We start from the raw sequence: 55,609 nt of genomic DNA, 5'->3' as shown, positions 1-55,609 counted from the left end.
AGCAAGAGCGCATCGCGCCTGCCGATGACGTTCAACCTGGTGATGAAGGCGCGCGACGCGCGCCGGACGGATGCGAACGGCAAGCCGGTCAGCTGCGCCGAGATCGCGCGGCGCTGGCTCGACAAAGGCGACTGGCAGGGCTTGATCGGCAGCCGCTTCCCGCCTGACGACGCCATGCTCGACCAGATCGAGACCAACATCCAGGTCTCGGTCGCGCCGAAATCGGCGCTGCACGATTTCCGCTCCGACTATCTTCTGAAGGTGTTCAAGTACGACGCCGCCACCAGGACGTTCGAGGAATCGACGCTGGAGAACCAGATCGACCGCGACCGCATTCTTGCCGACGACGCGCTGCGGCGCGACTTCAAGGCCTGGCTGCTCGCGCCCGAGAACTTGCGCGAGTTCGATCGCGGCACGGTGCTGATCCCGGAGAGATTCCTGGCCAAGGCCGCAATGGTGCCGACCCCCGCCGGCCTCGACGCTTCGGCCTTGCAGCCGGAGTTCGGCTTGATGCAGGGGGAGGGCAAAGGCGATCCCGTCTTCACTGACAATGACGTGGTTGGCGCGCTGAAGCAGGCGGCCGCCCGCGGCCTCGACCTGCAGAACGTCCGTTCGGTCGCAGGCTTCCAGCGCCGCCTCAACGACATCACCTGTGCCGGCTGCCACCAGACCCGAGGCATCGGCGGCTTCCATTTCCCGGGCGTCGATTGGCTTGCGGACAAGCCGTCTAATTCCACCCTCGTGCCGGCCTCGCCGCATTTCTTCGGCGACCAGCTCCGCCGCCGCGACATCCTGACCGCGTTCGCGGCCGGCAAAAGCCCTGATTTCTCACGCGGATTTGCCGATAGGCCGCAGACCCGCGGCAGAAGCGAGCTGGCCGGCAGCGAATATCAGGACGGCTGGGGCGCGCATTGTTCCCTGCAAGATCCGGGATCGGGAACGCCGGACAAGAGTTTTACGTCATGGAGCTGTGCTAACGGTCTGACCTGCCAGGCCGCCGCGGCCTCGCGCCGCATCGGCATGTGCTTCATCAAGACGCGTTAGCGCGTGATCCGGACCCGGAGGGCCGCGCCAGCGCAAGTGTGTAGCCGTTTTCGGAAAAGATCACGCGCAAGCTAACAGATCGATTTGGATGACCCATGACGGACACGAGCGAAGCCAACAAGATGCGCAATCGCGAGATTGCGCGCAATGAGGAAGCCAAGCAGATCACCGGCAGCGCGCGTGTCAGCATCTGGGCGGTCGCGGTGGCTGTCATCATCGGCGGGATTCTGCTCACGCTGGGCTGGCTGTCGCTGAGGTGATCGGAGCCGTCACGTCGCGTAATTCGTCATCCGCTTGCCGGGTAGCAGCTCGTAGGCCGGCTTCCAGCCCGGCAGCGCGGCCATGCGGCCGAGCCAGGCATGGATGGCCGGATGGCTCGCGGCGAAATCGAAGCCGTGCTCATCGCTCGGATAATGCAGATAGGCCATCATCGAGATGTCCGCGACCGTGGGCCTTGCGCCGATCGCGAAAGCATTGTGCTGGAGATGTCCGTCGAGGATACCGAGAAAGTCTTCGAGCCGCCGGCGAAAATGCTTCAGCACCTGCGGGTCGTTTTTCTCGGTGAAGGCGCGCATGAAGCGGTAGGTCGCCATGTAGCCGGTGAGCTTGTGGTTGTCCCAGAACAGCCAGCGCAAGAGCTCGAACTTCTCGTCCTCCGTCTCGGCGCCAAAGCGGCCGTATTGCTCGGCCAGTTTCAGCAGCAGCGGCGCGGTCTGCGTCATCTTCACGCCGTCGACCTCGAGCACGGGAATCTCGCCCATCTCGTTGACGGCCTTGCGCCACTCCGCCGTGCGCGTGACGCCGCCGGCGAAATCGGTCCAGACCGGCTCGAACGTCTCGCCGCAGAGCGTCAGCATCAGCGCCAGCTTGTAGCTGTTGCCGGATTCGGGGAAGTAGTGAAGGCGATAGCTGGGCATGAGACCTCGCGGCATCTGTGTGTTGCCGGTTGTTATAGCGAGATAGTCCAGCATCGTCATTGCGAGCGCAGCGAAGCAATCCAGCAATGCATCCGCGGAGACACTCTGGATTGCTTCGCTGCGCTCGCAATGACGGGGTTAGAGCGGCGCGCTCCTACCCGACCGCCCCCGACGACCTCAGCTGCTTGATCGCCGCCTCGTCATATCCCGCCCCGCGCAAAATCTCGTCACTGTGCTCGCCGACGGCCGGCGGCTTGCGCGGCTGCACCTTCTTGGCGCCGTCGATCCAGATCGGGCTGTTGATGGTGAGCATGGTGTCGTTCTCGAACGGCACCAGCACCTCGTTGTCCAGCATCTGCTTGTCGTTCGGGATGTCGTCCAGGATGGCGACGACGCCGAACACGAGACCGTTGCCGTCGAGGATCTTTCGCCATTCGGCGAGATCCCTGGTGGCGAAGGTCTCGTCCAGGATCTTGATCAGCTCGACCGAGCGGGCGTGGCGGTCGGCCTTGGTGACAAAGCGGGGATCGGCGATCAGGTCTTCGCGCCCCACGCACTTGGCCAGCGTCGGAAACTGCTTCTCCTCGTTCAGCAGCGACAGGATCAGCCAGCGGCCGTCCTTGCACTGATAATGGTTGGCGACCGCGTTGAGCGCGCGCTCGCGCGGCCGTCTCTCAGCGAATTCGGCGCCGCAGAGCTTGGCCTGCGCCAGCGTGCCCCCGGCCCATACCCCGTTCGCCATCAGATTGGAGGCGACATGCGAGCCCTTGCCGGTCTTCTCGCGCTGATAGAGCGCGGTGACGATCGCGCTGTAGAGCGCCATGGCGCAGGGGTGGTCGCCCATGCCGGCGACCGAGCGGGCCGGGGTCGTGTCGATGTCGGCGCGGACCAGGTCCATCAGGCCGGAGCGCGCCCAATAGGCGTTACTGTCGAAGCCGGGCTTGTTGGCCTCCTCGCCCTTTTCGCCATAGCCGGTGAAGGAGGCGTAGATCAGCCGGTCGTTGAGATGAGCGAGATGGTCATAGGTGATGCCGAGCTTGGCGCGCACCGGCGGCGGCATGTTGGTGATGAAGACGTCGGCTTCTTCCACGAGCTTGTAGAGCACGGCCTGCGCTTCCGGCTTGGACAGGTCGAGCGCGATGCTCTTCTTGTTGCGGGCCTCCAGCAGCCAGGCGTAATTGTGCTCGCCGCCCGGATAGCCCGGAATGTTGGGCAGATTGCGGTAGGGGTCGCCAGTGCCGGGCGGCTCGATCTTGACGACGTCGGCACCGAAATCCGACAGCACGGTCGCGGCCGCGGGCGCTGCGATGAAGCTTGCGCAGTCCAGAACCTTCAGGCCTGCAAAAATGCCCTTCTCCATCGCAGCGTCGCTCCCTCGCTTCAGTCGTTTCCCGCGCGCTGGAATTGGCGCGGGCAGGTAGTGGGAGCATTAGACCGATGTTTTGCCGGGATGCAACGGCGCCTGGCGCAAGGCCTCACTCCTCTCCCGCAAGCAATGCGGCATTGCCGCCGGCAGCCGCGGTGTTGATCGTCACGGTCTGCTCGGTGGCGAAGCGCGCGAGGTAGTGCGGGCCGCCGGCTTTGGGGCCGGTTCCGGACAGGCCGCTGCCGCCGAACGGCTGCACGCCCACCACGGCGCCGATCATGTTGCGGTTGACGTAGATGTTGCCGACCTGGACGCGGTCGATGATGGCCTCGATCGTATCGTCGATGCGGGAATGGATGCCGAGCGTGAGCCCGTAGCCGGTGCGCGCGATCGATTGCAACACACGCTCGAGGTTTTCCGCGCGGTAGCGCACGACATGCAGGATCGGGCCGAACACCTCCTCGGTGAGCTGACCAGCCTCCTTGAGCTCGAAGATATGCGGCGCGACGAAGCAGCCATCCGGCGCGTGGCCTGCAAAGTGCAGCCGCGCCTCGCGCTTCATCCGCGCGACATGCGCATCGAGGCGTTGCTTGGCCTCGTCATCGATCACTGGACCGACGTGAGTCGCAGCATCTGCGGGATCTCCAATCCTGAGTTCGCGCGCGGCGCCCGCGATCATCTCGATCATGCGGTCGGCGACATCCTCCTGCACGAACAAGAGCCGCAGCGCCGAGCAGCGCTGGCCGGCGGAACGGAACGCGGAGGTGACGACGTCATCGGCCACCTGCTCGGGCAGCGCGGTGGCATCCGCGATCATGGCGTTGATGCCGCCGGTCTCTGCGATCAGCGGCACGATCGGCCCGTCCTTGGCGGCCAGCGTCCGGTTGATCGCTCGTGCAACCTCGGTCGAGCCGGTGAAGACGATTCCGGCGACATCAGGATGCGCGGTGAGGACGGCGCCGATACGGCCGTCGCCGGTGACGAGATGCAGCGCGCTTCCGGGGATGCCGGCCTCGTGCAGCAGGGCGACGGCCTCGCGCGCGATGCGCGGCGTCTGCTCGGCGGGTTTTGCCACCACGCTGTTGCCCGCCATCAGCGCCGCGGTCACCTGACCAAGGAAGATCGCGAGCGGAAAATTCCACGGCGAGATAGCGATGAACACGCCGCGGCCGCGAAGGCCGAGCGCGTTGCTCTCGCCGGTCGGGCCCGGCATGGCCGCATCAACGCCGAACAGCTTTCGGCCCTGCGCGGCGTAATAGCGGCAGAAATCGGCGGCCTCGCGCAGCTCGGACAGCGCGTCGTCGAGCGTCTTGCCGCCCTCGGCTTGCAGCAGCGCGATGAAACGGGCGCGGCGGCTTTCCAGGAGATGCGCGGCCTGCTCCAGCGCCGCGGCGCGTGTGCCCGCCGGCGTCCGGCTCCAGCCGGCAAAGCCGGCGCGCGCAGCCGTCACCGCCGCATTGGCCTGATCCGGTGTTGCATCTGCGACAGGCTTGAGATCGACCACCTCGGCCCTGACATCGGCCAGCAGCTGGTCCAGTGCGGCGCGCTCACCGAATTCGACGCCGCGCGAATTGCGCCGCTCCGGCGCGAACAGATCTGCCGGCAACGGTATGTTGGCATGAGGTGCCTGTTGCGGCCGGCCAATGGCATCCGCCGGGCGCTGCAGCAGCGCCGAAACCGGCACGCGATAGTCGGCCGCCTGCGCCACGAAGGACGAGTTGGCGCCGTTCTCCAACAGCCGTCGCACCAGATAGGCGAGCAGATCGCGATGGCTGCCGACCGGCGCATAGGTGCGGTAGGCGATCTCAGGATGATCCCTGGCGAGTTGCTCGTACAGCGCTTCGCCCATGCCGTGCAGGCGCTGGAACTCGAAACCGCCGCCATCTTGCGCGAGCTCGAGCACGGTCGCGACCGTCAGCGCGTTGTGGGTGGCGAATTGCGGGAAGATGCGCGGCCGCAAGGCGAGAAGCTTCGTCGCGCAGGCGATGAAGTTCAGATCGGTCATCGCCTTGCGCGTGAACACGGGATAGCCGTCAAGCCCGCGCTCCTGCGCGCGCTTGATCTCGGTGTCCCAATAGGCGCCCTTGACGAGGCGCACCATCAGCTTGCGGTCATGCGCGCGGGCGAGTTCATCGACATAGTCGATCACGGTGCTGGCGCGCTTCTGATAGGCCTGGATCGCCAGGCCAAATCCGTCCCATCCGGCAAGTGACGTATCGGCGAGCGTCGCCGCGATCACGTCGAGCGACACCTCCAGCCGGTCGGCCTCCTCGGCATCGACGGTGAAGTTCAAATCGTAGGTCTTGGCGCGCTGCGCGAGATCCAGCAGTTGCGGCACCAATTCGCGCATCACGCGGTCGCGGCTGATCGCCTCGAAGCGCGGATGCAGCGCCGAGAGCTTGACGGAGATGCCGGGCCGGTCGGGCAGGGCATGGTTGCCCGCCGCCTTGCCGATCGTCTCAATCGCGCTGGCATAGGCGTCGAAATAGCGTTTGGCGTCAGCGGCCGTGCGCGCGCCTTCGCCGAGCATGTCGAAGGAATAGCGCGGCTTCTGGCCGGAGCGCGGCCGGCCCCGCTCCAGCGCCTGCTCGATGGTCTCGCCGAGCACGAAATGATTGCCCATCAGCCGCATCGCCTGGCGCGTCGCGGTGCGCACCGCCGGCGCGCCGAGCCGCTTCACCAGCCGGCCAATGGTGCCGTCGGGCGTCTCCCCCGGCTGGATCACCCGGGCGGACAGGCCGAGTGCCCAGGCCGAGGCGTTGACCAGGAACGCCGTGGACTTGGTCTCGTGATGGATGAAATCGCCTTCGCCGAGCTTGTCCTCGATGAACTGGTCGGCGGTGCGCGCATCAGGCACGCGCAGCAGCGCTTCCGCCAGCACCATCAGCGCCAGCCCCTCCTTGGTCGAGAGCGCGAACTCCCGCAGCATGTCCTCGACCCCGCCGAGCCGGTCGTCGCGCTTGCGGATGGCCTCGATCAGCCGCGTCGCGGTGCGGTCGATCCGCGCCTCCTGTGGTGGGGCGAGATGCGAAGCCGGCAGAAGCTTTGCGGCGATCTCGGCGTCATCGGGGGCGTAAGGCGCTAAGAAGGGCGGCGGGATGTTCGGCATGGCGTGTCCTGTGGCTGACATCCAGGATAAGGCCCGCGTGACCGCAGTTCGATAGACAATCTAGCCAGTTTGCCTTAGAAAATGAAGATAGGAAACAGCTTGGCCTCATAAAGTATGGAATTGGACCGAACCGACCGGAAAATCCTCTCGATTTTGCAGGAGGATGGGCGCATCGCCAATGTCGAGCTCGCCGAGCGCATCGGGCTGTCGCCGACCTCGATCGGCGAGCGGCTGAAGCGCCTGCAGCGCGAGGGCTTTGTCGAAGGCTATGGCGCGCGGCTCAATCCGCACCGGCTCGGCCTTGGGCTCCTGGTGTTCGTCGAGGTGCTGCTCGACAAGACCACGCCCGACAATTTCGAGCGGTTCGCACGGGCCGTGAGGCTCGCCCCTGAAGTGCTGGAGTGTCACATGGTTGCCGGCGGCTTCGACTATCTTGTGAAGGCGCGGCTTGCCGACATGACTGCCTATCGACGCTTTCTCGGCGAGACCCTGCTGTCGATGCCGGGCGTGCGCGAGACGCGGACCTATGCGGTGATGGAGGAGATCAAGCGCGACGCACCGCTGCCGGTGGGTTAGCGAAGTGCAGTCGCGATTGTCATTGCTGTGGTTCGATAAGCGGTCTTCGCAGGAAAAATAGCTATCCTTGTGCAATCGCAACGCCTGTCGTCGAATGCACCGGCCGTCTTCTTAAATTTTTTTGGCCCGCTCCCGGACAAATCCGGGAGGCAGCAAAGGCTGGCGCGGGCTTATACTTTGAGGTTCTCCGCGGAGGTCTTGCCCCGGTTTGCGATCTCTTCGTATTCCACCGTCTGTCCCTCGTTGAGGGTCGACAGACCGGCCTTCTGCACTGCCGAGATATGCACGAACACATCCTTGCCACCCGACGCAGGCTGGATAAATCCATAACCCTTCGTCGGGTTGAACCACTTGACCGTACCTTTAGCCATCACGACTTCTCCGCGGGTCTTCCTCCGAGATCTCGAACCGCCAGTCCCCGCCAACCGGCCGGTTCGGTCCTAACAGGATACGCGGAATGTGGCAGGCTTGGTAGCTCAAACCACATCGCCATTTCGCCGAATTCCGCTCAACTTCGCGGCGTTTTTGCCGCTTTTGCCCGTTTCGCGGTCAAATGGCCGGCACGCGTGCCGGCGTCCGTCAATACGTCGCAGCCAGATAATCGACGATCTTGCCGACATCGGCATCGTCGATCGGTGCGCCATAGACCTTGATCATCTTGGTCACCGCGGCCTGCCAGAAGGCCCTCTTGTCCTTCATCGGCGGCTGCGTGGCGACGTAGTCGGACGAATGGCAGGCGCCGCAATTGCCCTGCACGACCTCGAGGTTGGGTCCGGGCTTGAAGGCGGCGACCTCGTCGGGGGTCTTGTAATTGACCGGCGCTGCAAGTGACGAGCCCATCAATGCGGCGGCGGCGAGCGTGATGGCGAGGAGAACGGTGCGCTGCATGATCAGTCTCCTTCAGGCCACGCTGACGCGGACGGTTTCGACGACGTTGCGCAAATAGCCCGCCGGGTTCCAGCGCGGCGTGTCCGGCTGGGTCTCGCCGCCATTGCCGGTGGCGCGGACCTTGAGCTCGTGGCTGCCGGCCGCGAGCTTCACCGGCAGCTTCCATTCGCGGAAGGCGTACTTGCCGAGATCCTTGCCGAGCTTGGCGCTGACCCAGGTCTTGCCGGCGTCGGTGGAGACCTCGACCGCCTTGATGCCCTTGCCGCCATCGAAAGCGATGCCGCGCAGGGTCACCGCTCCCGCCTTCAGCTTGGCACCGTCGGGGATGCTGGTGATGAAGGAGCGGATGGTGAAGCGGTTGATCGGGATGGTCGCCTTCGGCGCAGTGCCCGGCTCGACCGCGTTGTTCGGCGTGTCGGGGATGCGATAGGCCGACTTCATCCAGAAGCCGTCATAGACATTGTCGATGACGGTGATCTCGTTGAGGTGCTTGACCCAGTAGGTGCCGTAATAGCCGGGCACGATCAGGCGCAGCGGGAAGCCGTTGAGGAACGGCAGGTCCTCGCCGTTCATGCCATAGGCCAGCATCACCTCGCCGTCGCTGGCATGATCGATGTCGAGTGCCTTGACGAAATCCGGTGTCTTGTCGTTGACCGGCCCATCCATGCCGTTGAACGTCACCTGCTTGGCGCCGGCCTGCACGCCCGCCATCTCGAGCACCACCTTCAGCGGCACGCCGCGCCAGCGCGCACAGCCCATCGCGCCGTTGGCGAGCTGGCCGCCAGCGACGCGCGGCTCGAAGAAACCGCGGCTGTTGCCGGAGCATTGGTTGACGGCGACGAGCTCTGTCGCCTTCATCTTCCTGATGTCTTTCAGCGACAGTTTCAGCGGCTTGTCGACCTTGCCCTTGACCTCCAGCGTGAACTTGTCGGGGTCGAGATCGTAGGGCAGGTCGGAGAGGTGATAGCGCACGAAGAATGCGTTGTTCGGCGTGATCGGGCCGTCGTTGAACACCGCAAACGGTGTCTCGAGTTGCGGCGGCCGGCTGGTCAGGCCGATCATCGGCCGCTTCTGCGGATACTTCACCAGCGGCCGTTCGCCGTTGGCGAAGGGCAGGGTCACGGTGTCGAGGGCCAGCGCCCTGGTGGCGTCCAATCCTGCCGCCAGCGCGGCGAGGCCCGCACCTTTGAGCAGGTCGCGTCGATCGAACATGTGGTCTCCTCCCGGAGCTTTTCTTCTGACCGCGGTCATCACCGCGAGACCCGCGCTCATCTGTCGCCTCGATTTGGATGATGTCAATTCGTGCTTTCGCAGCAAGCCCATGCCGCTGCGTTGCAGCAGGCCGGGGTTGCGCTTGTAGGAGATTGAGCCGAGCTGCTGTAGCGCAGGCGGGAGAGGGAGCGCACCTCGCGCTTGGCTTGCGCCTTAAGCCGCCACGCGCTCGCTGCGATCGACCAGCCCCGCCAGCTCCCTCGCATTCGCCACCACGCGCACCGCGAGCACCTCGTCGCGGCCGCGGATGGCGACCTCCTGCTGCGGCAGGGCGTCCTCGGCAATATCAGCGGTGCGGCGGATTTCTTCCGAAACGATCGCCTCGCAGGCCAGCGTCTTGGTCATGTCCTGCAGGCGGGCCGCGACGTTGACGGCATCGCCGAGCGCGGTGAAGACGATGTGATCGCGATAGCCGATGTCGCCGATGATGACCTCGCCGCCGTGGATGCCGATGCCGAAGCGGATCGGCTGGCGCAGATCGTGGCTCAGGAGGTCGTTGAGCGCGTCGATATGCGTGGCGATGCCGGCGGCGGCCTTCAGCGCCTGCCGGCACGCGGTTTGCGGGTCGGCCGCGAGCCCGAACAGGGCCAGCATGCCGTCGCCGACGAACTGGTTCGGCTGGCCGCCGTTCTCGATCACCGCCTGCGACACCGCACCGAGGAAGCGATTGACGATGAAGACCGTGTCGAACGGCAGCCGCTTCTCGGCCAGCTGCGTCGAGCCGCGCATGTCCACGAACAGGCTGACGAGATAGCGCTCCTGGCCGATGCTGGCGGATGTCGAGGCCTGCCCGTCCGCTCCATGCGTGTGAGGCGTGAAGAGCTGGAAGAAGGAGAGATCGGAGGTCGGGCGCAGCTGACAGGCCAGCCGGATCGAGGGATCGGCGGTGCCGACGCGGGTGAGCACGAAGGCCTCGCGCTGCGACGGTGTGGGAAGGGTGTCATGATCGCCGATGATGCGGATGCGGCAGGTCGAGCAGCGGGCGCGGCCGCCGCAGACGCTGGCATGCGGCACGTTGTGGCGCAGGCTCGCTTCCAGCACGGACAGGCCCTTGGGGACGCGCACCGTCTTGCCGTTGCCGTAGGACAGCGCGATCATGCCGCCGCGCCGTTCGCGCAAGGCGCGCGCGCCGCGCGCCACCAGCACCAGTCCCAGCAGTCCGAAATAGCCGATGGTGAGACCGCCCGCGATGCGGTCGAGCGTGTTGCCTTCCGCAGCCGTGCCGACCTGGCGGCGGGTGAGGTTGTGCGTACGCCATTCGCCGTCGTCACTGTCGGCGGCGACGCTGCGGCCGCCCTGGTAGATGCCGAGCAGTGACAGTGTCGGGACCAGCACGGCGGCCGCGAGCAGATAGGGCGCCGCACGTGTGAAGAACGGCTTCAGACGAAGCCAGAAATAGATGCCGATGCAGCCGTGCACCCAGGCAATGAGAAGCAGGATCGTCATCTGCCAGAGTCGGCCCGGCGCCGCGACGAAGAATAGATAGAGCTCCTGCGGATAGAGCTTCTCGTGTCCGTACAGCGTCTGTCCGAGCCGCACGCCGATGACGTGGCCCATGACGAGCACGGGGATGCTCAAGCCGAGCACGAGCTGGAGCGGCTCGATCGTCCGCCAGCGGAACTGGCGGCGCTGATACAGCGCGTAGAGGCCGAGCCCCATATGGGTGAGTGCGGCCGTGTAGAACACGATCGCGACCGGGAGGAACTGCCAGAACAGCGTGTGGTAGTAGACCCCGGTCTCCATGGCATCGACCGAGATGTTGCCGAGCGCATGGTTGAGGAAATGACTGACCACATAGGCGAACAGGATGATGCCGCAGACGAGCCGCACCTGCCGCACGCCGGTGGCGCGGACGACGGACATCTGTCTGGGAGCGGTGGCCATGATTCGATTGTATCAGTTCATGGAGGAGAACAGCCAGCGTAGCCTTTAATTCCCGGTGTGGACAGGTTGTAAGGTCACATGCGCGGCAAAGGTTACCAAACCGTAGGGTGGGCAAAGGCGCGCGCTGGCGCGCCGTGCCCACGATCTCTATCCTCAATAACCGTGGGCACGCTTCGCTTTGCCCACCCTACGGCCCCTGTGGTTATGGGTCACGGGTCTGCGCTGACGCTTGCCCGGGCCACAGCGGTATCTGCGGCACGCTCCCCACATTGACTCCCCCTCCCAAGTCGGGGAAAAGCGCGACCGTGACGATCGCTCCCGACATCTCTGCGAAGCCAGACGGCGCCGAACGCCGTCTCATCCTGATTGCTGCAGCGATCATCGCCGCGATGACGCTGCTCCGCATCGTCTACGCCTCCGTCATCGAGCTGCGCACCGACGAAGCCTATTACTGGACCTGGTCCAAGGAGGCTGCGCTCAGCTTTCTCGATCATCCCCCCGGCATCGCCTGGCTGATCCGCTTCGGAACCGCGATCTTTGGCGACACCAATCTCGGCGCTCGCTTCGGTGGCATCGTCGCGATGCTGGTGACGCAGCTGCTGCTCGCCGACATCGTCCGCCGCCTCACCCATGATGCGCGCGCGATCGTGTTCGCGGTGCTGATGCCGGAAGCCGCGCTCTATTACGGCCTGCTGATGGCCAAGGTCGCGCCTGATGTCGCCATGATCCCGTTCGCGGTGGCGATGATATGGACCCTCGTGCGGCTGGCGCAAAGCGGCGACGGACGCTGGTGGCTGGCGGCGGGGCTGTTCGCGGGCCTCGCGATGCTCTCGAAATTCACCGTGATCATGTTCGCGCCGGCGGTTGCCGCTTTTCTGCTGGTGCCGGATTGGCGCTGGCGCTGGCTGCGCAGTCCTTACCCTTATCTCGCCGTCCTGGTCGCGATCGCCGTGTTCTCGCCGGTGCTGATCTGGAACGCGCAGCACGACTGGGCCTCGTTCCGCTTCCAGGGCGTGCGCGCGACCGCCAATTACGGCCTCTCGCTGCGTACGATCGGCGATTACATCGGCCTGCAATTCGGCCTGGTCGGCTTCGTCATGCTGCCGGTGGTGTTGACGGGCCTGGTGCTGACGGCATGGCGCGGCTATCGCACGCGCGAGCCGGTCGCGATCCTGTTGTCGACCGCGGTGCTGGTGCCGTTCGTCTACTTCTTCTTCAAGTCGCTGACGCTTCGCGTCGGCGACACCTGGCCGATGTTCATGTGGCCGGTCGGTTTTGCCGCCACCGCGGTCAATCTCGTCACGATGAGGAAAGAGGGATGGTCCGCCCGGATGCTGGAATCCTCGCTGTTCTGGGTCAGGACAGCGATCGTCTCAGGCATCGGCTTCACCATCATCGTGTTCCTCTACTACGTCGCCGCGCCCTGGAATCTGCTCGGCAAGCTCGACCCGATCGGTGCCGAAGCCGGCTACGAGCAGGTGGCCGCGCGCGCGCAAGCTGCGCTCGATGAAACCGGCGCGACCTGGATCGCGACCACGGACTACCGCACCTACGCCATGATGCGCTGGCTGTTCCGTGGCCGGGTGCCCGTGATCGAGATCAACGAGCGCGGCCGCTTCCAGGATTTCCGCGATCCCGGCATGGACAAGATCAAGGGCCACGCCGGAATCTATGTCGGGCGCGAGCCGGATAACCGCGCGCCGGTGTGGGAGTCGATCCCGGCCAGGCGCGAGCAGCTCGGCCAGGTCGAACGCCGTTGGCGCGGCGTCCTGACGGACACCTATGTGCTGGAGAAGCTGACCGGCTGGACCCCGGAGCTGTCACCCCCCAAGGACTCGCCGCTATTCCAGTGGAAGGTGCTGGCGGCGCTTACCCTCCCCTGGAGGGGTCCGGGACGAGCGTAGCTCGCCCGTGGTCGATCCCGCGCAGCGCGAGCGGGGTGGGGGTGATCTCTCCGCTCGGGCAGTATTGTAGGGTGGGCAAAGCGAAGCGTGCCCACGCATTTTCTTGCGATCGAAAGAGATGGTGGGCACGGCGCAAGTGCGCCTTTGCCCACCCTACGATTCCGGTCTCGCGGAGGGAGCATCCTCCGCCCGTTTTGCCGCGCTACTCTTCTCCGTCCTTCTTCCGCAGCAGGTCCGTCGCCAGATCCGACAGCTTCGGCGGCGGCAGGGCCGCGAAGGGCAGCGGCCGCGTGACATCGATCGCGGCCAATCCCAGCCGCGCCGTCAGCAATCCGTTCAGCACGCCTTCGCCGAGCCGCTGCGACAGCTTCGCCGCGATGCCGTGGCCGAGCATCTGCTGAACCAGGCTGTCGCTCGCGGCCATGCCGCCGGTGATGGCGAGATGGGTTATGACGTGGCGGAGCAGGCGGATCATGCCGAGCGCGCCGGGACGGCCGCCATAGAGATAAGCGAGCTGGCGGATCAGGCGCAGCGCCGCCACGAACACGAACAGCACGTCGATTGCGGCGCGCGGCGAGACCGCGGTGACGATCGAGACCTTTTGCGCCGCTGACGACACCAGCCGTCGCGCTTCCGCGTCCAGCGGCGACATCAGCTCGCGCTCGGCGAGGCGGATCATGTCGGCGCCGTCGATGATCTCGCCGGCATGGCTCTCCAGCGTCGCGCGGGCGCGCGCCAGCTGCGGGTTCTGGTGCGCGATCTTGAGCAGGTCCTGCACGATGACCCGGCTCTCCTTGCGATCGTCACTGGCCAGCACGGCCGCTGCGCGCTGATGCAGCTTCTCGATGGTCGCAAGCCGCGCCAGCCCGAACGCCTCGCGCCCGATCACCACCGCGAGCGCCAGCGCGGTGACGCAGGCGAAGGCAAGACCGACGAAGCCGAGCGTTTCGTTGCGCGCGAACAGATCCTCGATCAGATGAACTACGCCGAGCCCGGTGCCGAGCAGCGTCAATCCCGCGAGCCCCGACCAGAACAGCGTGCCCCAGGGAAAACCGCGCCGCGCCGGGAGTGCGGCTTGCACCGGCACCGGCAGCATCGCGGGATCCGGCTCCGGCGTGATCTGGATCGTCGCGCGGGCGAGGCGGCTGGTCTCGTCGGCCTCGGTGACGACGACGCCGGGATCGTCCAGACGGAACGTCGCCGGCCGCCGTGGCTTCGATCGGTCGGTCATGACAGCTTGTCTCCGATCAGGAACTGCAAGGCACGGTCGAGGCGGATGTGTGGCAGCGTCGGCTCGTCGGCGCCCTCACGTTCGAGCTTCGGCGGGCGAAAGCGCAGGAAGCGGAAATCGCTGTTCCCGGCCGCCGCGGTCGCGAGCCCGCGGAACGCATCCGTGCCGTTGAACAGCGGTTCGGGATCGATGGGCAGATCGCCCGGAAAGGTCGCAACCTCGGTGTTGCCGTCGAAGAACTCGCCACCGGCGCTTTCGCCTGCGGCCGGTGTTCCCAGGATCGACGGCAACTTGTCGCGGCCCCGCGCCACCTGCGCTTCGCGCGTGGCGCGGACGGCGGCGAGCGCGACGACGTCGATCGCCGCGCCGGTGTTTTCCGCGCGGGCGACCGCGCGCGACACGGCGCGGCGCAGCACCGCCTCGAGCCGGTCGTGGCTGGAATGATGCAGATGATCCGCCTTGGTGGCCGCGAACAGGATGCGGTCGATGCGTGGCCGGAACAGGCTGGAGAGGATCGTGCTGCGGCCGATGTTGAAGCAGTCGAGAATGCCTGATAGCGCGGCTTCGAGATCGTGCAGCGCCTCGGGGCCGGAGTTGAACGCGGAGAGCGCATCGGCCAGCACGATCTGGCGGTCGAGCCGCGCGAAATGATCGCGGAAGAACGGCCGCACCACGACGTCCTTGTAGGCCTCGAAGCGCCGCACCATCATCGCCCACAGCGATCCCTCGCCCGCCTCTCCGCCAGCGGGCAAATCCAGCGGCGCAAAGGTCAGCGCCGGCGTATCGGCGAGATTGCCGGGCATCAGGAAGCGGCCGGGCGGCAACAGGCTCATCGCAAAGCGCTCGTCGCGGCAGGCGCGCAAATAATCGGTGAAGAGCTTGGCGGCCGTCAGCGTCGCCTGCTCGTCCTCGCGCGCCTCGGGCTTGAGCGTTGCGAGATGGGTGTGCCACTCGGCCGCGAGAGGCGCGCGCGGCGCCTCGCGCGACAGCGCCAGGCTCTCCGCCGACCATTGCTCGTAGCTCTTGTGGAGCAACGGCAGGTCCAGCAGCCATTCGCCGGGATAGTCGACGATGTCGAGCGTCAGCGTGCGATCGGCGCCGTTCGGGCGCTGGTAGTCGATCACGAGCCTGAGCTCGCTGATGTCCACGGTCGAGTTCGGCCAGCGCCGTTCCTCGATCAGGGCGCGCAGATGGCTTTCATAGGCAAAGCGCGGCACGGCATCATCCGGTTGCGGCGCCAGGTGCGCCCGCGCGATCCGGCCCGAGGCATAGGCCTCGAACACCGGAAACCGGCCGCCGCGCGTCAGCCCGTGGATCAACGCGGTGATGAATACGGTCTTACCGGCGCGCGACAGGCCGGTGACACCAAGCCGCACCGTCGGGTTGAAGAAGTGCTCGCCATAGTCGATCAGCGCCCGGGCCGACAGCCGCGCCTCCTCGACCATATCCTGGAAACTGAATGCCATATGAACGTGGGGGATCTCGGGCGAGGGATACGCAAATTGGACTAGTCACAAAAGTGGCAATTGCCTGAGGAAATTCAAGCTTTCATACTTCCACCGCCTTTGTCGGCAAATCAGCCGTTTGAACGATGCGCCGATCCCGAGAGACCCATCCAAGAGGGCATTGCCACGCTTTGCGGATTGCCATGACCGTCTTCCAAATGAAACAGTTCGCGTCCAATTCCGTCCACGCCGCAGCCGACGCGATCGGCTGGGATTACGATCGCGCCGAGCTGATCGCCGACGGCATCGTCCACGCGATCGGTGTTCTCTCAGGCCTCATCGCCGCAACCGTGCTGGTGGTGCTGACGGCGGTCTATGCCGACTCCACCGACATCGTCGGCGTCTCGATCTATGTCGCCGGCCTGCTCTCGATGCTGGTGCTGTCGGCGACCTATAATCTCTGGCCGGTCTCGCCGGCCAAATGGCTGCTGCGTCGCTTCGACCATTCCGCGATCTATCTCTTGATCGCCGCGACCTACACACCGTTCATCCTGGAGCTGAAGGACAGCGTGTTCGCGCTGGTGCTGCTCGCCGGCGTCTGGTGCGTGGCAATTCTTGGCATCGTGCTTAAGCTGCTCTATCCCGGCCGGTTCGACCGCGTCTCGGTCGGCATCTATCTCGCGATGGGCTGGAGCGGCATGATGCTCTACGATTCCGTGGTCAGGGCGTTGCCCACGCTGGCGCTGGGCTTCATCCTTGCCGGCGGCTTGCTCTACAGCTTTGGCGTGATCTTCCACGCCTGGCGGCGGCTGCGCTTCCAGAATGCGATCTGGCACGGCTTTGTCTTGGCCGGCGCGGCATGCCATTATACCGCGGTGCTCGACCTCGTGTTGAGCTGACCCGCGACGCGGAATAAGCGGCGCGTTAAAGAGCGACACAAGACAGAGGAGACGTCGCATGCAGGTGACCGGCAAGGTCGTGGTCGTCACGGGCGGCGCAAACGGCATCGGCAAGGCGCTGTGCGAGGCCTTTCACAATGCGGGTGCGGCCAAGGTCGTGGTCGCGGACATGGACGCTGCCAATGCGAGAGCGGTCGCCGCCATGGTCGATGGCGCCGCCTTCAAATGCGACGTCGCGCAGGAAAAGGACATCGTCCACGTCATCGAGGAGACCGAGCGGCAGTTCGGGCCGATCGCGCTGTTCTGCTCCAATGCCGGCATCGGCGGCGGCTTCGATCCGATGTCGGAGAATGCCGGTGGCGCGTCCGACGAGCCGTGGCAGCGCAGCTGGGCGATCCACGTCATGGCGCATGTCTATGCGGCGCGGCATCTCGTCCCCCGCATGAGGGCGCGCGGCGGCGGCTATTTCCTCAACACAATCTCGGCCGCCGGCCTGTTGTCGCAGGTGGGCAGTCCGGCCTATTCGACGACCAAGCACGCCGCGGTCGGTTTTGCCGAGAACCTCGCGATCTCGCACAAGGCCCACAACATCAAGGTCTCGATCCTGTGTCCGCAGGGTGTCGACACCAATATGCTGCGCTCGATCCCCAAGGGCCCGCAATCCAGCGACGGCGACCTGACGCCCGAGCAGGTGGCGAAAGACGTGCTCGCCGGCCTCGAGCAGGAAACATTCCTGATCCTGCCGCACCCGCAAGTGCTCGGCTACATGCGCAAGAAGACCGAGAACTACGACCGCTGGATCGGCGGCATGGCCAAGATCCAGGCCAAGATGCGGGACGAGTTCCGGAAGTAGACGCCGCGATTGATGCTGTCATGCCCCGCCTAGTGCGCAATTGCGCACGGGGGGCGGGGCATCTCAGTACGCCGCGGCGTGTCGGCTCAACACAACCGTCTCGGCGTACTGGATCGCCCGGTCAAGCCGGGCGATGACACCGATAGTGTGGCTACACCGCCGCTTCCTCCACCCGGCTCTGTCTGAGCGCCTGCGCATAGAGCATCATGCCCTCGCGCACAGTGCGCTGCTCGGCCGGCGTCAGCGCCGCCAGCGCGCCGCGCACCTGCTGGCGGCCGAACGCATGGAGTGCTTCCTGCGTGCGCCGCCCCTTTGCCGTCAGCGACAGCCGCTTGCTGCGCGCATCCGCCTCGTCCGGCATCTCCTTGAGCTCGCCGCAATCGATCAGCTTGCGCACCAGGCGGCTGACGCTGGATTTCTCCAGCCGCAGGAAATCGCCGAGCTCGCCCGAATTCATCGGACCGCGGATGCCGATCTCCAGGATCGTGTGCACCGCCGAGGGCGGATAGCCCGAGGCCGCCACCGTGGCGTCCATGAAGCCGAGCTCGCGCACCATCAGGCGTGAGGCGGCGCGGATGTCGTCGATCAGCGAAAGCTCAGCCATCTTGACTCCGGGCATATAGTTGTATCATACAACTATATGCGCGCAACGGCGCGCGCAAGTGTTTTGGAGTGGACCATGAGCGGAGCTTTGCCGGCAGGTCATCGGATGAGCGGCAAGGTCTGCCTGGTCACGGGCGGCGGCAGCGGCATCGGGCGCGCCACAGCCTTGCGGATGGCTACCGAAGGGGCGGAAGCGGTCATCGTCGCCGGCCGGCGCGAGGCCGAGATCGAGGCCACCGCCGCCGCGTGCCGCGAGCTCGGCACGGAGGCGATCGCGCTCAAGACCGACATCACGAAGGAAGACGAGGTCGCGCGCCTCGTCGGCACGGCCGTCGAGCGCTGCGGCCGGCTCGACGTCGCCTTCAACAATGCCGGCTTCCAGGAGCGCCGGGCACCGCTGGAGGAACAGGGCACGGAGATCTACGACAGCGTGTTCGACACCAATGTTCGCGCGCTCTTCCTGTGCCTGCGCCATCAATTGCCGGCGATGCTGGCGAAAGGCCGCGGCAGCATCGTCGTCAACGCCTCCGTCAGCGGCGTGCGCAACCCCAATCCCGGCTTCTCGCTCTATTCGGCCTCCAAGGCTGCCGCGATCTCGTTGACGCGCTCGGCGGCGATGGAGAACGCGCCGCGCGGCATCCGCATCAACGCCGTCGCGCCCGGCCGCGTCGTCACCGACATGATGCTGCGCGCCGGCGTCGGCGACGTTGCGACGGTCAGCGCAGGCCTGCCGTTGCGGCGGATGGGCAGCCCGGAGGAAGTGGCCGAGGCCGTGGTGTGGCTGTCGTCGGATGCGTCGTCCTATGTGGTCGGGCACGTGCTCGCCGCGGATGGAGGATTTCTGGCGTCGTGATGCCGTAGCCGGGATGAGCGCGCGTCAGTGTTTCTGCCCGTACAGCACCGGCACCGCCGAATCCACGACGACCTCGACAAGGCTCGTGCCCTCGAACGCCATCCCGCGCTTCAGCGCTTCGCCCAGCTCCGTCGCCTTCGTCACCCGCATCGCATGGCAACCCATGCTCTCGGCAAGCCGGACGAAATCGATCCCCGGCAGCTCCAGCCCAGGAACGTTCCGCACCTGCATCACCTGGCTGAACGAGCGCATCGCGCCGTAGCCGGAATTGTTGATGACGATGACGGTGAGCGGCAGCTTGCGCTGCGCCGCGGTCCAGAGCGCCTGGATTGAATACATCGCCGAGCCGTCACCGATCAGGCACACGGTGCGCTGCTTCGGCTTGCCCAGTGCCATGCCGACCGCGGCGGGCAGGGAATAGCCGAGGCCGCCGCTCGACATGGTGTAGAAACTGTCCTGGCCGCGCATCGGCATGAACTTCTGCATCGCCGGACGGTGCGAGGGCACTTCCTCCACCAGCGATGCGCCGTCGGGCATCGCCTGCGACAGCGAATGCAGCAGGAATTCGACCGGCAGCGGATCGGCGGCCTGCGGCGCCGGTGGCAGCGTGCGGCCTTTTGGCGTGACGCGCTTGCTCTCGGGCAGCAGGTCGAGCAGCAGGCTCAGCGCTGGCTTCATCGTGGCGATGATGCTGGTGCCGACCGGAGTCACCGCGGCGGCATCCGCATCATCCGTGATCTGGAAGATGCTCGCGCCGCCGTCGAAGATCGCGGCGTGGCCTTCGACATGGAAGGTGAACACCGGCGCGCCGATGACGACGATGAGATCGTGCTCGCGCAGCGCATCGGACAGCTGCGCCGGCGAGGCATGCAGAAAGCCCGCAAATTGCGGATGCCGCTCGGGGAAGGAGCAGCGGGCCGAGAACGGACTGACCCAGACGCTCGCCTTGGCCTTCTCGGCCACGCGCACCATCAGCTCGACCGCGCCGGCGCGATCGATTCCGGGACCGACGACGAGGGCAGGGTGCTTTGCCGAGCCGAGCGCAGCCACCAGCGCCTTCATCGGCTCCAGCTCCGGCCCGATCTCGCGACTGACCTTGCGCGCCTCGATCGGCGCGCAGGCATGGGACCAGTCGTCGATCGGAATCGACACAAAGGTCGGCCCGCACGGCGGCTGCATTGCGGTGTAATAGGCCCGTGAAATCGCGGCCGGCACGTCCTCGGCCCGCGCCGGCTCGACGCTGTACTTGACGTAAGGTCGCGGAAACTCCGAGGCGCGCTCGGCATAGAGGAACGCCTGCAAGGGAAGAATCGAGCGCGCCTGCTGGCCCGCGGTGATCACCAGTGGCGTCTGGTTGCGGTGGGCGGTGTAGATGTTGCCGAGCGCGTTGCCGACGCCGGCGGCCGAATGCAGATTGACGAAACCGGCATTGCGCGTCGCCTGCGCATAGCCGTCTGCCATGCCGACGGCAGAGGCTTCCTGCAGCGCCAGCACGTAGTCGATATCGCCGGGCCAGTCGCTGAGGAACGGCAGCTCGGTCGAACCAGGGTTGCCGAACACCCTGTCGATGCCGAAGGCGCGCAAGAGGTCGAGCGTTGCCTGCTTGACGGTGACGGACTTGCTGCCGGTCTTGCTGTTCTTGGCCATGGTTTCCGTCCCTGTTTATTGGCGCATTACTAGCCCCGCCCGTCATTGCGAGCGAAGCGAAGCAATCCAGATCTCTCCGCGGAGGCAGTCTGGATTGCTTCGTCGCTTCGCGCCTCGCAATGACGAGGAGAGACTATTACCACACCGCCGTGCCCTTCATCGTCGGCTGCCCCTCCGCGTTCGCGGTCCAAAGCTCCATGCTCTCGCCGCTGTCATTGGCGTTGACCGAGAACTCCGTGCCCTCGAACAGCGGCTGCACGCCGCGATACGTAAACTTCTTCGGTGCCTTGCCGCCGCGCAGCTTCGCCGCCATCTCGACGATCAGCGCCGCCTGCAGCGGGCCGTGGAAGATCAGGCCCGGATAGCCCTCGACCTTGGTGACGTAATCGCGGTCGTAATGGATGCGGTGGCCGTTGAAGGTCAGTGCGGAATAGCGGAACAGCAGCACGGGATCGGACACATGGCTCTCGCGGTGCTGTGCCTTGGGCGGCGGAGGCGGCGCCTTGCCGCCGGCCGGCGCGCTGCCCGTCATCTCGCGATAGACGATGTCCTGCCGCTCGCGGATCGCCGTGCCCCTCGGCGAGGAGATGCTGTGCTCGACCGAGACGAAGCACAGCGTGCCGGTCGAGCCGGTCTTGATCTGCACGTCGGCGATGCGCGAGGTCCGCGTCGATTCATCGCCGACCTGCAGCGGCTGCAGGAACTCGATCTCGCCGCCGGCCCACATCCGGCGCGGCAGCGGCACCGGCGGCAGGAAGCCGCCGCGGGTCGGGTGGCCGTCGGGGCCGAGCATCGACATCGGAAACACCGGCTGCGCCAGGCACCAGTGCGCCGTGAACGGGGCAGCGTCGCCGGCCTTGGGCTCGCCGACGTCCTGGAACAATGTCGCGCGCAGGCCCTTCACGAGCTGCGCGGTGACGACGTCGGTGGCCTCCTGGCTGCGGCCGATCCATTGCCGCAAATGATCGATGTCGAGCTTCTCGGTCATGACGCCTCGCTCTGTTTATTTGGACTGGGGACGCTCGCCGATGGCGGGCACGGCGCCGTAAGAGCGCGTCTCGCCGACGACGATCGGCGCCGGCGCGGGATAGCTGACACGGCCGTTCGGCGTGTCGACCTCGATGCGCCGCAGATGCGGATGGTTGGTGAGGTCGGCCATGGTGTTGACTTCGGCAAAGGCGATGTCGGCGTCCGACAGCCGCTTCAACAGCTCATCGCGCGTCATCCTGCCGAAGATGTCGGCCACGGACTTGTCGGTGAAATCCCGGTTACGCACGCGCTCGACCATGTTGGCGACGCGGGGATCGGCCGGCAGGTCCGGCTGATCCAGCACTTTTGCGCACAGCGTCTTCCACTCGCGCTCGCTCTGGATCGAGATCAGGATGTCCTTGCCGTCCCTGGAGGTGAACACGCCATAGGGCGCGATCGAGGGATGGCGCAGGCCCATGCGCTTGGGCGGATTGCCGGCTTCCGCGTTGAGCAGCGGCACGGTGCACCAGTCCGCCATCACGTCGAACATGGAGATGCGGATGTCGGCGCCCTTGCCACTGCGCCCGCGCGCGATCAGTGCCTCCAGGATCGCCGCATGCGCGGTCGCGCCGGTCGCGACGTCCACGATCGACATGCCGACGCGCGAGGCGCCGTCGGGATTGCCGGTGATCGAGGCAAGGCCGCTCTCGGCCTGGATCAGGAGATCATAGGCTTTGCGATGGGCGTAGGGGCCCTCGTCGCCATAGCCGGTAATTGTGCACGAGATCAGCTTTGGATAGTCCTTCAGCAGCCGCTCGCGCGAAAAACCGAGCTTGTCCATCGAGCCCGGCTTCAAGTTCTGGATCAGCACGTCGGCACCCGCGATCAGCTTCTCCAGCTCGGCGCGGCCTTCCTTCGTCGTGAGATCGACCACAGCTGATTGCTTGCCGCGATTGAGCCAGACGAAATAGCTGCTCTGGCCCTTGGCCGCCGCGTCATAGCCGCGGGCGAAATCGCCCTCGGGCCGCTCGATCTTGATCACCTCCGCGCCGGCATCCGCCAGGCGCGAGGAACAGAACGGCGCCGCCACCGCCTGCTCGACCGCAATCACCCTGATCCCGTCAAGTGCTCCCATGGCGGAACCTCAGTACGAGCGCGGCATGCCGAGCACGTGCTCGGCGACGAAGGACAGCACGAGGTTGGTCGAGATCGGCGCCACCTGATAAAGCCGCGTCTCGCGGAACTTGCGCTCGACGTCGTATTCCTCGGCAAAGCCGAAGCCGCCATGGGTCTGGATGCAGGCATTCGCCGCTTCCCAGGACGCATCGGCCGCCAGCATCTTGGCCATGTTGGCCTCCGCGCCGCAATCGAGCCCGGCTTCATATTTGCGCGTGGCTTCCTTCACCATCAGCTCGGCCGCGCGCATCGAGGCATAGGCCTTGGCGATCGGGAACTGGATGCCTTGATTTTGGCCGATCGGCCGGCCGAACACGGCGCGCTCCTTGGCGTAGTTCGTCGCCTTCGCGATGAACCACTTGGCGTCGCCGACGCATTCGGCCGCGATCAGGATGCGCTCGGCATTCATGCCGGACAGGATGTAGCGAAAACCCTTGCCTTCCTCACCGATCAAATTCTCCGCCGGCACCCTCATATCGGTGAAGAACACTTCGGTGGTGGCGTGGTTCATCATGGTGCGGATCGGGCGGATCTCGAGGCCGTTGCTCTTGGCCTCGCGCATGTCGACGATGAAAACCGAAAGGCCATCGGTGCGCTTCTTGACCTGATCCTTCGGCGTGGTGCGCGCCAGCAGCACCATCAGGTCGGAATGCTCGGCGCGGCTGGTCCAGATCTTCTGGCCGTTGACGATGTAGCTGTCGTTGCCGTCCTTGCGCGCGAACGTCTTCAGCGAGGAGGTGTCGGTGCCGCTGGTCGGCTCGGTGACGCCGAACGCCTGCAGGCGCAATTCGCCGCTCGCGATCTTCGGCAGGTATTTTGCCTTCTGCTCGGCATTGCCGTGCCGCAGCACCGTGCCCATCGTGTACATCTGGGCGTGACAGCCGCCGCCGTTGCAGCCCGCGCGCTGGATCTCCTCCAGGATCGCCGCGGCCGCCGACAGCTTCAGGCCCGCGCCGCCGTATTCCTCGGGGATCAGCACCGAGAGATAGCCGGCCTCGGTCAGCGCATCGACGAACGCCTTGGGGTAGGCCATCTCGCGGTCGAGCTTGCGCCAGTATTCGCCGGGGAACTGCGCGCAAAGCTTGGCAACGGCTTCGCGGATGTCGGCGTAATCTTCGGTGTGGTGTTCACTCATGGCGTTTCCAATTCTTGGCGGCAGTTAAGATAACGCCGGCCAACCCACGGGCGTTGTGAAAACAATGCCCGCCCCCTATGCTCATTTGTTATAGCGTATGGAGTAGCCTTCCAGGATTGGCAAGCATGGATTTCCGGCAGCTCAGGACCTTCAGTTGCGTGGCGGAGCTCGGCAGCCTGTCCAAGGCCTCCGACACCTTGCGCGTGGCGCAGCCGGCGCTCTCCCGGCAGATCAAGCTGCTGGAACACGAGCTTCGCACTGAGCTTTTCACCCGCAACGGCCGCGGCATGGTGCTGACCGAGGCCGGCCGCCTCCTGCTCGCGCGCACCTCGGGCATCGTGCGGCAGATCGACCAGATCCGCGACGACATCCAGTCCGCCAAGGGGCCGCCCTCGGGCCAGGTCGTGCTCGGTCTCGTTCCGACCGTGAGCTGCGTGCTGTCGGCGCGCTTCGCGCGGCGCTGCGTCGAAAAATTTCCCGGCATCTCGCTGCGCATCGTCGAAAGCTACAGCGGCCATCTGGTCGAATGGCTGCATCGTGGCGAGATGGACCTCGCCATCCTCTACGGCCGCTCGGCCGATCTGCATCTCAACGTGCAGAGCCTGGGGCGCGACAACATCGTCGCGGTCGGCCCGCGCGGCTGCGGGCTGGCGCGGAAGAAGAACGTCGACATCGGCTGGCTGCTGCGGCAGCGGCTGGTGCTGCCCTCTCATTCCCACGGCCTCCGCGCGCTGATCGAGCATGCTGCGGCCCAGCGCAAGATCAAGCTCGACGTCCAGCTGGAAGCGGATTCGTTTCGCGTGCTGACCAGCCTGGTCGAGGAGGGCCTCGGCTTCGCGCTGCTGCCGCCGTCCTCGGTCCACGGCGAGGTCGCGGACGGGCGGCTGGAAACCGCCCCCGTATCCAAGCCGATGACGCGCGAGCTCATCTTTGCTTCTCCAATCGACCGCCCGGCCTCGACGGCCTCGCTCGCCATCACCGCGCTGTTGCGCGAGGAGGTCGCCGCCTGCCGCAAGGACGGCGTGTGGGACATCAAGTTGAGTTAGATGGCGTGTGGTAGAACAGCCGCGCGCCATCGTGCCTTCGCATCTGGCGCGAGCTGTCATGCCGGAATTTTATAGCTGGGGGAGGTGTGATAGCCGAGCGTTAGGGACGACGTGCTCCTAGCCCCACCCTCGGTGTCATTGCCCGCGAAGGCGGGCAATCCAGTATTCCAGAGACAGCAGTGCTTGAACCGAGAAGCCGCGGCGTACTGGATGCCCCGCCTTCGCGGGGCATGACAGCGGAGTTTTGGAGAGACGCCTTGCCTCAAAGAACTCCGCAGAGCGGCGCCTACCCCGGTATCCTCACCGGCAGCGTCTCGTATCCCTTGATGAAGCTCGAATAGATCCGCTTCGGCTCGCCAACCACCTCGATGCGGTCGAACCGCTTCAGCATCTCCTCCCAGATGATCCGTAGCTGCAGCTCGGCAAGGCGCATGCCGACGCAGCGGTGGATGCCGAAGCCGAAGGACAGGTGCGTGCGCGGGCGCGGGCGGTCGATGATGAACTCGTTCGGCTTCTCGAACATCTCCTCGTCGCGGTTGCCGGAGACGTACCACATCACGACGCGGTCGCCCTTCCTGATGTGCTTGCCGCCGATCTCGGTATCGGCAAGCGCCGTGCGCCGCATATGCGCCAGCGGCGTCTGCCAGCGGATCACCTCCGGCACCATGGAATCGATCAGCTCCGGGTTGGCGCGCAGCTTGTCGTATTGTTCGGGATTCTCGTTCAGCGCCAGCACCGAGCCGGTCATGGTGTTGCGCGTGGTGTCGTTGCCGCCGACGATGAGCAGGATGATGTTGCCCATGAGGTTGTCGGGGTCCATGTGCCGCGTGGCCTCGTTGTGGGCCATCAGCGACAATAGATCGTTGCGCGGCGCCGAGTTGACGCGCTCGTTCCAGAGCTTGGACATGTAGGCGTAGCACTCGTCCATCTCGCGGCGGCGCTCTTCGGCGCTGGCGACGATGCCGCTCTTGGGCAGCGCGGTCGAGACGTCCGACCAGCGCGTCAGCTTGCGCCGCTCTTCCCAGGGGAAGTCGAACAGGGTCGCCAGCATCTGCGTGGTCAGCTCGATCGAGACCCGCTCGACGAAGTTGAAGGTCTCGTTGCGCGGCAGATTGTCCAGCACGGTCTGCGAGCGCTGCCGAATGAGTTTGGCCAGCTCGTCCAGATGTGTCGGCGTGAACATCGGCGATACCGTCTTGCGCTGCGCCGAATGCCGGGGCTGGTCCATCGCGATGAAGCTCGGATAGTCGTAGCCTTCCGGCACGTCGCGGATCGAGATGCCGCCGAGCTTGGAGTCCGATGAGAAGATGCCGTGATTGGTGTCGACATGCATGATGTCGTTGTATTTCACCACCGACCAGTACGGCTCGATCGGCGCATTGGTGCAGTAATGCACCGGCTCTTCGTTGCGCAGGCGCTCGAACCAGGGCCACAGCGTGTCGTCCTGGAACAGCCGGGGCGCGCCGGGATGGAATTGCGACAGCGGCGTCGCATAGGCCTCCTCGCGGGCCCTGCGCATGCGTTCGGCCTTGTCGGATTTGACCGGCGCTTGGATGTTCATGATCGTGGCTCCAGTTGCGTTCGACTCACGCCGCAATCTTCACCGGCAGCGTCTCGATACCCTTCACGAAACTCGAATAGACCCGCGTGGGTTCGCCGACCACGTCAATATGGTCGAATCGCTTGAGAATTTCCTCCCAAATGATCTTGAGCTGAAGCTCGGCAAGCCGCAGGCCCACGCAACGGTGAATGCCGAAGCCGAAGGACAGGTGGGTGCGTGGGCGCGCGCGATCGATGATGAATTCGTAAGGCTTGTCGATCGCCTCCTCGTCGCGGTTGCCCGAGACGTACCACATCACGACCTTGTCACCCTTCTTGATCTGCTTGCCGCGGAACTCGAAGTCGGAGAGCGCCGTGCGGCGCATATGCGCCAGCGGCGTCTGCCAGCGGATCACCTCCGGCACGAAGCTGTCGAGCAGATCAGGGTTCTCGCGCAGCTTGCGATATTGGTCGGGATGCTGGCTCAGCGCGAGAAGCGAGCCCGACATGGTGTTGCGGGTGGTGTCATTGCCGCCGACGATCAACAGAACGAGATTGCCGAGGAAGTTCTTTGCATCCATGTCGCGCGTAGCAGTGCCATGCGCCATCATCGACAGCAGGTCGCTCTTCGGCGGCTGTTCGATGCGCTCCTTCCAAAGGCGGGAGAAGTAGGCGGCGCATTCGGCGAGTTCGGCCTGCCGCTCGTCCTCGGTCGCGACGAGACCGTCGGGGCCGGGAATCGTGGTGGCGACGTCCGACCAGCGCGTCAGCTTGCGGCGGTCCTCCCAGGGGAAGTCGAACAGCACCGCCAGCATCTGCGTCGTGAGCTCGATCGAGACGCGGTCGACCCAGTCGAACACCTCGCCGCGGGGCAGATTGTCCAGGCACTCGGCCGAGCGCTTGCGGATGTTGATGGCGAGATTGTCCAGGTGCGTCGGCGTGAACATCGGCGCCACGGTCTTGCGCTGGGCTGCATGGCGCGGCGGATCCATCGAAATGAAACTCTCGCGGCGCAGATCCGGATCGATGTCGCGGATGGTGATGCCGCCGAGCGAGGAAGCGGAGGAGAACACCGCATGGTTGGTCTCGATCTCCATGATGTCGTTGTAGCGCGTCACCGACCAGTACGGCCCGAACATCGAGTCCTTGCAGTAGTGCACGGGATCTTCCCGCCGCAGCCGGTCGAAATAGGGCCAGAACGTATCGGTCCTGAACAACTCGGGGTCGCCGGGATCGAATTGCTCCAGCGGCAGCGACGTTGCGCGCTCGCGCAATGCGTCGAGCTTGGCCGCGCTTTCGATGGTCCCGTGCATGACCGTTCTCCCTGGGTATGAACCGCGCGTCGTTGAATTCTGCGCTGCGGTATTTGATTTGCAATTACAGCCGGTTGTCTGCGCCGGGGCAAGGGAGAGTTTTGCCACATCCAACCCTTGAGCGTAGGCCGAATGGAAGCGCGTAGCCTGGATGGAGCGCAAGCGAAATCCGGGAATCGTGCCGCTGCCGCTGTCCTGGATTGCGCGTCGCTCCATCCAGGCTACGCGACATCGACGAGCGTGATCCCCCAGCACACCGTTTTGTCGTGGAAGCATGGCAGAAACCGACCGGAATCGAGCTGAATCGAACCCGCCCATCTTGGGGATCGACTAACCTCTGATCTATAGTTTGACCGGAACAGATCCGCATCCCGAGGTTGCCGCCGTGAACGACATGCAATGGACCCCGATCGGGTCCGAACCCTTACCTCCGCCGCTGCCGCCGACGCGGGTCGATTTCTCCGGCAACCGCTCCGAGTTCCGCAAACTGGTCACCAAGGGTGCCTTGCTGGAGCTGGTCACCTTCGGCTTCTACCGGTTCTGGCTCGTCACCGACATCCGCCGTCATCTGTGGACGCACACCGCGATCGACGGTGATGCGGCCGAATACACCGGGCGGGCCAGGGAGCTCCTGGTCGGCTTCCTGTTCGCGCTCGCGATCCTGGTGCCGATCTATCTCGCCTATTTTCTCGTTGGCATCGAGTTCGAGCGCTGGCAGGGCTTCGCCTCGACGCCGCTGTTCATCGCCTTCTACGCCTTCGGCCAGTTCGCGATTTTTCGCGCGCGGCGCTACCGCCTGACGCGCACGGTCTGGCGCGGCGTCCGCTTCTGGATGGACGGCTCGGGCTGGGCCTACGCGTTTCGCGCCATGCTGTGGGGCTTGCTGGTATTCCTGACGCTCGGCCTGGCGCTGCCCTGGCGCGAGGCTGCGCTCGAACGCTACAAGATGCGGCACACCCATTACGGCGATCTCCGCGGCGACTTCGAAGGCGACGGCTGGACCTTCTTCAAGCGCGGCTGGTGGCTGTGGCTGCTCAGCCCGATCGCGCTCTTCATCTTCCCGCTCGCACCGTTCTTCTACGCCGAGTTCAAGGCGCGCGAATGGCGCTGGTGGCTCGACGGCATCCGCATCGGCGGTGTCGGCCTGTCCTCGAACCTGCCGCACGACGCCTTCTACGGCCTGTACTGGAAAGTGATCGGCTGGTGGATGCTGCTCACGGTCGCGTTCGCGGCCTATATGGGCGGCAGCGCCTTGCTCGTCGTCACGCTGACCGGCGTTCCGGCCGAGGAGATCTTCGCCGGCGACAATGCGACGAAGAGCATCCCGATGGTGGCGATGATGGTGATCGGCTATTTCGCGCTCGCCCTTGCCATCAACATCGTCATGCGCGTCTATCTTCAGCGCGATCTCTGGGCCAAGGTGCTGGAGACCGTCGAGGTGCACAACATCGGGACCGCGGCGGACGTGCGCGGCAGCGGTCAGCTTGCCAGCGCGCTCGGCGAAGGCTTTGCCGACGGACTCGATGTCGCGGGATTCTGAGCTGTGAGTGACGTGTTTGCCGAGACCCCGGCGCAGTCGGCCAAGCCGACCATCTTCTTCGACGGCGTGTCGAGCCGCAGACGGCAAGTGGCGCTGATCCTCGGCGATGCGCTCGAGATCGCCGAGGACGGCGCGACGCCCGTTCGCTGGGCCTATGCCGACATTCGCCGCGCCGACGGTCCCCCTGGAATCCTGCGCCTGGCTGCGACGTCAGCGCCGCCTCTGGCCCGGCTGGAGATCCGCGATGCCGCGCTCGCCGCCGAGGTGGTCGCCCGCTGCACGCGTCTCGACGAGCACCAGACGACGCGCCGCGGTGTCGCCAAGATCGTGGGCTGGTCGGTTGCCGCCGCCGTCTCCATCGTCTGCGTCGTCCTGTTCGGCGTGCCGCTCGCCGCCGACCGGCTCGCGCCGCTGGTGCCCAAGCCCGTGGAACGGCGCATTGGCGACGCCGCCGAGGTCCAGATGAAGACCATTTTCGGCCGCAGCGTCTGCGAAGATCCCGCGGGCAAGGCCGCCTTCACGAAGCTCGTCAACCGCCTGCGCGATGCGGCCGGCCTCGACGACACCATGACGGCCGGCGTGCTGCCGACCGCGGTGCCGAATGCCTTCGCGCTGCCTGGCGGCAAGGTGTTCGTGCTGAAGGGCCTGCTCGACAAGGCCGAGAATCCCGACGAGCTTGCCGGCATCCTCGCCCACGAGCTCGGCCATCTCAAGCATCACGACAACATGCGCGGCCTGATCTATAACGGCGGCACCTCGTTCCTGATCGGCCTGTTGTTCGGCGACATCACCGGCTCATCGGCCGTGATCTTCGCCTCGCGCAGCCTGGTCGAAGCCTCCTATTCGCGCGAAGCCGAGACCGGCGCCGACACCTTCGCGATCGAGATCATGCATGCGCTCGGCCGTTCGCCGAAACCTGCGGCCCAATTGATGTTCCGCATCACCGGCAAGGAAGGCGGCTCCTCGCTCGCCACGATTCTCGCCAGCCATCCGCTGACCGAGGACCGCCTCGCGCGCATGACGACGGAGGATCGGCCCGTCAGCGGCCCACCGCTGCTGACCGACAAGGAGTGGCAGGCGCTGAAGGGCATTTGCGGCAGCGGGAAGGTGTGAGGGCCCGCTCTCAGCGCATCACTTCGCCGGCGCGGCAGGTGGATTCGATCCGGTCGTGACGCTCGGCGCGTTGTTCGGATTGGTCGACGTCGCCTGCGGACCCACCTCGCGTCCGTTGTAGAAGAAGACGGCGGCGACCACGGCGATCACGAAGATCGCGCCGATCGCCCAGCCCACCGGGCTGTTGCGGCGCGCTCTGTCGGCCCTGCGGTCATCATTCTGATAGGTCATCGTGCTCTCCATGCTAGAGCCGGAGAACCTCGCGCGATGGAAGCTGTTCCTAAAGCGCGCAGCGCTTAGCGCGTTCCGTAGGCGCGGTCGCCGGCATCGCCGAGGCCCGGCAGGATGAACCCGTTGTCGTCGAGCCCTTCATCCACCGCCGCGGTCCAGATCGGCACGTCCGGATGCAATCCGCGCAGCCGCTCGAGCCCTTCAGGAGCTGCGATCAGGCAGGCAAGGCGGATGTCCCTGGCGCCGCGCTCCTTCAGCCGGTCGATGGCGGCGACGGCGGTGTTGGCGGTGGCGACCACCGGCGTCACCACGATGGCGAGGCGCTCGCCGAGGTCAGAGGGCGATTTGAAGAAATACTCCACCGCCGCGAAGCTGTGCGGCTCGCGGTAGAGGCCGATATGGGCGACGCGAGCGGTCGGCACCAGGTCCATCATGCCGTCGACGAAGGTGGTGCCAGCGCGCAGCATCGGCACGAACACCAGCTTCTTGCCGGCGATCTTGGCCGAATGCATCGTCGCCAGCGGCGTCTCGATGACGGTGTCGGCGAGCGGTAGGTCGCGCGTCACCTCGTAGCACAGCAGCATGCCGATCTCCTTGATCAGCTCGCGGAACGACTTGGTCGAGATGGACTTGTCCCGCACCAGCGTCAGCTTGTGCTGCACCAGCGGATGATCGACGATCGTGACGCCTTCCATAATGAGATGCTCCTGAAATTTCACCGAGGCGTCATTGCGAGCGCAGCGAAGCAATGCAGGATCTCTCCGCGGACGGACTCTGGATTGCTTCGCTGCGCTCGCAATGACGCGCGTGGTCGAAAATCTCTATCCATTCTCTAAAACACCGTACCGTCGCTGATCACCCTTAGCGGCGGCGATCCATCGCGGCGGCGTGCAAAGGCGATGGCGCGGCCGGCGGCCCAGGTGCCGCCTTCCAGAATACTTGCAAGCGGCAGTGTCTCCGGCGTGCGGCCGAGCTTGGCGCGAACCAGTTCGGCAAGGCGATCCAGCAGAGCAACGGTCAGCGCGCGCCACTCCACGACGAGCAGCGAGTCCACCGCATGCGCGCGCTCGGCATCCGCGGCTTCGCGCAGGCGCAGCACCTCATGGTCGACGAACAGGCCGCCATTGCGATATTCGGCAAGCCCGGTCAGGCCGTCGATGTCGGTCACCTCGAAGCCGGCGCGCTGCAGCGGCTCGATCAGCGAATAGCTCAGCCATTGCGATAGCTTGTGCAGCGGCACGAGGCCCGCAGTGCCGTCGTCCGCCTTGATCGCAGGATGGCGCCAGCAATCGCCGAGCGGGACGCCCGCGAGCTCGAGCCGCGACGGCCAGATCGGGCCGAGCTGGTTCAGCACCGCGGACAGGATCGCGGGCGCAGCAACAGTGCCGCCGATCGCCCGCGCCGCGATATGATCGAACAGCCCGCCCGGCCGCGGCGTATCGTGCAAGCCGAACACGTCCGCACGCTCCGAGACCTGCTTGCCCAGACGACGCAGCAGGTCGGTGCGTCCCTCCAGGCCGAGCAGCGGGTTGACGTCGCTCACCTGAAAGGCGGAGGTGAGGGAGGCGAGGGGCAGTCTTGCGAGCACATCCGCATCGGCCCTGAACGGCGCACGGGCATCGTGCGAAAACAGCCCGCTCGCGAACATGTCGAGGCTCGCGATCGCAAGCCCTTCCGATCGGCCTACGTCTGCTCCCGTCACGGCGTCGCGATAGCGCCACGCTGCGCCGGCGCCGGCGTCGAGCAGCACGCTGACGATGGCGAGGTCGAACTCGGCGCGCGCCCGCGCCGCGCGATCCGGCCAGGACGCAGCCTCGGCAAGCCGGGCCCAGCGGTCGACGCCGCCGAGCACGAAGTGCCGCCAGCGCGCATGGAACGGAATGTCGAGCGTCGGATAGGCTTTACGCGTGACCGCGAGCACGGCCTCGGCAACGCCATCCATGCGGTCGAGATCAACGGTGAAATGGGTGAGCCCGCCGGCAAGGCCGAGCTCGAGCATCTGCCCGGCGCGCGCGCGCACCGCCTTTGCGGTGAGCAGCGCGTGCGCCTGCAATTCCAAAGCGTCCGCCATCGCGATCAGTATTTTTCCAGCGAACGCCCGACCACGCCGTTGACGTCCTTCTCCGGCGCGATGTCGGTGGAGTAATAGCCGGCAGCTTTCTTCGCGGCGATCTCGACATGAGCATCGGCCGGAATCAGCTCCAGCGGGATCGGCACGCGCTCGACGATGTCGATGCCTTGCGAGGTCAGCGCGTCGTATTTCATGTCGCTCATCGACAGGAAACGGTCGATGCGCTTGAGGCCGAGCCAGTGGATCGTATCCGGCATCAATTGCTGGAAGCGCGCGTCCTGGACGCCGGCCACGCACTCGGTGCGCTCGAAATAGGCGGCGGCCGCATCGCCGTCCTCCTGCCGCTTGCGCGCATTGTAGACCAGGAATTTGGTGACCTCGCCGAGCGCGCGGCCCTCTTTCCGGTTGTAGATGACGAGCCCGAGCCCGCCCTCCTGCGCGCCGCGCGCGGATTCCTCAATGCCGTGGATCAGATAGGGCCGGCAGGTGCAGATGTCGGAGCCGAACACGTCGGAGCCGTTGCATTCGTCATGCACGCGGCAGGTGATCTTGGTGCGATGGTCCGGCAGTTTTGTCACGTCGCCGAACAGATAGACCGTAGTGCCGCCGATCGGCGGCAGGAACACCTTCATGTCCGATCGCGTGACGAGTTCGGGGAACATGCCGGCAGTCTGCTCGAACAGCGTGCGCCGCAGCTCGGTCTCGCCGGTGCCAAAGCGCGCCGCAAGGCCCGGCAGGTACCACACCGGATCGATCGCGATCTTCACCACCGAGACGCTGCCATTGGCGTGCACGACCTCGCCGTCGGCGCGGAGCCGCTTTGCGGCGATCGCTTCACGGATCTCGGGCAGGTCGAGCCGCGCCCGCGTCACGGCGATGCTCGGGCGGATGTCCGCGCCCTCGGCGATCTCCTGGCGAAAATTCTCGGCGACCAGGTGCCCCCAGGGATCGAGCGCGACGATTTTCGTGGGATCGTTCCATTGCGGGAACGGGCCGATGGTCGCGGCCGGAAAGGTGTTGGTGAGATCGGGCCTTCGAATCGGATCGAGCGCGCCGGCGGAGACCGCGAGCGCCCGGTACATCGCATAGGAGCCGCCATGGCTACCGATCACGTTGCGGTCTCCGGCGCGCGATACCGTGCCGATGATCGGCCCGCGGGCGCGCGCATCAGTGGCGCCCCAATGGATCGGAAAGGCGGCCTTCCTGCCCGGCTCCGGATGGGAGGTCAGGCGGATGTGGTCGGTACGGTTGGCACGGCTCATGTCCAGGCTCCCAAAAAGCCAACGGCCCGCCGCTCGGACGGGCCTGGCTCGCTTGCGACGCCGAACCGGCGGCGCAAGCTCAATCCAACATATTGTAGCGGCCGGTGACGACAGACAAGTTAATCGTGGCAGGGCGCAGGGGCCGCTCGCGGCCAAATTCCGGGCATCGGGAGGGCCGTCAGGCCTGCCGGCATCCGATGCCGCGCCTCATCGAGCTTGCCGCCGCGCCCGGGAGGCCAGTTTAAGGAATTGAAATAGTTCTGTTTTTCGTGTTTTCAAGGAGGTGTTGCTTCGTGCGGCGGGCTTCAAGTTCGGCGCACCGCGCTACCCCTCCTTGGAGACTGCCATGCCTGCCGCCAGCTACATCGATCCCCGCAACGGAAAGCTCTATCCCCTGGACCAGCCGCGCTGGTGCTCGGACGAGCGCACGCCGCTGCTGGTGACGCCGGGGGCGGGCATCTCGCGCCAGGACATCGATGGCCGGACGCGGTCGCTCTGGCGCTATCGGGCGGCGCTGCCGGTCGAGATCAAGACCCCGATCACGCTCGGCGAGGGTTGCACGCCGCTGGTCCAGCAGGAATGGGGCGCTCTGCGCCCGCTGTTCAAGCTCGAATGGTTCAACCCGACCGGCAGCTTCAAGGATCGCGGCTCGGCGGTGATGCTGTCCTTCCTGCGGCAGATCGGCATCGACGCCATTCTGGAGGATTCCTCCGGCAACGGCGGCTCATCGATGGCCGGCTTGGGTGCGGCCGGCGGCATGCGCGTCAAGATTCTGGCGCCCGCCTCCACGTCGCCGGCGAAGATCGCGCAGGTCCGCGCCTACGGCGCGACCGTGCAACTCGTGGAGGGCCCGCGCGAGGAATCCGAAGCCGAGGCCATCCGCCAGTCGAGCCAGACCTTCTACGCCAGCCACAATTGGCAGCCGTTCTTCCTCGAAGGCACCAAGTCGCTGGCTTACGAGATCTGGGAAGATCTCGGCTTCCGCGCGCCCGACAACGTCATCGTTCCCGTCGGCGCCGGCAGCAGTCTCCTCGGTTGCGCCTTCGGCTTCCGCGAGCTGTTGAAGGCCGGGCAGATATCGAAGCTGCCGCGCCTGTTCGCGGCGCAGCCGCTCAACTGCTCGCCGATCGATGCAAGCTTCAAGGCCGGCGTCGATACGCCGGTCGCGCGCGAGGTGAGCAAGACCGTCGCGGAGGGCACCGCGATCAAGAGTCCCCTGCGCCTGCGCGAGATCGTCGCCGCCTTGCGCGAGAGCGGCGGCGGCACCATCGCGCTCACCGAGGACGAGATCGTCGCCGCCCTGCGCCGCCTCGCGCGGCAAGGCCTGTTCGCCGAGCCGACCAGCGCCAGCGCAGCTGCGGCCCTGGACAAACTCGCGGCTGCCGGGGCCATCAGAGCGAACGAGACCACGGTCGCTGTTCTCACCGGCACGGGCCTGAAAGCCGCAACCACTGTCGCCGATCTCGTGCAATAGAGCCCTTGTGCCGCGGAGCTACGCTAACGCATTGAACCTTCGGTGTGCGTCGCCAGCCTCATGAAGGTTGAGCTCACGCAAAGGGAGAGTTCCATGACCGCGCAGGATCCGTTTGCAGGTTTCAAGGCGATCCAGAAGGAAGCTTGGTCGCTGTTCACGCCGATGGAGGTTTTCACGACTCCGACCGCGGCCAAGCTGGTCGGTTTTGCCGGCATTGCCGCCGGCCAAAAGCTGCTCGACGTCGGATGCGGCACCGGCGTTGTCGCGATCACGGCCGCGCGCCGCGGTGCGAAGGTCAGGGGTCTCGACCTCTCGCCGGTTCTGATCGAGCGCGCCCGCGAGCACGCAGGGCTGGCGAATCTCGATGTCGACTTCGTCGACGGCGACGCCGAGAGCCTGCCCTATGGCGACAGCGAGTTCGACGTGGTGCTCAGCCAGTTCGGCCACATGTTCGCGCCGCGTCCGGACGTCGCGATCGGCGAGATGCTGCGCGTGCTGAAGCCCGGCGGCACCATCGCCTTCTCCACCTGGCCGCCGCATCTCTATGTCGGCCGCATGTTCGCGCTGGTCGGCCGCCATCTGCCGCCACCCGAGGGCGTCGCATCACCGGCGTTGTGGGGCGATCCGAAAATCGTCGCCGAGCGTCTCGCGGGGAAGGCGAAGGAAATCTCGTTCGAGATGGACATGATGACGCCGTCCACGCTCAGCCCGCAGCATTTCCGCCGCACCATGGAAGCGACGATCGGGCCGTTGATCAAGCTCGTCGCCCAGTACAAGGACGAGCCGGACAAGCTCAGCAGCTTCCGTGCCGAGTTCGAGGCGTTGATCTCGGAGTATTTCGACGCCGGCAACAACGTGATGCGCCAGCAGTTCCTGATGACGAAGGCCAAGAAGGCGTGAGGCGCGATCGAGGGTGAACGCGAGGTCTTCTCAGGATGAGGCTAATCAGCGTCAGTGCTCGTTGACACTGCTGCCGCGCACTCCGCCCTCATCCTGAGGAGCCCGCCCAAAGCGGGCGTCTCGAAGGATGGCCGCAGGGAAAAGCTCTCAAATGCGACTGCCCTCCCTTGCAAGGGGAGGGCAGTGCGCTTCACTCCTTCAGGTCATTCACCCGCTTCACCCAGGCGCGCACGTCCTTGAGCACGGCGGGCAGCACCGCCTTGACCTCCGCCACGGTCATGCCCGCCTTGATGCGGGGATCGTACAGCAGGTTGAGGATGTACTGGTCGTAGATGTCGAAATAGCCCATCGAGACGTTGTCGTTGAACATCGTCCAGGGCACGCTCGTGGTGTCGTTGATCGGCCCGAGCGATTGCAACAGCTCCTCATAGGCGCAGTCGAAGAAGGTGAAATCGCCGTTGTCGACGGTGAGGATGACGTCGGAATGCTCGATCTCGAAATTGTCGTTCTTGCGGAAGCCGGACAGGCATTGCGGATCGAGCGAGGAGCGGATCTCGCGCGCCTTCTCGGCGCCGTAGAAGCTCGAGATGGTGCGGAAGAGATCGCGGTCGCGCACCAGCTTTACGCGCACGTTCGCCGCTTCGTTGGTCTCGATCATGGCGATGTCGAGATGCTGCACGCGCTTGCCGATGTCGGCCACGACCTTGGCGAGCTGCGTCTTGCGATCCGCGCGGTCGCTCTCGGCGTAGACGCGCACCGGCCCGTCGAACTTGCGGATGCGGTCGACGCGGCCGGCAAGATGGTATTCGGCGCCGAACGCCGTCTTCAGGAAGCCGTCGACGATCTCGCCGTCGGTGAAGCTCTTCTTCTCGGCGCGCTGGCGCGAGGAGATCGCCGGCAGCTCGCCGGCCGCAGCCATGGTAGCGGTGTCAGGCGCACAGGTGAGCGTCACGAGCACCAGCAGGGCGAAGCGAAGGCCGGGCGAGGGCGGGACAGATGCGCTCATCGTCCTGCGACGCTGCCGCATTCGCGCCGCGCGCACAAGACCGCAAATTCACGCGCCCTGCGGGTTCCGGCCGTCGTCTGTAGCAAGAGAGTTACAGTGTCGTAGGGTGGGCAAAGGCGCGCAAGCGCCGTGCCCACCATCTCAAAACCGTGGGCACGCCGGCGAACCGCGCGTTCGCGCGATCCTCCGGCTTTGCCCACCCTACTACGAGAGTTTGCGTCTGGTCAGTTGTTCAGCACCACCACCGTGGTGCCGATCGAGACGCGGCTGTAGAGGTCGGTGACGTCGTCGTTGGTCATGCGGAAGCAGCCCGAGGAGACGGCCTGACCGATCGTCTCCGGCTCATTGGAGCCGTGGATGCGGTACAGCGTCGAGCCCAGATACATGGCGCGGGCGCCGAGCGGATTCTCGATGCCGCCCTTCATGTGGCGCGGTAGGTCCGGCCGGCGCGCCAGCATCTGCGACGGCGGCGTCCAGTCCGGCCATTCCTTCTTGGCGGTGATCTTGTGCACCCCGCCCCAGCGGAAGCCGTCGCGGCCGACGCCGATGCCGTAGCGCAGCGCCTGCCCGTTCCCGAGCACCAGGTAGAGCCGCCGCTCGGAGGTGTTCACCACGACCGTGCCGGGCGCGTAATTGCCGTTATACATGACGGTGGTGCGGGGAATCGGGCTCGCACCGTGGCCGAGATAGCCGGTGGAACTGGTGCCCGTGAAGTCTATCATCCCCGCCGCGGATGCGTCGGCTGCGCCAGCCAGCAACAGCGCCATTGCGGTCATCGGTGCGGCAAAAAACCGGATCATCATTTCCCCCAGAAAAAAACGATTCAACCGAAGCCAGAGGCCATATTTGCGCGCGTTCCGCAAGCCACGGGCCCGTGAGGGTCGCATCGTTAACGACTGGCGTTACCAAATCGCAACTGCGCCAATTTGCTGGAAAGCGTTAGCCAAATCCGCGCGTCGTCACGCGGGGCAGGGCCGCAATGCCCGCTATTGCTTTGACGGGCCGCGCGAACAATGATTGACCGAACGGATTACTGGAAACGCCGGTTGCGGGAGCAGACAGAATGAACGGTGCGGAAAGCCTGGTGCGGACGATGGTCAAGGGCGGGGTGGACGTCTGCTTCACCAATCCCGGCACCTCCGAGATGCATTTCGTCGCGGCGCTCGACCGTGTCCCCGGCATGCGCTGCGTGCTCGGCCTGTTCGAAGGCGTGGTGACGGGTGCGGCCGACGGCTATTTCCGCATGAAGGGCACGCCTGCCTCGACCCTGCTGCATCTCGGCCCCGGCCTCGCCAACGGCCTTGCCAATCTGCACAACGCCAAGAAGGCCAATTCCGGCATCGTCAACATCGTCGGCCAGCACGCCGTCTACCACATCGGCTACAACGCGCCGCTGACCTCCGACATCGAAGGCCTGGCCCGGCCGATGTCGTCCTGGGTCCGCACCTCCCCGGATTCCAAATCGGTCGCCGCCGACGGCGCCGCCGCGATTGCCGCCGCCAAAAGCGCGCCGCCGCAGATCGCGACCCTGATCCTGCCCGCCGACACCGCCTGGAACGAAGCCGACGGCATTGCCGAGGTTCCGGCCGAGCAGCAGCGCGCGAGCTATTCGCCGCAGGCGGTCGAGCAGGCCGCAAGAATCCTGCACGGCGACGGCGAAGGCACGCTGCTGCTGATGACCGGCAGCGCGCTGAGCGAGCATGGCCTCGCGCTGGCCGAGCGCATCGCCGGCAAGACCGGCTGCACCGTGATGGGCCCGACCTTCCGTCCGAAGATGGCGCGCGGCCGCGGCCGTTTCTCGATCGACCGCATCCATTACGTGATCGAGAACGCGCTGCCGATGCTGGCAAAATTCCGTCACATCGTGCTGGTCGAGTCCGACGATCCCGTGGCGTTCTTCGCCTATCCGAACAAGCCGAGCATGCTCAAGCCGCAGGGCTGCGAGGTGCATCGCATGACCTCCTGGGGCGAGAATTCGGTCGCAGCGCTCGAGGCGCTCGCCGGCGCCGTGAAGGCCAGCGCCAGGGACGTCAAGCCGCAGGCTTTGCAGGAGCTGGTCAAGCCGACCGGCGCGCTCACCTTCGCCTCGATCGCACAGGCCATCGCCTGTGCGATCCCCGAGAACGCGATCATGGTCGACGAATCCCTCACCACCGGCCGCGGCTTCTTCCCGCCGACGGCGGCGGCCGCCCCGCACGACTGGCTGCAGAACATGGGCGGCTCGATCGGCTTCTCGACGCCGCTGTCGATCGGCGCGGCGATCGCCTGCCCGGACCGCAAGGTCATCACCATGGTCGGCGACGGCAGCGCGATGTACACGATCCAGTCGCTGTGGACCCAGGCGCGCGAGAACCTCGACATCGTCACCATCGTGTTCGCCAACCGCATCTACCAGATCCTGCGCGGCGAGTTCGACAATGTCGGCGCCGGCGAGCCCGGCCAGCGCGCCAACGACATGCTCCGCCTCGACCGGCCGACGCTGGACTTCGTGGCGCTGGCCAAGGGCATGGGCGTGCCCGGCCGCGCCGTCACCAACGCCGACGAGTTCAACAAGGCGCTGGCGGAAGCCGTCGCCGAGCCCGGCCCGCGGCTGATCGAAGTTCAGATGTAGGGCGGCAACAGACAGAGCGCCATGAGCCCGGAGGCACGATGCAGACCGAGCTGAACAAGGTGATCGCGGCGCTCCGGGACTTCTACGCCCAAGAGGCTTTCCTGTTCGAGAAGGATGTCGGCGAGCGGGCGGTCACGCACCGCTTCGCCGTGCATCTGGAAAAGCAGTTTTCGGGCTGGTCGGTCGATTGCAATTACGACCGGCTCGGCGAACGCACGCTGCATCTGCCTCACGGCACCATCATCTCGACCGACGACCATCTCGGCAAGTCGATCTACCCCGATGTCGTCGTGCATCAGCGCGAGATCCCGAACAATCTGCTCGCGGTGGAAATTCGCAAGGCGAGCAATCACACGCCGCTCGATCACGATCAGCACAAGCTGCGGGCGCTGACCGACGTCCATGTCTGGTTTCCCTATTGGATCGGCTTGTTGCTGGTGCTGGACAGGCCCCATGTGACGATGTCGGAGGTCTATGTCTCCGGCGCCGTCGACGAGGCACTGTCGCGCTGGTTCGCGACACGGCTGGAGGAGACCGGCCTCGGAGCGCGCGCATAGCGGGGCGCGGCGGCGCAGTGACGCGCGCTGCGATGTCATGACGATAGGGCCATTGCCGGTAATGTGATCCCCACCACAGTTCCGGCATGGGATAGGACCTATTGTCGACGGACTTGCACGCGTCGATGCCGGAGGCCTACGCTGGCCCATTCGGATCAGGCATATTGGAGGTTCTGATGCAGAAATCATATTTGCTGGCTGCGACGGCAGCGCTGGTGCTCATGGTGCAATCGCCGCTCGCGCTGGCGCAGGGCGCTCCAGCCACGGGCGGAACCGCCGCGCCTGCCGCGACAAGCACTGCACCGGCTGCGACGACGACAGCGCCGAGCGCGACCACCGACACGTCCAGCCAGCCCACTGACGGCAAGAAGAGCGCGTCGAAGAAGCCGGCGAAGAAGATGACCCGGCAGCAGGAGATCGATCATTCGATCGACACCGGCACCGTGCCGGCGCGCTACCGCAGCTCGGTGCCCAAGCAGTACCAGCAGTACATTCCGTTCGACAAACGGTAACGGATCGCACGGCGGCGCGACGTGAGCGAACGTGGTGCCGCCGATCATTCGGCCGGGGGGGATTGATGAGTGACGAGGTGAAGGATGCCGGCCTTGTGGCCATGATCAGCAGCATCCTGGAGGCAACAAGCGCGCAGACCATGTTGCACCGCCGCCGCTCGCCGAGGTTCCGCCGATTGTGCCGGCCGATCCCGTGGAGCCCGTCGAGACGTCCAGGTCCGATGCGGCCGCGGCCAAGGCCGAGAGCGCGCCCGATGCGGTCCCGGCGGCCACAAAGCCGGCCGAGTCAATCGCAACCACGCGGGACGGCAAGCGCCTGCTGCCGGCGGAGGCGATCGCCGATCTCGTGCTCGGCGAGCTGCGCAAGCTGGAAAACTTCCCGAGCTCCGGCGTTTCGGTGACGGTCTATGGTTACCGGCACTGGAACGCGATGCTCACCTTCGCGCCGTTCTCGACCAGTTTCCAGAGCGCGACCCGGTTCCGCCAGGCCGTGCCGGACCTCGTCTTCAGGCTCCGTCGTTTCGTCGAACTTGAGATATAGTCTCGCTCGGCGGCGTCACACGACGTCGCCAACGAAACAGTTCGACAGGATCTCCAATTGAGCGTCGCCTTCACCAAGGAAGAGAGCGCCGAAACCGCGTCCGAGACGCTGTTGCCGGACCGCCCGATCTCGCCGCATCCGAACCTCGTGACCGAAGCAGGCTTCAAGGCCTTGCAGACGCAGCTTGCCGAAGCGCGCGCGGCCTATGAAGCCGCCCAAGCCGTCGAAGACATCAACGAGAAGCGCCGGCAATCGGCCGTGCCCCTGCGCGATCTCCGCTATCTCACCGAACGCTTGCGCACGGCGCAGGTGATGCCCGATCCTGTCGCGACCGACATCGTCGCCTTCGGCAGCACCGTGAGCTTCAGCCGCGCCGACGGCCGCGTCCAGACCTACCGCATCGTCGGCGAGGACGAAGCCGATCCCAAGGCCGGCTCGATCTCGTTCGTCTCGCCGGTTGCGAGATCGCTGATGGGAAAAGCGGTCGGCGACGTCGTCGGTTCAGGCGCGCAGGAGATCGAAATTCTGTCGATTGCGTAGGGCATGATCCGGAAAAGTGCGTAGCAATTTTCCGACAAGATCATGCCCAAACAATAACCTAAAGCGCGATGACGATTCATCTTGATCGCATTGCGCTTTAGGGCGCGCAAGCCGAGGGTTGCGTGGCAAAGAGCGCCATCGACAGCACCAAGCCCATTGGCCTAAAGCATGATCCGGAACAGCGCGAGGCCGTCGTCTCCGCCAAACAAAGCTTGATGATTGGATGAGACGGTTTTTGTCGGGAGCGCTGCCGTTCTACGCGCTGGCTGCCCTCGCCATGTGCATGTACCTCGTACTTTACAGGACGAGCCTGTTCGACTTGAACGCCATCGTCCATGGCGCGACCGGGTCGGCATGGTTTCCGGCCTTCATGTTCGTCTGCGTGCTGGTGGAAGCGGTCTTTCCGTATTTCGGCTATTTTCCCGGCACCGCCCTCATCCTGATGTCCGTGGCGCTCAGTCCGAAGGCCGTGGATGGCTCCGTCTTCGTCGCGGCGTGGCTCGCCATCATCCTGGGCGCCGTTCTCAGCTACGGACAGGCTCGTTTCTTCCGGCCGTTCCTGCAGCGGGTGGCCTCGAAGGCGGCCCTGCGCCGATGCGAGTCCTTGTTCGACGCCTATGGCCCCTATGCGCGCATTGCCTTGTTCGTTCATCCCAACGCCTGCGCGATGTATTTCACGGCGCTCGGACTGCTCGGCCGCAGCCTGAGGCGCGAGCTCGCTTATCTCGGCGTGGGTGCGGCGGCGGCGGTGGGCATTCTGTTCCTCATCGTGACCAGGCTGGTGTCGTCCATCGGCCCCACCGACGATGGCGAATTGCAGGTGCTGCTGGCAGCCGCGCTGGTCGCCATCGGGACACTGATCGGTCTCTACACGGCCTGGCGGCCACAGCGCGCGGCGTGAAATGCCGCTCTCCGCCGTCATTGCGAGGAGCTCTTGCGACGAAGCAATCCAGAGTCTTTCCGCAGAGGGATTCTGGATTGCTTCGCTGCGCTCGCAATGACGAGGATTACATCGTGCGTCACACCTCCGGCAGCGCAACGCCCGTCAGCTCGCTCAATTGGCCGATGAGCTGGTGCTGAAATCTCGGATCGGTCGCCTCGCGGGCTGGCTCTTGCTGCTCGAGATGATGCCAGTAGCGTCCGCTCACCCGCGCCGCGTGATCCTCGCTGACCGCCAGCCAGGTCTGGGTCCGTTGCCCCGTGTCGATATCGACCGGGGCGCCCGCGCCGCCCATCTTCGTGCGCACCCAACCGGGATCGACGGCGTTGCAGAGGACGTTGGGCCAGCGCCGCGCCAGCGCGTAGGCGAGCGCGACGACGTGCAGCTTGCTCTCGGCATAGGCCTTGGCCGCATTCCAGGCCCGCTTGGTCCAATCGAGGTCGTCGAGCGAGCCCTCTCCGCCGCGGTGCAATCCGCTGCTGATATAGATCAATCGGGCGGGCCGCGCGATCAGGGCCGTCAGCATGAACGGCGCAAGCGTGTTGATGGCCAGCGTCTCGGCATGGCCTTCAGGGGTCGCGCCGCGGCTCGGCCGCGTGTAGACGCCGGCATTGTGGATGACCGCATCCGTGCGCCCGATCGCGTTGACCTGGTCGGCGATGCTCCGCGTCTCCTTGGCGCTTCTGAGATCGCCGATCACCAATCCCCGGGCGCGCGAAGCGAGCCCGCCGAGGGCCGCAGCACGATCGGCCGAACGCGCGTGCAGCACGACGTGGTGGCCCCGATCGAGGAGCGATTGCGCCGCCGCCCGGCCGAGGCCATCCGCGCTGCCGGTGATGAATATGGTCGCCATGGGGTTCTCCTAGGGTGTTTCAGGACGCAATCTACGGCGCTCGCGGCACTCGGGTCCCGCGCCCCCGAGGCCTGCGGACCCGAAGCAAAGCGGCCGCCAGCGGCATTTTGCGGAACTCGCCGCTTTCGTCGATCACGAAAGGCGAATTGACGCGTAGTCGATCGAAAATCAACTCACGGTACCTCTGGTCGAAAGCACCTGATGGTGGAATAATTCCCGACACATTCTTGATTAGATTTTGACGTCGGCCGCGAACCGGCTGGCGACGTGGATTTTCATCATGGCCGCGCTTCCTCAGGACGTTGTGGCGGATTTGCAGCAGGAGAACGCGCGGCTCCTGGCCGAATTGCGCGCCGCACAAGATCGCGAGACCGCCACCGCGGACATTCTCAAGATCATTGCCAGTTCGCCATCGGAGGTGAAACCGGTATTCGATGCGATCGCGAGGCGCGCAAATGCCTTGCTCGGCGGCTTTTCGACGACCGTATTCCGCTTCATCGACGGCAATGCCCACTTGGCGGCGTTCACGCCGACGAATCCTGCCGCCGATGAAGCTTTGAAGAAGATGTTTCCGCGTCCGATCGCCGATTTCGAGAGTTTTGCGAGGGCGGAGGCCGGTAAGGTGGTGCCGACCCCCGATACTGAAGCGCTGACGAACGACATCAAATTGATCGCGCGCGCCCGCGGCTTTCGCAGCATGTTGTTCGTTCCGCTCGCGACCGGCGGCACGGTGATCGGCATGATCAGCGTGACGCGAGCCGAGCCGGGGGCCTTCGCTCCGCATCATGTGCAGCTTCTGCAGACCTTCGCCGACCAGGCTGTCATCGCCATAGAGAACGCGCGGCTGTTCGACGAGGTGCAGGCGCGTACCGACGACTTGCGGGAATCGCTGCAGCAGCAGACCGCGACCGCCGATGTGTTGAAAGTCATCAGCCGCTCCGCGTTCGATCTGCAAACCGTTCTCGACACGCTGACGGAATCGGCGGCGTGGCTGTGTGGTGCCGACATGGCGGCAATCGTCCGGCACGATGGCGATGGTGGGTACTATCATGCAACTCGCTACAATTTCTCGCCCGAGTGGGCCAAGGCCTCGGCGGGCGTTCGGCTCAATGCGGGACGCGGTAGCCTCGTCGGGCGCGTCCTGCTGTGCGGCAAGGCTGTTCAGATCCCGGACGTCCTGGTCGATCCCGACTATGCCTATCCCGAGCAACAGAGGGCCGGCGGTTACCGCACCCTCCTGGGCGTACCCCTGCTCCGGTCCGGAGAAACGATCGGCGTGCTATTCCTGGGCCGCAAGACCGTGAACTCGTTCACGGACAAGCAGATCGACCTGGTCTCCACTTTCGCCGATCAGGCCGTGATCGCGATCGAGAATGTGCGGCTGTTCGATGAGGTCCAGGCGAAGACGCGCGACCTCGCCGAATCGCTCCAGCAGCAAACCGCGACTGCCGATGTGCTGAAGGTGATCAGCCGCTCGACCTTCGATCTGCAAACCGTCCTCGACACGCTGGTCGAGTCGGCGGCACGGCTGTGCGAAGCGGAGATGGCCTTCATCATGCGCCGCGAGGGCGATGAATATCAGGCCGGAGCAGCGGTCGGGTTTTCCGAGGACTACATCGCTTTTCTGCAGGCTCATCCGATCGCCCCCGGCCGGGGCACGGTCACGGGTCGAGCGGTCCTCGAACGCCGTCCGGTGCAGATCCTCGACGTCGCTGCCGATCCCGAATACGGCCTGCAGGCGTCGATCACGATGGCTGGTCAACGCACGGCGCTCGGTGTTCCACTCCTGCGCGAGAATGAGCCGATCGGCGCGATCGTGATCGCCCGCAAGCGCGTGCAGCCCTTCACAGAAAAACAGATCGAGCTCGTCGCCACGTTTGCCGACCAGGCGGTGATCGCCATCGAGAATGTCCGGCTGTTCGAACAATTGAAAACCAGGACGCGCGATCTGTCCGAGGCGCTGACGTACCAGACCGGCAGCGCCAATATCTTGCGGGTCATCGCTTCCTCCCCAACCGAAGTCGGTCCGGTGCTCAAGGCGATCGTGGAAAGCGCATGCGGGCTTTGCGAGGCATATGATGCACTGGTCATTCTGAGGGATGGCGACGATATCGTCATCCAGGCGCACCATGGCCCGGTTCCGGTGGTGTGGAGCCGACGACCGATCAGTGTCAAATCGCCGACCGGCTGGGCGATTATCGATCGTCGCACCGTTCAGGTGCACGACCTGCTCGGGCCCGAAGGGGAGCAATACCCGACGGGACGCGAATATGCGCTTCGCTCAAACGTTCGGACCGTTTTGAGTGTGCCGCTCTTGCGCGAAGGCGAGAGCATGGGGGCGATCGTGCTGCGTCGTACCGAGGTGCGCCCATTCGACGACAAGCAGATCACGCTGCTGCAGACCTTTGCCGATCAGGCTGTTATCGCCATCGGCAACGTGCGTCTGTTCGAGCAATTGAATGAATCGCTGGAGCGGCAGACGGCAACATCGGAGGTGCTGGAAATCATAAGCGCTTCATCGGGCGCACTCACTCCGGTCTTCCACAAGATGCTGGAGAATGCGACGCGAATTTGCGGCGCCGGTTTTGGCACCATGAATCTCTACGAGGAGGGCGGCTTTCGCACGGTCGCATTGCACAACGCGCCGCAAGCTTATGTCGATACCCGGCTCTACCAGCACATTCGCCCACATCCCGCGAGCGGGCTCGGCACCGTCGAGAAGACGCATCAGACGGTTCATATCGACGACATCAGGACGCAGCCGCCCTATGTCGAAGGCAACCCCAACGTTCGCGCGCTTGCCGACCTTGCCGGCGCAAGGACCCTCGTCATCGTGCCCATGCTCAAGGAAGATGAGCTGATTGGCACGATCACGATCTTCCGCCAGGAAGTCAAACCCTTCACGGACAAGCAGATCGAGCTCGTATCCAATTTCGCGCACCAGGGCGTGATCGCGATCGAAAATGCGCGCCTGCTGAATGAGTTGCGCGAGCGCACCATGGAATTGTCGCAATCGCTCGAGGAGTTGCGAAATGCGCAGGACCGGCTGATCCAGACCGAGAAGCTTGCCTCGCTCGGGCAACTCACGGCCGGCATTGCGCACGAGATCAAGAACCCGCTCAATTTCGTCAACAACTTTGCGGCGCTGTCCTCCGAACTCACCGACGAGCTCGGCGACGCGCTGCGCTCAGCCGGCCTGGGCGAGGCGGAAAGGCAGGACATCGACGCGGTGATACACATGCTGAGAGGTAACCTTAAAAAGATCGTGCAGCACGGAACGCGCGCCGATTCCATTGTCAAGAATATGCTTCTGCATTCCCGCGAAGGGTCTGGCGAACGCCGCGCGGCCGACATCAACGCCATCCTCGAAGAAAGCCTCAACCTCGCCTATCACGGAGCCCGCGCGGAAAGAGCCGGCTTCAACATCACGCTTGAAAGAAAGCTGGATCCGTCTGCGGGCGCGCTCGAGCTGTATCCGCAGGAGATAACGCGGGTGTTCCTCAATCTGGTTTCAAACGGTTTCTACGCGGCAAGCAAGCAAAAGGACGCCGCCGGTGACGGCTTCGAGCCGAGGCTGCGCGCGACGACCACAGACCTCGGCGGCGCCGTCGAAATCCGCATTCGCGACAATGGCACCGGCATCCCGGCCGATGTCAGACAGAAGATATTCAATCCGTTCTTCACGACCAAGCCCGCCGGCGAAGGAACTGGCCTCGGCCTTTCAATCTGCCACGACATCATTGTGAAGCAGCACGGCGGCAGCATCGAGGTCGATACCGAGCCGGGCAAATATACCGAGTTCATCATTACGCTGCCGCGCACGCGGGCGGCACCGTTGCAGACGGGAGGCAGAAGTTGAGCGTCTATATAATGGTCGTTGACGACGAGCCCGATGTCGAGGCCCTGTTCCGCCAGCAGTTTCGGCGCGATCTGCGCGCCGGTCGTTTTCTGATGGAGTTCGTATCCTCGGCACCCCTGGCATTGCAGCGCGCGGCCGAGATTGCGGATGCCACCCTGATTCTGATCCTGTCCGACATCAACATGCCCGGAATGAGCGGACTGGAGATGCTGCCTATCGTGCGCTCGGCCCGCCCCGATGTGCCTGTCATCATGATCACGGCCTACGGTGATGCCGAGACCAGGCGCAAGGCGCTGGAGAAGGGCGCCGCCGACCTATTGACCAAACCAATCGACTTCGCGGCGCTGCGCCAGGAGATCGATACGAGGCTTGAACGGGCCGCATGACGCAACCATTGTGACAAACTGAATCGCTCGCAAAGTGGAAACTTCGCAGACGCTACCCCAATTGAAAGCAGGCATCCTCCGTCAATGTTCGTCAGAAAAATCGGGGATTCAAAATGAAGACGCTCCTGGTCCCGCTTCAGAATATTCCGATGATGACAGCCACGCTCGCTGTGGCCTTGGATATCGCGCGACGTTCCGGCGCCTATATCGAAGGTTTTCCACTCCGGTTCGGCATCCCTCAATATGCGGCCGCCGAATTGGCCACCGGCATTCTCTTGGATTCGTATCAAGTGAAGAGCGAAGCCGAATTGAACGACATGCGCAACTTCTTCGAAGCATTCATGCTCAAGCATGTTGTTCCTCGAGCCACCGCAGGGTCGAACCCGCCGTGCTTCGGCTGGCTGGAGAACGCGCCTGAGGGCGAAGACTTTATCGGAAGTTATGGGCGCGCTTTCGATCTGATCGTGATGGCGCGGTCTGACGTTGATGCTGCGGGCCCTCACCGCCGCGCGATCGAATCCGCGCTGTTTGAGAGCGGCAGGCCCGTTCTGCTGGCGCCGTCGAATGCACCAAGAAGCGTCGCAACAAACATCATGATCCACTGGAACGGGAGTACCGAGCAAGCTCGGGCAAACGCATTTGCCATGCCGTTGCTTCGTCTGGCCGAAAGGGTATCGGTCCTAACGGTTGTCGGCGGCCAAGCGGTGCCGGGACCGTCTGCCGGTCAGATCGCTCGGCAACTCCAATACAATGGCATTGCGCCCAGCTTGATCAGCGTCGAGCTGGAGGGGCGCGAAACTGGTGAGGCGGTCCTCGATGCCGCCAGGGCACACGGTTGCGATCTATTGATCAAAGGAGCCTTCACCCGCACGCGGCTGCGGCAGATGATATTCGGTGGGGCGACCAGCTATATCATGGAGCACGCGGATATCCCCGTTCTCATGGCTCACTAGCGCGCAAAAGGCATGGTTCTTTCGTCGCTGGTGAGACAATCTATTGATTCACGGAGCGACAGGGCGTGGCTTTGGCTATCAACATTCGGTCCGACGATCCCTCGGCAAAGCAGATCGAAGCCTTGTGGGATGAAGTTGCCGCGTTTGAGAGCCAGCCTTCGATGAGGGCTCTCGCCTATCGGCCGCATTTTACATTCGCCATGTATGATACGCCTGAGATTACCGCGGAGATCGCGTGGGACACCATGCTCCGCGCGGTAGGAGGCGAAGGGCAACTACTCGTCGCGTTCAAGCGAATTCGTTGGTTCGCAGGTCCGCCGCTCGTGCTCTGGGCGGAGCCGGAATTCGATGAAACGCTCGTCAGGTGGCACGCTTCGATCAGCGCTGCGATCGATCCAGCCTTTTGTCGGCTGCACTATCGGCCGGGAAACTGGCGACCTCATTGCACGCTCGGCACACAAATCGCCGACGCAAAGCGTGATGACGCGATCGCTTTCGCGCAGTCATTCGACGGGAGCATCAGCGTGCTGTTCGACGTCGTGGATTGCGTTTCTTTTCCGCCCGTGCGGGTGGTTGCAGAACAAGGCTTGCCGCTTCGCACTTCGTGAGCCGACGTCCCGCCCATCGATGCATCCGGCCGCTCCAGCCGCGACGATTATCCGTAAGGCCTCTCCCGACGATGCCATCCTGCCCCTGTTTTGCCCGACAAGTCAAACGCGACTTCGGAAAAGGCGTAACCCCTTGATCCGGCTGATGCCGTCTACTGTGCATGGGGTTGTTTTCGAATTTTGACAGAGCGGAAGCAAGACCCGCAAGTCCGTCTACGCTCTTCGAGCTAGGCCGGACACGCTTCGCTAGTATTGGGCGTGGCTGCGCCACGCGAAGCCTTTGGCGAAGCGTGGTGGGCGCACAAGGGATCGAACCTTGGACCTCTCCCGTGTGAAGGGAACGCTCTCCCGCTGAGCTATGCGCCCGGGACCATCATGCAGGCGGCCGGACCTTTCGGCCGGCCGGCACATTGGAGCCCGCGATTTAGAAGTGCCGGCCGAAGGTGTCAAGTTTTCAGGCGTCGCGGGGGCGGAAAACCTTCGGCAAGTCGGCCCATTTGCTAGGGAAGCCGGATTTTGGCCGGTTACGCGCCCTGCTGGCGGGCGCGGGAGGCGTGGGCCTGGAGCGCGCGGATGCGCTCGGCGAGCGTTCCGCCGCCTTCGGGCAGGCGGGCAGCCGGAGCGCCGTTGGTCGCGGCGTCGTTGGCCGGGCGCGGCGCGGGCTTCGGCGGCTGGCCGGCCTCGGCCGCGAGCAGCGCCTCGATCGGCGAGTTCGGGCCTTCGAGCTGCATCGCGAGCTTGGCGACTTCGGCCGCGATGTCGTTGATGCGTTCGCGCAGCAGCGCGTTCTCCATCCGCTCCGTCGCCCAGGAACTCTCGGCCTGCTGCTGGATCGCGTTGATGTCGCGCTGGAGTTTCGCGCGCTCGTCGCGCGCGCTGCGCAGCTGCTCCTCCAGCGTGGCCTTTTCCGCACGCAGCTGCTCCATCGCAGCCGACGACTTGCCGCCGCTGAGGCCCGCGATCTCGACGCGCAGCTCCTTGATGGTGCGCTCGTTGGCCTCGTTGGCCTGGCGCAGCTGGTTGTTCTCGTAGTCGCGCTCGGCGAGCAGCTTGCCCTGCGTGGCAAGGCGTCCTTCGAGATCGGCGACGCGGCTCGATAGCATCTCGGCCTCCTTGACCTGCACGATGAGCTGGCGGTCGAGCTCGGTGACGCGCTGGCTCAGATTCTCGACGCGGCCGCGCGCCTCGTTGAGCTCGCGCGAGGCGGTCTCGGATTCGGTGCGCTCCTGTGCGAGACGCGCTTGCGTCGCGGCAAATTCCTTCTCGGCATCGCCGACGCGGTGCTTCAATTCCTCGATCTGCGTTCGCACCGCGACCAGCTCGACCTGGCGGCTCTCCGCCATCATCGAGCGGTCGGACAGTTCGGAGTTGATCTTGGCGAGCTCGGCCTGCTTGTCGGCCAGCGCGATCTCGGCCTGGCGCAAGGCTTCCGTCTTGGCGCTGAACTCCTCCTCGGTGGCGCGGAGCTGCTCCTTCACCGCCTTCTCGCGCGCCTCCAGCGCGAAGATCGTGGCGTTCTTCTCGCCGAGCTCGATCTTCATGCGGTTGATGGCGTCGCTCTTCTTGCCGAGCTCGGCCAGCTGGCTCGTGGTCTTGTTCTTGAGCTGCTCGACGCTCATCTCGAGCCGCCGGGCGGACATGGCGAACTCGGCGCGGAGCTGGTCCTTGTCGGCCTGGATTTCGGCCATCGACAGCGGGGTGGCGGCCTCTAACCGGCGCGTGGTCAGGCGCACCGCGCGGTTATGCACCAGCGGCACGATTGCGAGCCCGCACAGCATGGAGAGCAGGAAACCGATCGCCAGGTACATGATCGGTTCGACCATGGGCCAGAACTCCCAAGCTTAAGGAAAAATTCACCAACGACAATGCCATGGCGGGCCGGCAAAAAGCCAGCCCCGCGCTGTCGTTAACCTTGATCGGTGGGCAGTGGGGAGGGCGGGGGCCTAGAACGGGTTCCAGGTCGCGCGCGGGGTGTATTTGAGATAGCCGATATTGGCGCCCAGCCGCAGGCCGAGCCCCGAGCGGATCGGCACCAGCACGATGTTGTTGGCGGTGAGCGCCGTCATGCCGAAGCCGCCGATGATGTAGGCCGAGCCGTCGATGCCGCCGAAGCGCTGGTAGATCGCGTTGGTGGCGGGCAGGTTGTAGACCAGCGTCATGGTGCGGGCGCCGTCGCCGCCCCAGTCGAAGCCGAGCGAGGGGCCCTGCCAATAGACGCGCAAATCGCCGGCGTTCTTGGTGTAGAGCGTGCCTTCGCCGTAGCGCAGGCCGGCGACGAAGGCGCCGGAGCCTTCCTCACCCAGGATGTAGCCGTTCGGCAGGCCCCATTGGCTGACCGCCTTCTCGATGATCGAGGCGAGCCCGCGCGAGACGTTGCCGAAGAAGCGATGGCCGGCGGTGACGAGCTCGTCCGGCCCATAGGTGTTGGGCGTCGGGGTCCGTTGCGGCGGCGGCAGGTCAGGCGGCGGCGCCTGCTGGGCGGAGGCCGGCACGATCCAGCCGATCATCCCGGCAAGCGCGAGCGCAGCAAGGCGTGATGCGAAAGTCATAAAAGAACCCCTGGTACCGAATCCGGTCGCTTCCTTAACCTGACGCCAACAGGCACGGCTCTAGGTTGCGCCGGATGTCCCCTCGACTCGGATGTTATCCGCAGCAACTATGACGGCACAACGGCAGGAAGATAGCCCTTTGCGCCCCGGAATTGCCTTGATCGCCCGCCGCCTCTGCCTGCTTGCGGGCATTTGGATCGTCGGCGCGGGGGGGCCGGCAGGGGCCGCCACCACCGAGCGGATCGTCGTCAACCGCTTCACCGGCGTCGCCATCGAGGGTTTCGACCCCGTCGCCTATTTCGTCGCTGGCGCGGCCGTGCAGGGGACGGCGGAGTTCGAGGCGAACCTCTGGGGGGCCGTCTGGCGCTTCCGGAACGAGGGCAACCGCGCCTCTTTCCAGGCCCATCCCGAGATCTACGGACCGCAGTTCGGCGGCTATGATCCGGCCGATATCGCCCGCGGCGTCATCGTCGCCGGCAATCCGCATTTCTTCGCGATCGTGGCGCAGCGGCTCTATCTGTTCAGCCGGGAGGACAATCGCGACGCCTTCGTCGCCGATCCCGATCGCTTCCTCTATGAGGTGGGCAAGCGCTGGCCGGCCCTGCAGGAGAAGCTCGGGCAGTAAGCGAGCCCGGTCAGTAGCAGCCTACCGCCTGCGGGTCGCCCCAGGCGATGAATTCCGGGATGATGAAGCCGGTATCGCTGCGCTGGCCGAATCGGAGCTCGCCGCCCTTGCCATCGGTTACCTTGCCGCCGGCCGCGGTCACGACTGCGCAGCCGGCCCCGACGTCCCATTCCGAGGTCGGCCCGAAACGGGGATAGATGTCGGCGCTGCCTTCCGCGATCCGGCCGAATTTCACGGCCGAGCCGCACGTCATCCTGACCGCATTGGGCCTGTTGTCGATGAACGCCTCGCTTCTGGCATCGCCATGCGAACGGCTCACCGCCGCGATCCAGGGCTCCCCTCGCGTCGGCAGCTTGCGGGTGCGGATCGGCTCGGCGCCGGCGATCGTCGCGCCGTTGAACCTCACGCGTTCGGCGCCGTGGCCGACGATGCCGCGCCAGAGCAGGCCGAGCGCGGGGGCGGACACGATGCCGAGCAGCGGTACGCCTTCCGTCACCAATGCGAGATTGACCGTGAATTCGTCGCGGCCGGCGACGAACTCCTTGGTGCCGTCGAGCGGATCGATCAGGAAGAAGCTGCCCTGAAACGGCGGGGAGGCGAGCTGGGTCCGCTCCTCCGACAGCGTCGGAACATCGCCCGCGAGCTGCGCGAGACCGTCCGCGATGATGCGGTCGGCGGCAAGGTCAGCCTCGGTCACCGGCGAGCCATCCTGCTTGCCGTCGATCCGCATGGCAGCGCGGTTGACGGCGAGGATCGCCTCGCCCGCCTTCACCACCAGCGCGGTCAGCGGGTCCATCAGGCCAAAGGCGGCCGCTCCGTCAATGATCCGCTTCACCTGCATGCCTCATCTGTCGGCAAAATCGTTCCTCGTCCACTGATTCGCCCCGATCGATTCGCTTGGGCTTATGGCCGCCTCGAGCCGATCGCAAGCTAGCTGCCGCGGGGTTGCGAATGTTAGAACCCGCAGCATCCGTCAAGCATGCGTGATTCGCGGCGTCCAGCGCCGTGCAATTCCAGGAACCCTCCAGGACCCCATTATATGTCTGACGCTTCGTCGCCCGCGACCGCTACTGCTCCCGATATGCTCGAACTCGCCGCGCTGTTGTGCTCGCGGGTCTGCCACGATCTCATCAGCCCCGTGGGCGCCATCGTCAACGGGCTCGAAGTGCTCGACGACGATCCCAAGCCCGAGGACCGCGAGTTCGCGCTCGACCTGATTCGCAAGAGCGCCAAGACGGCCTCCGCCCGGCTCCAGTTCTGCCGTCTTGCCTTCGGTGCGGCCGGCTCCTCCGGCGCGCAGATCGATCTCGGCGATGCCCAGACCATGGCGAAAGGCCATATCGAGGACGGCAAGTGCTCGATCACCTGGAATCTGCCGCGGCTGCTGCTGCCGAAGAACCGCGTCAAGCTGCTGCTCAACATGCTGGTCGTCGCCCAGCACACGATCCCGCGCGGCGGCATGCTGACGGTCGATCCCGTCGGCGAGGGCGAGGCGATGAGCTTTCGCATCACCGCGACCGGACACAATGCGCGCCTGCCGCAGAACATCTCCGAGCTCCTGAGCGGCGAGCGCGGGCCGGCTGCGGATGCCCATGCGATCCAGCCTTATTATACGCGGCTGCTCGCGCAGGCCTGCGGGCTCACCGTGACGCTCAAGCCGGAAGGCGAAGCAATCATCGTTATCGCTTCGTAAACGCGAAGCGTCGCTCGCGAAGCGTTAATCCAATCTTTACGAGGCGCTTCGGCTTGTCCGGAGCGCCTTATCTCTTTGTTGGTTCCGTTCTTTTGCACATACTCAACCAATATTAAACGCTTTGCGGTGAAGCTGGCCCCATTCCGAAATGGCGCATCACGCCTCGTGCGCGCCCTTCCTGTATGAAGGCCTGTTTTCATGGATGATCTGTTGCGGGAGTTTCTGACGGAGACCAGCGAGAGCCTGGACACCGTGGACAATCAGCTGGTGAAGTTCGAGCAGGAGCCGAACAACGCCAAGATCCTGGATAACATCTTCCGCCTGGTCCACACCATCAAGGGCACCTGCGGCTTCCTGGGCCTGCCGCGGCTGGAAGCGTTGGCACATGCCGGCGAGACCCTGATGGGCAAATTCCGTGACGGCATGCCTGTCACCGCCGAGGCGGTGACGGTGATCCTGTCCTCGATCGACCGCATCAAGGAGATTTTGGCTGGCTTGGAGGCAACCGAGGCCGAGCCTGAAGGGAACGACCGCGATCTCATCGACAAGCTGGAGGCGATGGTCGAGCAGGGCATGGCCGCCATGTCAGGCTCGGCGCAGCCGATGCCGGCCGGCACCCCCGTTGCCGATGCGCCGCCGCTGGCGCCCGACGCCCCGGCCGCGGCGCCTGCCAAGGAGATGACCACGGGCTCGCTGGTCGAGCAGACCCTGGAGCGCCCGCTGCGTCCGGGCGAGGTTTCGCTCGACGAGCTCGAGCGCGCCTTCCGCGAGACCGCGATCGAAGCGCCGGTCGCCGCGCCCGTGGCCAAGACTGAGGTCAAGGCTGCACCTGCGCCGGCTGCCGAAGCCGCCGTTGCCAAGGAAGCCGCAAAGGCGCCCAAGGAGAAGGCCGCGAAGAAGTCGATGGCCGACGAGATGGCGGGCGAGGGCGACCGCATCGCCAACCAGTCGATCCGTGTCAACGTGGATACGCTGGAGCACCTGATGACCATGGTCTCCGAGCTGGTCCTGACCCGCAACCAGCTCCTGGAGATCTCCCGCCGCAACGAGGACACCGAGTTCAAGGTGCCCTTGCAGCGCCTCTCCAACGTCACCGCCGAGCTGCAGGAGGGCGTC

50 protein-coding genes, 1 tRNA gene and 1 pseudogene (2 of these 52 running past the window's edge) are annotated in these 55,609 nt (G+C 65.2%); 25 read left to right on the top strand and 27 right to left on the bottom strand.

The features are described 5' to 3' along the window. Both ACNJYD_RS33765 and ACNJYD_RS33760 read left to right on the top strand, forming a co-directional pair. Positions 1–1,044, top strand: partial view of a hypothetical protein gene (locus ACNJYD_RS33765; protein WP_439364569.1) — the 3' portion only. It extends 495 nt beyond the left edge of the window; 1,044 of the gene's 1,539 nt are visible here — the last part of the coding sequence; its start codon lies off the left edge, out of view; the stop codon is at positions 1,042–1,044. Between the two features lie 95 nt (positions 1,045–1,139). Beyond that, on the top strand, positions 1,140–1,304 hold the full coding sequence (locus ACNJYD_RS33760; protein WP_212259817.1) for a hypothetical protein: 165 nt from the start codon (positions 1,140–1,142) through the stop codon (positions 1,302–1,304). A gap of 9 nt (positions 1,305–1,313) precedes the next feature. Here the strand turns inward: ACNJYD_RS33760 and ACNJYD_RS33755 are convergent, their stop codons facing one another. From ACNJYD_RS33755 to putA, 3 genes are all read right to left on the bottom strand, one after another. After that, on the bottom strand, positions 1,314–1,961 hold the full coding sequence (locus tag ACNJYD_RS33755) for a glutathione S-transferase family protein (protein WP_172788428.1): 648 nt from the start codon (positions 1,959–1,961) through the stop codon (positions 1,314–1,316). 154 nt (positions 1,962–2,115) lie between these two features. Beyond that, a complete protein-coding gene (locus tag ACNJYD_RS33750; RefSeq protein ID WP_439364568.1) occupies positions 2,116–3,321 on the bottom strand; it encodes a CaiB/BaiF CoA transferase family protein in 1,206 nt (401 codons plus the stop codon). A gap of 115 nt (positions 3,322–3,436) precedes the next feature. Then, positions 3,437–6,436 (bottom strand): bifunctional proline dehydrogenase/L-glutamate gamma-semialdehyde dehydrogenase PutA, encoded by a 3,000-nt coding sequence (putA, locus tag ACNJYD_RS33745; protein ID WP_439364567.1) that lies wholly within the window; start codon positions 6,434–6,436, stop codon positions 3,437–3,439. A gap of 114 nt (positions 6,437–6,550) precedes the next feature. On the opposite strand from putA, the gene ACNJYD_RS33740 reads away from it, so the two are divergent. Further along, positions 6,551–7,012 carry an Lrp/AsnC ligand binding domain-containing protein gene (locus tag ACNJYD_RS33740; protein WP_036009699.1) on the top strand — a complete coding sequence of 154 codons (462 nt, stop codon included), beginning with the start codon at positions 6,551–6,553 and terminating at the stop codon, positions 7,010–7,012. 170 nt (positions 7,013–7,182) lie between these two features. Here ACNJYD_RS33740 and ACNJYD_RS33735 read toward each other — a convergent pair whose 3' ends face one another. From ACNJYD_RS33735 to ACNJYD_RS33720, 4 genes are all read right to left on the bottom strand, one after another. Beyond that, a complete protein-coding gene (locus ACNJYD_RS33735; protein WP_008563500.1) occupies positions 7,183–7,383 on the bottom strand; it encodes a cold-shock protein in 201 nt (66 codons plus the stop codon). Positions 7,384–7,591: 208 nt separating this feature from the next. Then, entirely contained in the window at positions 7,592–7,900 is a 309-nt protein-coding gene (gene sorB, locus ACNJYD_RS33730; RefSeq protein WP_172788425.1) for a SorB family sulfite dehydrogenase c-type cytochrome subunit, read from the bottom strand. A 12-nt stretch (positions 7,901–7,912) separates the two neighbouring features. Then, positions 7,913–9,112 (bottom strand): SorA family sulfite dehydrogenase catalytic subunit, encoded by a 1,200-nt coding sequence (sorA, locus tag ACNJYD_RS33725; protein WP_439364566.1) that lies wholly within the window; start codon positions 9,110–9,112, stop codon positions 7,913–7,915. A gap of 213 nt (positions 9,113–9,325) precedes the next feature. After that, positions 9,326–11,056: an adenylate/guanylate cyclase domain-containing protein gene (locus ACNJYD_RS33720; RefSeq protein WP_212259807.1), complete on the bottom strand. Its 1,731-nt coding sequence runs from the start codon at positions 11,054–11,056 to the stop codon at positions 9,326–9,328. Positions 11,057–11,445: 389 nt separating this feature from the next. On the opposite strand from ACNJYD_RS33720, the gene ACNJYD_RS33715 reads away from it, so the two are divergent. Then, on the top strand, positions 11,446–12,960 hold the full coding sequence (locus ACNJYD_RS33715) for a glycosyltransferase family 39 protein (protein WP_439367545.1): 1,515 nt from the start codon (positions 11,446–11,448) through the stop codon (positions 12,958–12,960). Positions 12,961–13,162: 202 nt separating this feature from the next. Here ACNJYD_RS33715 and ACNJYD_RS33710 read toward each other — a convergent pair whose 3' ends face one another. Next, on the bottom strand, positions 13,163–14,191 hold the full coding sequence (locus ACNJYD_RS33710) for a YcjF family protein (RefSeq protein ID WP_172788422.1): 1,029 nt from the start codon (positions 14,189–14,191) through the stop codon (positions 13,163–13,165). Further along, entirely contained in the window at positions 14,188–15,657 is a 1,470-nt protein-coding gene (locus ACNJYD_RS33705; RefSeq protein WP_439364565.1) for a YcjX family protein, read from the bottom strand. Before ACNJYD_RS33705 ends, ACNJYD_RS33710 begins: the two co-directional genes overlap by 4 nt. Positions 15,658–15,839: 182 nt before the next feature. Between ACNJYD_RS33705 and trhA the strand changes: the two genes are divergently transcribed. Continuing rightward, on the top strand, positions 15,840–16,535 hold the full coding sequence (trhA, locus tag ACNJYD_RS33700; protein ID WP_172788420.1) for a PAQR family membrane homeostasis protein TrhA: 696 nt from the start codon (positions 15,840–15,842) through the stop codon (positions 16,533–16,535). 58 nt (positions 16,536–16,593) lie between these two features. Beyond that, a complete protein-coding gene (locus tag ACNJYD_RS33695) occupies positions 16,594–17,388 on the top strand; it encodes an SDR family oxidoreductase (RefSeq protein ID WP_439364564.1) in 795 nt (264 codons plus the stop codon). Between the two features lie 151 nt (positions 17,389–17,539). On the opposite strand, the gene ACNJYD_RS33690 is transcribed toward ACNJYD_RS33695, so the two are convergent. After that, complete coding sequence (locus ACNJYD_RS33690; protein ID WP_212260440.1) at positions 17,540–17,992, bottom strand: MarR family winged helix-turn-helix transcriptional regulator; 453 nt, start codon at positions 17,990–17,992, stop codon at positions 17,540–17,542. A 75-nt stretch (positions 17,993–18,067) separates the two neighbouring features. Between ACNJYD_RS33690 and ACNJYD_RS33685 the strand changes: the two genes are divergently transcribed. After that, entirely contained in the window at positions 18,068–18,844 is a 777-nt protein-coding gene (locus ACNJYD_RS33685; protein WP_212260439.1) for an SDR family NAD(P)-dependent oxidoreductase, read from the top strand. A gap of 24 nt (positions 18,845–18,868) precedes the next feature. Here ACNJYD_RS33685 and mdlC read toward each other — a convergent pair whose 3' ends face one another. The 4 genes from mdlC to ACNJYD_RS33665 form a co-directional block, all read right to left on the bottom strand. Beyond that, positions 18,869–20,491 (bottom strand): benzoylformate decarboxylase, encoded by a 1,623-nt coding sequence (mdlC, locus tag ACNJYD_RS33680; RefSeq protein ID WP_439364563.1) that lies wholly within the window; start codon positions 20,489–20,491, stop codon positions 18,869–18,871. 136 nt (positions 20,492–20,627) lie between these two features. Then, entirely contained in the window at positions 20,628–21,479 is an 852-nt protein-coding gene (locus ACNJYD_RS33675) for an FAS1-like dehydratase domain-containing protein (protein ID WP_439364562.1), read from the bottom strand. A 15-nt stretch (positions 21,480–21,494) separates the two neighbouring features. Further along, positions 21,495–22,595, bottom strand: a complete 1,101-nt coding sequence (locus ACNJYD_RS33670) for a CaiB/BaiF CoA transferase family protein (protein WP_172788414.1) — start codon at positions 22,593–22,595, stop codon at positions 21,495–21,497. 9 nt (positions 22,596–22,604) lie between these two features. Then, complete coding sequence (locus ACNJYD_RS33665; RefSeq protein ID WP_439364561.1) at positions 22,605–23,771, bottom strand: acyl-CoA dehydrogenase family protein; 1,167 nt, start codon at positions 23,769–23,771, stop codon at positions 22,605–22,607. Positions 23,772–23,896: 125 nt separating this feature from the next. Between ACNJYD_RS33665 and ACNJYD_RS33660 the strand changes: the two genes are divergently transcribed. Beyond that, a complete protein-coding gene (locus tag ACNJYD_RS33660; RefSeq protein ID WP_172788413.1) occupies positions 23,897–24,817 on the top strand; it encodes a LysR substrate-binding domain-containing protein in 921 nt (306 codons plus the stop codon). Between the two features lie 286 nt (positions 24,818–25,103). Here the strand turns inward: ACNJYD_RS33660 and ACNJYD_RS33655 are convergent, their stop codons facing one another. Together ACNJYD_RS33655 and ACNJYD_RS33650 are read right to left on the bottom strand one after the other, a co-directional pair. After that, positions 25,104–26,378 (bottom strand): cytochrome P450, encoded by a 1,275-nt coding sequence (locus ACNJYD_RS33655; protein ID WP_172788412.1) that lies wholly within the window; start codon positions 26,376–26,378, stop codon positions 25,104–25,106. 25 nt (positions 26,379–26,403) lie between these two features. Further along, the gene (locus tag ACNJYD_RS33650; RefSeq protein ID WP_212260433.1) at positions 26,404–27,669 is read right to left on the bottom strand and encodes a cytochrome P450; all 1,266 of its coding nucleotides are present in this window, start codon (positions 27,667–27,669) and stop codon (positions 26,404–26,406) included. 394 nt (positions 27,670–28,063) lie between these two features. Here ACNJYD_RS33650 and ACNJYD_RS33645 point away from each other — a divergent pair, with 394 nt between their 5' ends. After that, positions 28,064–29,209: a YjgN family protein gene (locus tag ACNJYD_RS33645; RefSeq protein WP_172788465.1), complete on the top strand. Its 1,146-nt coding sequence runs from the start codon at positions 28,064–28,066 to the stop codon at positions 29,207–29,209. 3 nt (positions 29,210–29,212) lie between these two features. Then, positions 29,213–30,322, top strand: a complete 1,110-nt coding sequence (locus ACNJYD_RS33640) for a M48 family metallopeptidase (RefSeq protein ID WP_439364560.1) — start codon at positions 29,213–29,215, stop codon at positions 30,320–30,322. Positions 30,323–30,340: 18 nt separating this feature from the next. On the opposite strand, the gene ACNJYD_RS33635 is transcribed toward ACNJYD_RS33640, so the two are convergent. The 4 genes from ACNJYD_RS33635 to ACNJYD_RS33620 form a co-directional block, all read right to left on the bottom strand. Next, complete coding sequence (locus ACNJYD_RS33635; RefSeq protein WP_212260431.1) at positions 30,341–30,553, bottom strand: hypothetical protein; 213 nt, start codon at positions 30,551–30,553, stop codon at positions 30,341–30,343. Positions 30,554–30,618: 65 nt separating this feature from the next. Then, complete coding sequence (gene upp, locus ACNJYD_RS33630) at positions 30,619–31,248, bottom strand: uracil phosphoribosyltransferase (protein WP_172788408.1); 630 nt, start codon at positions 31,246–31,248, stop codon at positions 30,619–30,621. Positions 31,249–31,385: 137 nt separating this feature from the next. Next, a complete protein-coding gene (locus ACNJYD_RS33625; RefSeq protein WP_439364559.1) occupies positions 31,386–32,624 on the bottom strand; it encodes a URC4/urg3 family protein in 1,239 nt (412 codons plus the stop codon). Positions 32,625–32,629: 5 nt separating this feature from the next. Beyond that, positions 32,630–33,886 carry a GTP cyclohydrolase II gene (locus ACNJYD_RS33620; protein ID WP_439364558.1) on the bottom strand — a complete coding sequence of 419 codons (1,257 nt, stop codon included), beginning with the start codon at positions 33,884–33,886 and terminating at the stop codon, positions 32,630–32,632. A 346-nt stretch (positions 33,887–34,232) separates the two neighbouring features. Here ACNJYD_RS33620 and ACNJYD_RS33615 point away from each other — a divergent pair, with 346 nt between their 5' ends. Then, positions 34,233–35,360 carry a threonine synthase gene (locus tag ACNJYD_RS33615; RefSeq protein WP_439364557.1) on the top strand — a complete coding sequence of 376 codons (1,128 nt, stop codon included), beginning with the start codon at positions 34,233–34,235 and terminating at the stop codon, positions 35,358–35,360. A gap of 93 nt (positions 35,361–35,453) precedes the next feature. Further along, positions 35,454–36,260: a class I SAM-dependent methyltransferase gene (locus tag ACNJYD_RS33610; RefSeq protein WP_212260427.1), complete on the top strand. Its 807-nt coding sequence runs from the start codon at positions 35,454–35,456 to the stop codon at positions 36,258–36,260. 190 nt (positions 36,261–36,450) lie between these two features. Here ACNJYD_RS33610 and ACNJYD_RS33605 read toward each other — a convergent pair whose 3' ends face one another. Then, the gene (locus ACNJYD_RS33605; protein WP_439364556.1) at positions 36,451–37,266 is read right to left on the bottom strand and encodes a DUF2927 domain-containing protein; all 816 of its coding nucleotides are present in this window, start codon (positions 37,264–37,266) and stop codon (positions 36,451–36,453) included. Positions 37,267–37,490: 224 nt separating this feature from the next. After that, positions 37,491–38,066, bottom strand: coding sequence for a L,D-transpeptidase (locus ACNJYD_RS33600; RefSeq protein ID WP_172788402.1), 576 nt, complete (start codon positions 38,064–38,066; stop codon positions 37,491–37,493). A gap of 263 nt (positions 38,067–38,329) precedes the next feature. Between ACNJYD_RS33600 and ACNJYD_RS33595 the strand changes: the two genes are divergently transcribed. The 6 genes and pseudogenes from ACNJYD_RS33595 (at position 38,330) to ACNJYD_RS33570 (ending at position 42,928) form a co-directional block, all read left to right on the top strand. Then, positions 38,330–39,877 carry an acetolactate synthase large subunit gene (locus tag ACNJYD_RS33595; RefSeq protein WP_212260425.1) on the top strand — a complete coding sequence of 516 codons (1,548 nt, stop codon included), beginning with the start codon at positions 38,330–38,332 and terminating at the stop codon, positions 39,875–39,877. A gap of 38 nt (positions 39,878–39,915) precedes the next feature. Continuing rightward, positions 39,916–40,434 (top strand): hypothetical protein, encoded by a 519-nt coding sequence (locus tag ACNJYD_RS33590; RefSeq protein WP_172788464.1) that lies wholly within the window; start codon positions 39,916–39,918, stop codon positions 40,432–40,434. Between the two features lie 176 nt (positions 40,435–40,610). Continuing rightward, positions 40,611–40,946, top strand: coding sequence for a hypothetical protein (locus tag ACNJYD_RS33585; RefSeq protein WP_439364555.1), 336 nt, complete (start codon positions 40,611–40,613; stop codon positions 40,944–40,946). A gap of 65 nt (positions 40,947–41,011) precedes the next feature. Further along, positions 41,012–41,487, top strand: a pseudogene (locus tag ACNJYD_RS33580) (hypothetical protein). Between the two features lie 57 nt (positions 41,488–41,544). Then, positions 41,545–42,027 carry a transcription elongation factor GreA gene (gene greA, locus ACNJYD_RS33575; protein WP_439364554.1) on the top strand — a complete coding sequence of 161 codons (483 nt, stop codon included), beginning with the start codon at positions 41,545–41,547 and terminating at the stop codon, positions 42,025–42,027. A gap of 223 nt (positions 42,028–42,250) precedes the next feature. Continuing rightward, on the top strand, positions 42,251–42,928 hold the full coding sequence (locus tag ACNJYD_RS33570) for a hypothetical protein (protein WP_172788397.1): 678 nt from the start codon (positions 42,251–42,253) through the stop codon (positions 42,926–42,928). A gap of 118 nt (positions 42,929–43,046) precedes the next feature. Here the strand turns inward: ACNJYD_RS33570 and ACNJYD_RS33565 are convergent, their stop codons facing one another. Further along, positions 43,047–43,820 carry an SDR family NAD(P)-dependent oxidoreductase gene (locus tag ACNJYD_RS33565; protein ID WP_439364553.1) on the bottom strand — a complete coding sequence of 258 codons (774 nt, stop codon included), beginning with the start codon at positions 43,818–43,820 and terminating at the stop codon, positions 43,047–43,049. A 280-nt stretch (positions 43,821–44,100) separates the two neighbouring features. Here ACNJYD_RS33565 and ACNJYD_RS33560 point away from each other — a divergent pair, with 280 nt between their 5' ends. The 4 genes from ACNJYD_RS33560 (at position 44,101) to ACNJYD_RS33545 (ending at position 49,626) form a co-directional block, all read left to right on the top strand. After that, on the top strand, positions 44,101–47,679 hold the full coding sequence (locus tag ACNJYD_RS33560; protein WP_439364552.1) for a GAF domain-containing protein: 3,579 nt from the start codon (positions 44,101–44,103) through the stop codon (positions 47,677–47,679). Continuing rightward, a complete protein-coding gene (locus ACNJYD_RS33555; protein WP_172788394.1) occupies positions 47,676–48,065 on the top strand; it encodes a response regulator in 390 nt (129 codons plus the stop codon). Before ACNJYD_RS33560 ends, ACNJYD_RS33555 begins: the two co-directional genes overlap by 4 nt. A gap of 113 nt (positions 48,066–48,178) precedes the next feature. Then, complete coding sequence (locus ACNJYD_RS33550; RefSeq protein WP_439364551.1) at positions 48,179–49,018, top strand: universal stress protein; 840 nt, start codon at positions 48,179–48,181, stop codon at positions 49,016–49,018. Between the two features lie 65 nt (positions 49,019–49,083). Continuing rightward, positions 49,084–49,626: a 2'-5' RNA ligase family protein gene (locus ACNJYD_RS33545; protein ID WP_439364550.1), complete on the top strand. Its 543-nt coding sequence runs from the start codon at positions 49,084–49,086 to the stop codon at positions 49,624–49,626. Positions 49,627–49,917: 291 nt separating this feature from the next. Here the strand turns inward: ACNJYD_RS33545 and ACNJYD_RS33540 are convergent. From ACNJYD_RS33540 to ACNJYD_RS33530, 3 genes are all read right to left on the bottom strand, one after another. Then, a tRNA-Val gene (locus ACNJYD_RS33540) sits at positions 49,918–49,992 on the bottom strand. 158 nt (positions 49,993–50,150) lie between these two features. Further along, a complete protein-coding gene (locus ACNJYD_RS33535) occupies positions 50,151–51,449 on the bottom strand; it encodes a hypothetical protein (protein WP_172788391.1) in 1,299 nt (432 codons plus the stop codon). 120 nt (positions 51,450–51,569) lie between these two features. Further along, positions 51,570–52,175 (bottom strand): DUF1134 domain-containing protein, encoded by a 606-nt coding sequence (locus ACNJYD_RS33530; RefSeq protein WP_172788390.1) that lies wholly within the window; start codon positions 52,173–52,175, stop codon positions 51,570–51,572. 139 nt (positions 52,176–52,314) lie between these two features. Here ACNJYD_RS33530 and ACNJYD_RS33525 point away from each other — a divergent pair, with 139 nt between their 5' ends. Beyond that, positions 52,315–52,800, top strand: a complete 486-nt coding sequence (locus tag ACNJYD_RS33525; protein ID WP_172788389.1) for a YHS domain-containing (seleno)protein — start codon at positions 52,315–52,317, stop codon at positions 52,798–52,800. Between the two features lie 10 nt (positions 52,801–52,810). Here ACNJYD_RS33525 and ACNJYD_RS33520 read toward each other — a convergent pair whose 3' ends face one another. Beyond that, entirely contained in the window at positions 52,811–53,641 is an 831-nt protein-coding gene (locus ACNJYD_RS33520; RefSeq protein ID WP_439364549.1) for a 3'(2'),5'-bisphosphate nucleotidase CysQ family protein, read from the bottom strand. A gap of 198 nt (positions 53,642–53,839) precedes the next feature. Here ACNJYD_RS33520 and chpT point away from each other — a divergent pair, with 198 nt between their 5' ends. Both chpT and ACNJYD_RS33510 read left to right on the top strand, forming a co-directional pair. Further along, positions 53,840–54,493: a histidine phosphotransferase ChpT gene (gene chpT, locus ACNJYD_RS33515; protein ID WP_172788387.1), complete on the top strand. Its 654-nt coding sequence runs from the start codon at positions 53,840–53,842 to the stop codon at positions 54,491–54,493. 198 nt (positions 54,494–54,691) lie between these two features. Continuing rightward, a protein-coding gene (locus ACNJYD_RS33510; protein ID WP_172789752.1) for a hybrid sensor histidine kinase/response regulator crosses the window boundary here: on the top strand, positions 54,692–55,609 show its 5' end (the start). The gene runs 1,881 nt beyond the window's last position; 918 of the gene's 2,799 nt are visible here — the first part of the coding sequence; the start codon lies at positions 54,692–54,694; its stop codon lies beyond the right edge, outside the window.

Source organism: Bradyrhizobium sp. SPXBL-02 (assembly GCF_051853065.1).
GTDB lineage: Bacteria > Pseudomonadota > Alphaproteobacteria > Rhizobiales > Xanthobacteraceae > Bradyrhizobium.
Note: the sequence above shows the minus strand (reverse complement) of the source record. Positions and strands in the feature narration are given on the sequence as shown.

What these genes read in the sequence shown, in the direction of transcription:
- ACNJYD_RS33760 (WP_212259817.1), top strand. Translation starts at nt 1,140, where the DNA reads ATGACGGACACGAGCGAAGCCAACAAGATGCGCAATCGCGAGATTGCG.
- ACNJYD_RS33755 (WP_172788428.1), bottom strand. Translation starts at nt 1,961, where the DNA reads ATGCCCAGCTATCGCCTTCACTACTTCCCCGAATCCGGCAACAGCTAC.
- ACNJYD_RS33750 (WP_439364568.1), bottom strand. Translation starts at nt 3,321, where the DNA reads ATGGAGAAGGGCATTTTTGCAGGCCTGAAGGTTCTGGACTGCGCAAGC.
- putA (WP_439364567.1), bottom strand. Translation starts at nt 6,436, where the DNA reads ATGCCGAACATCCCGCCGCCCTTCTTAGCGCCTTACGCCCCCGATGAC.
- ACNJYD_RS33740 (WP_036009699.1), top strand. Translation starts at nt 6,551, where the DNA reads ATGGAATTGGACCGAACCGACCGGAAAATCCTCTCGATTTTGCAGGAG.
- ACNJYD_RS33735 (WP_008563500.1), bottom strand. Translation starts at nt 7,383, where the DNA reads ATGGCTAAAGGTACGGTCAAGTGGTTCAACCCGACGAAGGGTTATGGA.
- sorB (WP_172788425.1), bottom strand. Translation starts at nt 7,900, where the DNA reads ATGCAGCGCACCGTTCTCCTCGCCATCACGCTCGCCGCCGCCGCATTG.
- sorA (WP_439364566.1), bottom strand. Translation starts at nt 9,112, where the DNA reads ATGTTCGATCGACGCGACCTGCTCAAAGGTGCGGGCCTCGCCGCGCTG.
- ACNJYD_RS33720 (WP_212259807.1), bottom strand. Translation starts at nt 11,056, where the DNA reads ATGGCCACCGCTCCCAGACAGATGTCCGTCGTCCGCGCCACCGGCGTG.
- ACNJYD_RS33715 (WP_439367545.1), top strand. Translation starts at nt 11,446, where the DNA reads ATGACGCTGCTCCGCATCGTCTACGCCTCCGTCATCGAGCTGCGCACC.
- ACNJYD_RS33710 (WP_172788422.1), bottom strand. Translation starts at nt 14,191, where the DNA reads ATGACCGACCGATCGAAGCCACGGCGGCCGGCGACGTTCCGTCTGGAC.
- ACNJYD_RS33705 (WP_439364565.1), bottom strand. Translation starts at nt 15,657, where the DNA reads ATGGCATTCAGTTTCCAGGATATGGTCGAGGAGGCGCGGCTGTCGGCC.
- trhA (WP_172788420.1), top strand. Translation starts at nt 15,840, where the DNA reads ATGACCGTCTTCCAAATGAAACAGTTCGCGTCCAATTCCGTCCACGCC.
- ACNJYD_RS33695 (WP_439364564.1), top strand. Translation starts at nt 16,594, where the DNA reads ATGCAGGTGACCGGCAAGGTCGTGGTCGTCACGGGCGGCGCAAACGGC.
- ACNJYD_RS33690 (WP_212260440.1), bottom strand. Translation starts at nt 17,992, where the DNA reads ATGGCTGAGCTTTCGCTGATCGACGACATCCGCGCCGCCTCACGCCTG.
- ACNJYD_RS33685 (WP_212260439.1), top strand. Translation starts at nt 18,068, where the DNA reads ATGAGCGGAGCTTTGCCGGCAGGTCATCGGATGAGCGGCAAGGTCTGC.
- mdlC (WP_439364563.1), bottom strand. Translation starts at nt 20,491, where the DNA reads ATGGCCAAGAACAGCAAGACCGGCAGCAAGTCCGTCACCGTCAAGCAG.
- ACNJYD_RS33675 (WP_439364562.1), bottom strand. Translation starts at nt 21,479, where the DNA reads ATGACCGAGAAGCTCGACATCGATCATTTGCGGCAATGGATCGGCCGC.
- ACNJYD_RS33670 (WP_172788414.1), bottom strand. Translation starts at nt 22,595, where the DNA reads ATGGGAGCACTTGACGGGATCAGGGTGATTGCGGTCGAGCAGGCGGTG.
- ACNJYD_RS33665 (WP_439364561.1), bottom strand. Translation starts at nt 23,771, where the DNA reads ATGAGTGAACACCACACCGAAGATTACGCCGACATCCGCGAAGCCGTT.
- ACNJYD_RS33660 (WP_172788413.1), top strand. Translation starts at nt 23,897, where the DNA reads ATGGATTTCCGGCAGCTCAGGACCTTCAGTTGCGTGGCGGAGCTCGGC.
- ACNJYD_RS33655 (WP_172788412.1), bottom strand. Translation starts at nt 26,378, where the DNA reads ATGAACATCCAAGCGCCGGTCAAATCCGACAAGGCCGAACGCATGCGC.
- ACNJYD_RS33650 (WP_212260433.1), bottom strand. Translation starts at nt 27,669, where the DNA reads ATGCACGGGACCATCGAAAGCGCGGCCAAGCTCGACGCATTGCGCGAG.
- ACNJYD_RS33645 (WP_172788465.1), top strand. Translation starts at nt 28,064, where the DNA reads ATGCAATGGACCCCGATCGGGTCCGAACCCTTACCTCCGCCGCTGCCG.
- ACNJYD_RS33635 (WP_212260431.1), bottom strand. Translation starts at nt 30,553, where the DNA reads ATGACCTATCAGAATGATGACCGCAGGGCCGACAGAGCGCGCCGCAAC.
- upp (WP_172788408.1), bottom strand. Translation starts at nt 31,248, where the DNA reads ATGGAAGGCGTCACGATCGTCGATCATCCGCTGGTGCAGCACAAGCTG.
- ACNJYD_RS33625 (WP_439364559.1), bottom strand. Translation starts at nt 32,624, where the DNA reads ATGGCGGACGCTTTGGAATTGCAGGCGCACGCGCTGCTCACCGCAAAG.
- ACNJYD_RS33620 (WP_439364558.1), bottom strand. Translation starts at nt 33,886, where the DNA reads ATGAGCCGTGCCAACCGTACCGACCACATCCGCCTGACCTCCCATCCG.
- ACNJYD_RS33615 (WP_439364557.1), top strand. Translation starts at nt 34,233, where the DNA reads ATGCCTGCCGCCAGCTACATCGATCCCCGCAACGGAAAGCTCTATCCC.
- ACNJYD_RS33610 (WP_212260427.1), top strand. Translation starts at nt 35,454, where the DNA reads ATGACCGCGCAGGATCCGTTTGCAGGTTTCAAGGCGATCCAGAAGGAA.
- ACNJYD_RS33605 (WP_439364556.1), bottom strand. Translation starts at nt 37,266, where the DNA reads ATGAGCGCATCTGTCCCGCCCTCGCCCGGCCTTCGCTTCGCCCTGCTG.
- ACNJYD_RS33600 (WP_172788402.1), bottom strand. Translation starts at nt 38,066, where the DNA reads ATGATCCGGTTTTTTGCCGCACCGATGACCGCAATGGCGCTGTTGCTG.
- ACNJYD_RS33595 (WP_212260425.1), top strand. Translation starts at nt 38,330, where the DNA reads ATGAACGGTGCGGAAAGCCTGGTGCGGACGATGGTCAAGGGCGGGGTG.
- ACNJYD_RS33590 (WP_172788464.1), top strand. Translation starts at nt 39,916, where the DNA reads ATGCAGACCGAGCTGAACAAGGTGATCGCGGCGCTCCGGGACTTCTAC.
- ACNJYD_RS33585 (WP_439364555.1), top strand. Translation starts at nt 40,611, where the DNA reads ATGCAGAAATCATATTTGCTGGCTGCGACGGCAGCGCTGGTGCTCATG.
- ACNJYD_RS33570 (WP_172788397.1), top strand. Translation starts at nt 42,251, where the DNA reads ATGAGACGGTTTTTGTCGGGAGCGCTGCCGTTCTACGCGCTGGCTGCC.
- ACNJYD_RS33565 (WP_439364553.1), bottom strand. Translation starts at nt 43,820, where the DNA reads ATGGCGACCATATTCATCACCGGCAGCGCGGATGGCCTCGGCCGGGCG.
- ACNJYD_RS33560 (WP_439364552.1), top strand. Translation starts at nt 44,101, where the DNA reads ATGGCCGCGCTTCCTCAGGACGTTGTGGCGGATTTGCAGCAGGAGAAC.
- ACNJYD_RS33550 (WP_439364551.1), top strand. Translation starts at nt 48,179, where the DNA reads ATGAAGACGCTCCTGGTCCCGCTTCAGAATATTCCGATGATGACAGCC.
- ACNJYD_RS33535 (WP_172788391.1), bottom strand. Translation starts at nt 51,449, where the DNA reads ATGGTCGAACCGATCATGTACCTGGCGATCGGTTTCCTGCTCTCCATG.
- ACNJYD_RS33530 (WP_172788390.1), bottom strand. Translation starts at nt 52,175, where the DNA reads ATGACTTTCGCATCACGCCTTGCTGCGCTCGCGCTTGCCGGGATGATC.
- ACNJYD_RS33520 (WP_439364549.1), bottom strand. Translation starts at nt 53,641, where the DNA reads ATGCAGGTGAAGCGGATCATTGACGGAGCGGCCGCCTTTGGCCTGATG.
- chpT (WP_172788387.1), top strand. Translation starts at nt 53,840, where the DNA reads ATGTCTGACGCTTCGTCGCCCGCGACCGCTACTGCTCCCGATATGCTC.